Source organism: Bacillus nitratireducens (assembly GCF_001884135.1).
In the GTDB taxonomy this organism is placed as follows: Bacteria; Bacillota; Bacilli; order Bacillales; family Bacillaceae_G; genus Bacillus_A; species Bacillus_A nitratireducens.
In genome coordinates this window covers 115,344-164,971 of the sequence record NZ_MAOC01000084.1, presented here as the reverse complement: position 1 = coordinate 164,971, position 49,628 = coordinate 115,344, and the positions used below count along the sequence as shown (strand labels likewise).

Below are 49,628 nucleotides of genomic sequence, written 5' to 3'. Positions count from 1 at the left end.
CTCCTGTTGCTCCCGTTGCTCCTGTTGCTCCCGTTGGACCTGTTGGACCTGTTGGACCTGTTGGACCTGTTGCTCCTGTTACTCCTGTTGCTCCCGTTGCTCCCGTTGCTCCCGTGTCACCTGTCGCTCCTGTGTCACCTGTCGTTCCTGTTGCTCCCGTTACTCCCGTTGGACCTGTTGGACCAATCTTAGGAACTGTCCCATCGCAACTAAAACAGCACGAATCAACATGTAAACCATTTTGATTATTACATCCACAATATCCATTTGCATTATTACTCCATAAAGACATGTTGACCCCTCCCCCGTGTTCAATCTTTTAAGTACAACCCACTAATTAAAAATATCCTTCTAATAAAAATCAGTTTTTATTTTCCTTATCAACTACCCGCTCTAGGATAAACCTTTTATAAACAAAGTTTTTTCCTTACATTCTAATAAATATTACATGCAATACGCTCTCCTTTCGCTTGTACTTTCGCCTTCCTCATGAAAGGAATTTCAGCTCCTTCAACCTTGATACACGTATGCATTTCAATATGATATATTAAAATCCGTATAAATCGTTATTCTTAGTCGAAATTTTTAAAAAATATTGACACTTAAAATGCCCTCATAGTATGATTTGGTTGTTTTAATTGATAACGATTTTCATTATCGTACATATTGCAAATAAAACATTTTATTTGGGGGCAGAAGATGAAGAGAATTCTCAGTATTTTCATAGTAGTTCTTCTATTCGCTGTTGGATGCGGGCAGCAAAAAGAGGAGAAAAAAGAAACAAAAGCGGACAATAAAAATCAAGCTATAACAATTAAACACGCTGAAGGGGAAACGAAGTTAGATAAACCAGCGAAAAAAGTTGTTGTACTTGAGTGGGTATATTCAGAAGACTTATTAGCACTTGGTATTCAGCCAGTAGGGATGGCAGACATTAAGAATTATAATAAATGGGTAAATACAGAAACAAAACCGAGTAAGGATGTTGTAGATGTTGGGACTCGTCAACAACCAAACTTAGAGGAAATCAGCCGTCTAAAACCAGATTTAATTATCACAGCTTCATTCCGTGGTAAAGCAATTAAAAACGAATTAGAGCAAATCGCTCCTACAGTTATGTTCGATCCATCAACAAGCAATAACGATCACTTTGCAGAAATGACAGAAACATTTAAACAAATTGCAAAAGCAGTCGGAAAAGAAGAAGAAGGTAAAAAAGTATTAGCTGATATGGATAAAACATTTGCAGATGCAAAAGCGAAAATTGACAAAGCTGGCTTAAAAGATAAAAACATCGCAATGGCACAAGCATTTACTGCTAAAAACGTGCCAACATTCCGTATCTTAACTGACAATTCTACAGCTTTACAAGTTACAAAAAAATTAGGTTTAACAAATACTTTTGAAGCAGGTAAATCAGAGGCAGATGGTTTCAAACAAACTACTGTAGAATCATTACAAAGTGTACAAGATTCGAACTTCATTTACATTGTAGCTGATGAAGATAATATTTTTGACACTCAACTAAAAGGTAACCCTGCTTGGGAAGAGTTAAAGTTCAAAAAAGAAAACAAAATGTATAAATTAAAAGGCGACACTTGGATTTTCGGTGGTCCTGAGTCTGCAAAATCTTTAGCAACACAAGTAGCTGATGTAATGACAGCGAAGAAGTGATTACACGATGAATAGCTTACAACATACACTTCGAGCAAGTCTTGTATTCGGAGGAGGAGCAGCTCTCTTGCTCCTCCTTTTCTTTATTCATATCGGACAAGGACAAGCAAATATTTCCTATAGTATGATTATCGATGCTCTTATCTCACCGAACCAATCGCTAGAGCATCAAACTTTAATCATGCTTCGATTACCTAGAGCTGTAATCGCCATTTTAGCTGGAGGGGCTCTTGCTGCATCTGGAGTCATTTTACAAACTTTAACGAAAAATCCACTTGCTGAAGCCAGTACAATGGGAATTCATTCTGGTGCATATTTCTTTCTAGTAACCACTACTATTTTTTTACCGAAGGGGTTACAAATTAACTCTCTCCTTTTCACATTTATCGGTGGTGCAATTACTGCTTTATTTGTGTACCGTATTTCTGGCGGAAAAAAAGGCACTCCACTTCGTATGGCTTTAGCTGGTATGGTCGTTACATTAATGCTTTCAGCTTTTACTGGAACGATGCAACTTTTCTATGAAAATGAAACAGCAGGTTTGTTTTTATGGGGAGCTGGTTCCCTTATTCAAAATAACTGGAACGGTGTTCAATTCGCATTTCCATTCATTATTTTTTCTTTCCTAGTTTTACTATTCATGTCACGTAAGCTTAATGTCCTCTTACTCGGCGATGATGTAGCTGTTTCACTTGGAGAGAAAACCGTAGTAACACGGTTTATTGCATTTATCGCCGCCATCTTTTTAACAGCAGTAATTGTAACTGTTGTTGGACCGATTGGGTTTGTCGGCTTAGTTGCACCACACTTAATGCGCCTTATTGGTTATCGGCAACACTTTACCCTCCTTCTCTCCTCTTTCTTATGGGGAGCAATATTATTACTAGGAGCAGACGTTGTTGGTAGATTAATAGATCCAACCGGTGCTGAACTTCCTGTCGGAGCAGTCACGGCAATGATTGGATCACCTTGGCTTATTTATTTAGTGTATCGAATGATGAAATCGAAACAATATATGAATGATAACGGAGCGAATACAGCTAGAGCTAGTTCCCGTTATTACTCTTATAAAAAAGTAATCATTATATCTATCGTGCTTTGTATTGTGACGATTTCTCTTGGTGTTACAATCGGTAGTAACGCTTATATCGAAAGCATTACAAATGCCATAACAGGACAATTAACACAATTTGATAAAAATATGATGATGAATCTTCGTTTACCAAGAATGCTCGTTGCCGCTATTGCTGGAGCATGCCTTGCGATAAGCGGACTTGTTTTCCAAGGTATATTACGAAATCCACTTGCCGATCCTTCTATTATTGGTATTTCATCGGGAGCAGGTGTTGGCGCTTTAACCATTATGTATGTCTTCCCTGCACTTCCTGGTTTCTTCCTACCAATTGGTGCATTTATTGGTGGACTACTTGCAGTTGGAATTGTCCTCTTCTTCTCATGGAAATCAGGATTTAGTCCAACAGCTCTTGCTTTAATAGGAATTGGCATTTCAGCGCTCGGCTCAGCGATTATTCAAATCTTTATCGTTAGGGCAAATTTGAATGTTGCTGCGGCCTTAACATGGTTGTCAGGCAGTACGTATGCAAGAGGATGGAATCACTTAGAAAATATCATTCTATATCCATCTCTTATTCTTATACCAATTATCTTTTTCTTAATGAAACAACTTGACGTTCTTGTACTTGGAGATGATTTAGCAACCGGACTCGGGCAGCCTGTAAATAAAACGCGTCTTGCTCTAATTGTGTTAGCGACACTACTTGCATCAATTAACATTGCTGCTGTCGGTACAATTGCCTTTTTAGGTCTTGTTGCACCTCACTTAGCACGAATCGTCGTTGGTATGAATCATCAAAGACTATTCGTTTGTTCCGCACTGTTTGGAGCAATACTTCTTTCCATTGCTGATTTGCTCGGACGAACGATTGCATATCCGAAAGAAATCCCTTCTGGTCTTGTCGTTGCTGTACTTGGAGCACCTTATTTCTTGTGGTTGATGAGGAAGAGTGGGAAGAAGGTTAATTAAAAGCTGGCTTCATATATGAAGCCAGCTTTTCTATTATGGCATAAAGCGAAACTTTAATCAGTTAGGATTTTACGGGCATCCCGACCCCCATCTACCTTCTTCTCTCCAGCCGCACTTAGAGATGAGATTTTTACTGCCCGTTAATGCGGGATAAAATTAATATAAGCTTTGTACATAAAATATATAACAAGTGAATACATGATTATATTGAACACACTTCGTTTTAAAGTTAACTGTCTCTTTAATTTCTTATCCTTTAATTTTAGTTCTATTCCATTCGCTACTTTCAATCCACCAAGTATTTGAAATAACTCTCTATAATCATCAGCATTTCCCAACAATACATATTCCTTATCATTTTTATACTTTATATGCAGAAACTCACTTCCACCTTTACGGTCTAATATTGTTTTCATAGAAGCTATTTCATTTAATACACATACTTTTAGATCAACGTCATTATAATAACGATCTACAAAAAACACGTACAATCGTTCATTTGTAACGATTAGCATATTATTAATACCGAAGTTCATCGCAAGAACGCCTACCCCTAAGCTCATCGCTGTTCCTGTCTGCCAATTTTTCACGCGAGGATTTTCAGCAAACATACTATATAAAATCTCTTCACTTCCCTGTAGCCCTTCTTGTACAACCTCATGACATCGTTTCATTAAAATTTTTTTTGTTACAACTTCTTTTGTACGATTTATTTTCTTTTCATCTATTTTTTCATCATTTATATCGTCATCTACAAAATCATCTCTATACTGCAAATTATTTAATTCCTGAAGGAACTTCTCTTTATTCATCCCTATTCCCTCCCAACATCTTCTTCAATTTCTTTCTCCCTCTTGAAAGCCTACTATACACCGTATCTCGCGTCATACTGAACTCAAGCGCTATTTCTTGTACGCTATATTCATCTAAATACCTTTTTATAAAAATTTTCTTATCTTCTTCGTTCAATTCTTTAATTAAAACGAAAAAATTACAATCTCGCTCTTCTTTTGTTAAATTAACATTTTTTCCTTCTACATATATTTCTTGCTGAAACTCTTGTAATTGATAGACCTTATTACTTTTTCGTTTATAATCAATGGCTTTAAATTTCGCGACAGATATAAGCCAATTTCTAAACTTCCCACGATTTTCATCATAACTACTAATGTTGTACCAAACGATTAATAAAATATCATCAACACATTCATCCACTAACACCTTACTATGCGCCGTATCTAAAACACTGTGAACTACCCTATAAATTAAATCTCCATATCGATCAATTGCTGTATGTAATGCTAACATATCTTGTTTCCGAAGACCTTCTACTATTTCTATATCCTTCACCCTTATCACCACTCTTTACTCCATTCTCTATTCATTATATATACGAATGCATAGGGCGGTTTTCTGACACTTTTACAAATATTTTCTAATTATTTTTATATTGTAGCAATATGCATTGAAATTTTTTCTATAAAAAGGGAATGAATTAAGTATCTCGAACTTAATCTATGAACATAAGTAGGGGGGATAACAATAATGTACCAAACTATTGAAGGTTTTCTACAATCATGGACATACGAGGCTGAGTCTACTCAAAAGATGCTCGATACATTAACAGATGAATCTTTATTACAAGAAATTGCACCTGGGCACTGGACTTTAGGGAGAGTCGCTTGGCATATCGTTACAGCACTTCCTGTTATGCTATCAGGGACAGGACTTAAGTTTGAAGGAGAAACGAAAGATTATCCTGTACCAACTTCAGCAAAAACAATTGCAGATGGGTATCGCAAAGTGAATGTAGCTTTTGTTGAAGCTCTTCAAGGCGAATGGACAGATAAAGACTTAGCTACTATTAATGACTTCTTTGGTCGTCCTATGCCGAATTCTATATTTTTGATGACACTCATTAATCATCAAAATCACCATCGCGGACAAATGACTGTTTTAATGCGTCAAGCTGGCTTAACAGTCCCTGGCGTATATGGTCCTGCAAAAGAAGAATGGGCTGCTACTGGAATGGAAGCTCCCCAAATGTAACGACAGAAAAAGACAAGGTGTTTATGCACCTTGTCTTTTTCTGTAACTTGTTTCATGTGAAACTATTTTCTACTAAATGGTATTTTATGAGAAAATACGTTAAGATAAATTCATATTAATTGGAGGGAACTAAATTGAATACAACAAACAAAAAAGTAACAATAAGAACTCTCTTACTAACTTCTATCATTGGAGTTATCGGTGTATCTCTTTATTTCACAAGTTATGGTACCCCTTGGGGAAAACAAACAGCAGTTGCTGAATCAAAAGAGTATATTACAAAATACTTTAATCTAGATGCAAAAGTCAAAAATACTTCTTACGATTCTAAAATGGATAGCTATGCAATCGCCTTTGAAACAATTGAAGATGGGGAGTTTACTATCGAATATAAAGGTCCTAATAACTTTAACATTTCTCCAGGAGTGCAAGAGTATTTAAGCAAACACTATAAATTTACAGAGTAGTAACGAAGCATACATATACAAAAAAGAGTTGGTATAACGCCAACTCTTTTTTACGTATTCTTGTCATACTGTTATATCTTCCTTCTCTATATTTTTAACTCCGTAATATGCAATCGCAACTCCAATTGCTGCCAATGATAGTTGAAGGGGAAGAAAGGTTGCTGTAGAAAACATTGGAGTGTTATTAATTGCAATTGATACAACGATAAGAGATGAAACAATTGTAGTTGGCACTGAACGTTTACGCATTCCGAAATATAGAGGTATTAAACTTATTCCAGCAGTGGCAATAGCTAAAGGAACAAGGTTTATCCCTTCTCGCGTCAATTGATCTACTGTGAATGAATTAGGAAGAATTGAAAAATAACTATCTATCCCAAAGAAAACTCCTACTACTAAAATGTTAGATAAAATAACTGTTATAAATGTTAATATTGCTGTAATAGCCAACTTACTAACCATCATTTTCTTTCGGTTAATTGGGTAAGAAAACATAAGTAGTATTGTTTTATTTTTATATTCACTAATTATTAACCTTGCGATTAACACACTACCAAAAATAATAAATGTTGCCCTTACTACTGTACTGGCCATCAACAAAATTGTCTGTGGATCCCTTATTTCCGGATCACCTTCTACTTGAGCAACGATGCTCGTAAAGATCATTAATGCCAGTATAGCGATATTTGCAATAATCGCTCCCCTCACATACCATCCAAGCTTAAACTTCTTCAATTCTAGCTTCATAAGACGTAGCATAATAGTCCTCCTTTCATTTACATTTTAATCGATATAAATCGCTCCTGTTTTACTTAAAATCTTCACCTCGTTTTTTGCATCACCGATGGTTCCTGCTTTTACCTTTTCTGTATTTTTATCTTTCTTAAGTCCATTTACATTCACCATTACATCAGACGAATTACTTTTAGCCGTAAGTTTTAAAGAAATCGGAACACCTTTATACCGTACGCCAATATCGCCTGATTTTGTTTCTACAAATAATGATTTTCCTTCTTTCATATCTTTCAGTAATACTTCACCGGATGTTGAAGTGATGTTCATATTTTCATTTTTTATGTTTTTCACATAATTATCGCCAGTAGTAGAAGTTATATTTACTTCTTGTAATGAACTATCTTTTAACATTAAATCTCCACTTTCGGATGTGAACTCACCCTTCTCTGCCGATAGTCCTGTAATCATTTCATCTCCAGACTTGCCTTTTGTCACGATACTTTTTACTTCTATATCGCTTATTTTCACATCACCCGATTTATTATTTAATACAATTTTATCTATTTCTTGCTTAGGAATAGATATAGATATACTATTTTTCTTCCTAAACGTAAAACCATTAAAAAATCTAGTCGCCTTTTGTTTTTGCTTAATCACAACTTTATTTCCTTCATGTTCTATTTCGACGGGATCTAGATTTTTATCTGCTCGTTGACCTTGGGCGAAGATCACTATTTTGTTAGCGTCTGTACTTTTAAATTCAATATCCCAGTTTTCATTGTCCACTTCTATTTCTTTTATATGATTTATCTCAAAAGACTTTTCTTTCTTAAAATCTTTCCCCTGAAATGTCTTAAAACCAAAAACTACACTAGCAATTGTCAGAAATAAAATTGCAATTACTATTATTTTTTTCACCATGCATACCCCTGTTCATTGTTGTTTTAAGCTTATTTTACGCCACATCAATCTTGTCGATCTTACGATACGAAAGATAACTAATAAAAATTCCTAATAAGCAGAGTACAATTGGGATAAATATAAAATCATACATACTTACTTGACCGTTTCCAGGACCAACGTTACTGTTCACTAACATCCCAATTATTACTGCAGAAGTAATCGTTGTCGGTGCCGATTTCTTTCTCATCCCAAAAAATAAAGGAATTAAACTAATACCAGATATCATAAATGCACTTATAAAAGTAGCTGGAACGGTAGCTATTATTTCCCCCATCGTCATAGGTGTTTCAAACAGCTCCATCATTGGGTTCATAAAAAATATGAGCAAACTAATACTGAAAGTAGCAATAATCATGCTCACAAAACAAAAACTGAAAACAATTGTTAATTTCGCTCTCATTAACTTTTTCCTTTGCAGTGGATACATAAACAATAGTTGCATTGTTTTGTTCTTATACTCATCAATTACTAAACGTGATAAAATGACCGCACTAAAAATAAGAAATGTTATCCTTATAAAAAGGTTCGCTAAAGTCATATATTTTGTGAAATCAGTTAGCGCCGCATCTCCTTCACCTTTCGCTCCCAACCCCATAAAACTTACCGCAGCAAAAATTGCTATAATACAAATGGCTACCCCTTTAAAATAACTAGATAATTGATGTTTCTTCCATTCAAGTTTCATTAATTTAAACATATAAACCACACCTCCATTACTGACATAACTATCTCTATGCTACTAACATTCTAATTCCAGCCGTAACTACGCTTAACATTCCTATTACTATTAGAATTAACAACCATTTCCGCTCTGGTTTTCTATAATATAAAATTCCACTTATGAACATTACGATCAATCCACTTACTAGATTCACTAACAATCCATTAAGCATGAATGCCCTCTCCATCCATTACATTTAAGAAATATTCTTCTAAGGAACTATGTTTCTTATTAATACTTTCAATTTCTACATCATTCATAATAAGTGCTTTTGAAATGGCTTGCTGCGTCGCCTTCAATTCATACACACGAATCATGTTTCCACTCATTATTTTGTAATTTTTTATAGCGAGTTTATCTTCTAAAATATAAGCTGCACGCTTCACATCAGGAACTGTGATTTCAATGTACTCTGTTTGTTTTCCGTTAATACTCTTCATCGAAACTTCTTTTATTAGTTTTCCATTTTGAATCACACCAATTGTATCTGCCATTAGTTCCATCTCACCTAAAATATGACTAGAGACTAATAAAGTAATGCCATATTCTTTGCAAAGCATTTTAAATAAGTCTCGTAATTCTTTAATACCAATTGGATCTAAACCGTTAATTGGCTCATCTAAAATAAGTAGTTCTGGCTTTGTCATGATCGCCCTTGCAATACCAAGTCGTTGCTTCATCCCTAATGAAAAATCTTTTACTTTTTTATCATCTATACCGTGCAGTTTTACTAAATTTAAAGCATGATCAATTGCGTTCTTATCGTAATACCCCATATATTCACAATGTAATTCTAAGTTTTCCTTCGCCGTTAATTTATCATAAAAGATTGGATATTCGATAATTGTCCCCATGCGCTTTAACAATTCATAAGATGTATCTGTTAACTTCTCACCGAAAATTTCAATATCACCGCTCGTCGGTTTGATTAAATTTGTGATCATTTTCATAATCGTTGTTTTACCTGCACCATTCGGCCCTAAGAAACCGTATATCTCTCCTTTTTTCACATGCATGTTAACGCTAGAAATAACTTCTTTCCCTTTAAACACTTTCGTTAGCTGATTCGTTTTTAATATATATGTCATGTCACTGTCTCCTTTCGCACTACTTTATATTTCTATAATAGACAACGGAAATCTCTTTTTTCTTACCCGTTCCTTACAAATTCCTTACACTGAAAAAAAAAGCTTGTAGAATCTACTTCTCTACAAGCTAAAACAGCATCTTTGTTAATACAACTGTAAAAATTGTTTTTTCATACGGCTTACTAGAAAGATGTATTTCTCCGTCTATCGCTTCCACAAGCCTTTTCGTAATCGTTAACCCTAAACCACTTCCTTGGTACAATCTATTTCTGGAATCTTCAAGTGTGTACATACGCTCAAACACTTTATCAATATGAGATTCATCAATTCCTTTTCCTGTATCCCATACATCTATATACACACTCGTTTCATCATCTCTTAACGTCATACCAAGTGTCTTTCCATCGTCTCCATATGTAATCGCATTTGATATTAAATTATTCAATACCCTGCCTAATACTTCTACATTTCCAAGTGCATATATATTTCTTTCTGGTATACCAATATGAACTTGAAACCCTTTCGCCGTCACTAAATCATAAAACGATAAAATCTTCTCGCGACAAACTGCATTCATATTTACTTTTGTTATCTCGATTGCTTTGTCACCAGATTCTAATTTTGCTAAATCAAAAAACTTATGAATTAGTTCCATTACCTCTAATGTTTTCACATGCACCTTTTCAAGTAATATTTGCTGTTCTTCCTTGTTAATCGTTTTATCCTTATTTAACATTTCTGTATATCCAAGAATAACTGTTAGTGGCGTCTTTAAATCATGTGAAATATTTGAAAGCATTTTTCTCATCGAAATTTCTACTTTTGCATGATCTGCATTCGTTTTCTGTTTTGCATCTAACAAATGATTGATAGCCACTAATAACTTTTGCAATTCTGTATCATCCGTCATAATTAATAGCTTCTCACCAGTTTGTTCTTTTACAATTCGATTTAACTTCTCATACGTGTAGCGTAAATTCCTACTACTATTTTTCCTAATTTTATATTGCACGTAAATAACGATCAGCAATATAATAATCACCACGGTTAAAAATACAACCATACTACATCACTTCCAACTTATAGCCGATGCCCCATAATGTTTTAATATATTCTGGATTAGATGGATCACTTTCAATTTTCTCACGTAATCTTCTCATATGAACATTAATAACATTATCATCACCATAATATTCTTCATTCCAAACAAGCGTATATATTTGTGCTTTCGTAAAAACACGATTTTGATTCTTCACGAATAGCTTTAAAATCTCAAATTCTTTTAAAGTAAGTTTAAGCTGTCTTCCCTTTTTCTCCACAGTAAAATTAATTGGGTCAATTATTAAATCACCAATCTGAATGGCCTCATCTTTTGATTCCACAGCTGAATACTTTGTAGACCTCCGAATACCCGCTTTTACACGTGCAGCTAGTTCAATCATAGAAAACGGCTTACAAATGTAATCATCTGCTCCAAGTCCTAATCCAACAGCTTTATCAACATCTGTATCTTTTGCCGACATCATTAAAATCGGAACGGCACTTTTTTCTCGAATGATTCGCACAACCTCTAAGCCATCTAGCTTTGGCATCATAATATCGAGGATGATCAAATCAAATGAACCTTTTAAATATGTGTTCACGCCTTCTTCTCCATCAGATGCGATTGTAACTTGAAAACCTTCTTTTACTAAATATGTTTCAACCATCTCTTGAATTGAGATGTCATCTTCAACTAATAAAATATGATGTGACATATTTCTATCCCCTTTTTTACAAACATTAACATTTTAATTGTATCGTAACGAAGGAATGCTGGAAAGAATTATATGAATTTTTAAACCAACTTCCCTTCCTTCCTTAACAATGATATGATAAAATTCACTACTATTGTTCATAATTAACTTTATATAAAGGAGACTTATCATGTCAGAAAACAAAAAAGTAAGCTTAGCTGATTTAATGCGCGAACAACTTGCAAAGAAAAAGCAAGGAAATGGAAATGGTTCAAATAATACAAATCAAAGCCAAGCAACAAAAAAATTACAAAACCAACAAACGAAGAAAACAAACAACCAACGTAGACGTACAGGTGTGTAAATGAACGGACAAAAACGATCTAACATTTCATCAGGTCTTGAAGTTGATATTGTATTAAAACAAGATCAACGTACAGGCAAGCTAACAAGAGGAATTGTAAAAGATATTCTAACTAACTCCCCCTCTCATCCGCACGGTATTAAAGTACGATTGCAGGATGGGCAAGTTGGCAGAGTGCAAAATATCGTTCAATAAGAAAAGGAGCTCATTTAAACTTGAGCTCCTTTTTCTTTATTAACCTTTAATTTTCTCGATGAAAACTACTTTTAAATAGTCTCCCTCTTTAAACTGATCAATTGTACGGAAATCTTCTGGTAAAGAATGTTCTTCTAATATTTTATATTTGCCATTCATTTCTTTAAATGCTGTATCGATAAAACCTTTAAACTTTTTCATATCGAACGCGCTACAATTTGTAGAAGCAACGATAATACCGTTATTTTCTGTAATCGCGATTGTTTCTTTTAATAAGTTTTTATAGTCTTTCGCTGCGCTAAATGTATATTTTTTAGAGCGTGCAAAACTTGGAGGATCAAGTACCACCATATCAAATTTCATCTTTTTCTTAGCTGCATATTTGAAATATAGAAATACATCTTCTACAATAATGTCTTGTGCTTCGTAATCAATTTCATTTACACTGAACTGCTCAATCGTTTTACTTAAACTACGATTGGCAAGGTCAACACTTGTTGTTTTACTTGCGCCGCCAAGTGCTGCAAATACAGAGAACGCTCCTGTATAAGAGAACATATTTAAAACCGTTCTTCCTTGTGCATATTTATCACGAATTTGTTTTCGAACGTTACGCTGATCTAAAAATACACCAACCATCGCCCCGTCATTTAAATATACAGCAAAGTTTACACCGTTTTCTTTTACGATAAGTGGGAACTCACCGCGCTCTCCTGCTACAAAATCATCATCTTCAATGTATTTACCTTTCGTATCAAAACGCTTTTTCTCATAGATGCCTTTAAAGTTCGCTACTTTTTGAAGTGCTTCTACGATTTCATCGCGGAAAGTATAAATCCCTTCACTATACCAACTTATTACGTAATAACCGTCATAATAATCGATGATTAAACCACCAAGGCCATCACCTTCACCATTTAGGACACGAAAAGCTGTTGTATCATTTGATTTATAAAAATGTTTTCGTTTATGTAAAGCAGATTTGATTTTACTTTCAAAGAAAGGTTGATTAATTTGCTCTTTCTCTTTTCTTGTTAAAATCCATCCATATCCTTTATTTTGTCTTCCATAATAGCCTTTTCCGATGAATTGGTTCTTCTCATCTACTACTTTGATGATTGTCCCTTCTTCACGTACATCATTTAAATTTTGAATAGCATCTTTTAAAATAAGTGGATATCCACTTTTAATTTCTTTTATAAATTTCGGTTTTATTTTTATAGTTACTTCAGATCGCATGTAATGTCTTCCTTTCCATTTGAATGCTTTCTAATTAGTAGGAAGCATATAAAAAAACAAGGCTAAAAAACAGCCTCGTTTCACTATACCATATTATTGCTTTGCTAGTACAACTAGCTCATTCTCTCCCTTAACCGCCACATATTTACTACATTTTGAAACGGGAATCTTACTGTCCAAAATAATAAAAAAACTTATTTATTTCACATTTACCATTGACAATGATAATGATTTTCATTATCATTTAATGTATATGAGTTCTCGAAAATAAAGGCTACATTTATAGGAGGAATAAAACATGATTATTGTTACAAACACAGCTAAAATTACAAAGGGCAATGGACATAAATTAATTGAGCGTTTTAATAAAGTAGGTCAAGTCGAAACGATGCCAGGCTTTTTAGGATTAGAAGTTCTTTTAACGCAAAATACAGTTGATTATGATGAAGTAACAATTAGCACACGCTGGAATGCAAAAGAAGATTTCCAGGGTTGGACGAAGAGCTCAGCATTTAAAGATGCTCACTCACATCAAGGCGGAATGCCAGAATATATTCTTGATAATAAAATCACTTACTACAATGTTGAAGTTGTACGTATGCCAATGGCTGCAGCACAGTAAACATATTTCTTTTTTAAAGTATAGAATATGAGAAGCGTTACCACTTCTCATATTCTATACTTTTTTTACTGTCTCTTTACTAGTTTCGCATGCACGACTAACCTTCCCGCTTCCGGATCAAGTGCATAGTCACACGTCGAAAGTGTTACGATTTGATCACTTGCTGTCAATTTTGTATCCGTTTTGTACAGCGATTTTTCTTGAATTTTCTCCAAAAATGATGTGTATTCCGTATCGTTGCTAAAATCCGTTTCAATGTAATAAAAATCAGTTGTTGTTGTATACACCGAGAACACTTCAAGATCATATCCTTCAAATAATGTATCGTAATATAATTTACGATGCGACATGAAGAACTCTTCATCTAACATTTTCTTTAAACTTCCAAACATAGAACCATCTTTCATACGGTGACCATATAAAATAGTATTTTGATTTTGAGATTTCACATCATTACGATAGTCCATAAAAATGCTGCCTGCTCTCATATCTTCACCTTTATAATTACGAAATAAATAGTAATCATTGTCTTTCGCCTGAACGATTGGATAATTAATTTGTGTATCGTCCATTGTAATCCATCCAACTATTTCTTGGTTAATTTGCTGCAGAGCTTTGAACTGTTTACGTACTTCCCCATCTTGTGATTGCTCTTCCATCGGACTCTTTTCATAAATGTTTTGTGCTTCGGCCATTACTTTACGATTTTCATAGTAATCCATGAAAATATCACCTAATTCATATACTGAATAGAAAAAGGTACCTAAAAAAACAACTGTAAGTATTCGTTGAAAAAAAGAATTCTTCTTCCGTTCTTTTTTACTACTCAAATTATCACCTCAAAACGGATTGTTCGTATATTTAAATACCCATTGGGACCATATACAACCCTGTATCTTCATCTTGCTTTACAACGACATCTACACCGTATATCGTCTTTATCATACTTTCTGTCACAACATCATTTGGCTTACCTTTCGTAACAATTTCGCCGTCTTTCATAACGATGATATGATCACTATAGCGAATCGCCTGATTGATATCATGTAATACCATAACAATCGTCAATCCATGTACTTCATTTAGCTCTTTTACTAGCTCTAATATTTCAAGTTGATAATAAATATCTAAATAGGTTGTCGGTTCATCTAAAAAGAGCATTGGTGTTTTCTGAGCTAACGTCATGGCAATCCAAACTCGTTGTCTTTCTCCACCAGATAAAGCGTGAATCTCTTTATCACGTTTACTTAGCAAATTCGTACATGCTAAAGCCCTTTCGATTGCTTCTCTATCTTCATCAGTTTGCGAGGAAAAAATATTTTTATGAGGCATACGACCATAACTTGTTAATTTCTCTACCGTCATGTCTGCCGGTGCTTCATTTTGTTGATGGACAACGGCTAACTTTCTAGCAAACTCTTTCGGTTTATATTGACTTATCGCCTTCCCATCGAGTATTATCTCTCCGCTACGAGGGTCGTGATTTCTTGACATCACGCCAAGTAATGTCGATTTCCCGCAACCGTTTGGACCAATAATTGTTGTAATTTTACCAATTTCTATTTCACTACTAACCGACTTTAATCGATCCGTTACATTATCATACGAAAAGGTTACATTTTTAATTTCCATGAACTTTATCACTCTTTCTAAGCAAGAATATTAAGAATGGGCCACCAATCACTGCCATAATCGTCGCTGCTGGAATTTCGTTAGGTGGCACAATTAACCTTCCAATCGTATCCGCCGTCAAAATTAATAACGCTCCTGCAAGAGCAGAAAATGGAATTAATACTTTATGATCCGAACCGACTAGTTGTCTTGAAATGTGCGGAACGAGTAATCCTACGAAAGCAATAACACCTGCAATTGCTGTTGATACTGCTGCTAAAAGTACTGCAATAGCAGAAATAATAAGACGAACTCTCGTCACGTGCAAACCTAAGTTTTTCGCAGTCTTATCTTGTAGCGATAATAAGTTACACCAAGCTCCTACAAACAGAGCAAGAATAAGACCAATTGTTCCATATGTAACCATTATTTCTACATCGCCCCACGTCTTCATCGTTATGTTAGAAGTCGTCGTTTGCTTAATACTCTTAATGAAGTATCCGCAAATCGTAATGAACGATTCATTTAATCCAGTGAACATTGCATTAATAGCTATACCAACTAAAATAATGCGAAGCGGACTTAACCCTGACTTCCATGAAAATGCATAAACGAGATAACATGCAAACGCACCACCTAAAAAGGCGAATACTGGTGTCCAGAAAAAGAATTGCGGGAATAGCGTAATAATAACAAGTGTCATAAAACTTGCTCCAGAAGATATCCCGATTACCCCAGCATCAGCAAGTGGATTTTTCATAACAGCTTGAAAAAGCACACCTGAAACGGCCAGAGCTGCTCCAGTAAATAGTGCAATAATAATACGTGGGAAACGTAAATCTTTAATCACTTCAACATCTTCATTCCCCCCTGTAAATATCCCTTGCACAAGCTCAACAATACCTATTTCTAAACTCCCTTTCATCGCTGACAATGATGTCATAACAATAAGCAATGCAGTAACAATGAGGAAACTCCAAGTTTTTTTATTCATTCCACTCTTCCTTTATATTAAAATGCATCACGGATACATCATTTTTTTCAATTCATCTAACGCTTCAATTGCTGCTAAATTACCTGTCGTCCCAAATAAGCGCTCTTCTAAATCGTAAACACGGCTATTTTTAACTGCAGCGAAATGTTTCCAAATATCATTTGTTTTAAATTCTTTATCAAACATTTTCACAACTTCATCAGGCATACCATGAGCTGCTCGTAAAATAATATCTGGATCAGCTTTTTTTAAATACTCTGTATTAGAAGCTAAATACTCTACTTGTTCACCTTGCACAATATTTTTACCACCTAGTTGTTTCACTAAATCTCCAATATAAGAATGCTCTGTTGCTACTAAATAACTCCCTGGTACACCTAATAAAATAAGCACTGTCGGTTCTTTCTTTCCCTTTACTGCTTTTTTAATTTCTGCAACCTTGTTATCTAACTTCGTTACAACTGCTTCAGCCTGCTTTTCACGTCCATATTGCTTACCTAAATCGCTAATGGAATTTTGCATATTTTTCAAGCTTGTTAAATCTAAAAAGTTTGCTTTCGTGCCCACACCATCAAAAACTGGCTTTAATTCATATTCAAGTGTTGTCACGGATAATACTTCTGACGGCTTTAATGATTTTACCTTTTCCATATCAGGACTCATCGGATTCCCGACTTCAGGTAAACCTTTATATCTCTTTGGTAAATCTTTCGTACTTGTTGGAACACCAACTAAATCTACTTCTAACGCATCCATAATTTCAGTAACAGCAACTGTCGTTGCAACAATTCTCTCTTTACTCTTACTCTTTACCTGTTTTGCTTCTTCTTTTTTGGGCGCCGAGCATCCAGCTATACTCACTAATAGAATGATAGCCATTAGTACACTAGCAATTTTCTTCACTCTCAATCACCACTCCTTTCCAAACAATATGAAACAAGTCTTGATGCATGCGAACATGCATCAAGACTCCAAAAATTACAATCTTCCTGCTCTATATTTACGAACTAGTAAAGCAAGTGACCCAAGCAATAGCACCATGTATAAACCTAGTTGTGCTGTATCTGCCGTTTTTGAGTTTTTCTCTTTTTTCGAATCATTTTTTTGATCTTCTTTTTTCTTCTTAACATCTGCATTTCGGTTAAAATCAGGATTATCTACTTTTTTTACATTATCTACTTTCGGTGTAATCACTGGATTGTTCGGATCATTTTTCGGGTCTTTTTTTGGATCCTCTTTAATCGTTCCTAGCGCACCAATATTGTTTGTATCAAATTGAATTTGTACATCGTAGAAATGGTGGTAGTTCATCTCATCGATGTCTACCTTTACTTTTGCGTTTAATTTTTTAAATAAGTCGTCTACTTCAAATTGCACTACTCGCGTATTTGCATTTTTATCTTCGCTTACTACTTTCGCATCAGCAAATAGCTCATTGTTTTCCGTTTGGAATTTCGTAATCCATGCACTATTTTTCAGCGTCATCTCAATGTACTTTTTACCATCTTTAACGATTAATTTTGCTGGGTTTACAGTGTAGTCATGCATCTTTGAAAGTTCTTCTGTTTTGTCTTTTAACACTTTAAATGTAATATCATATTGACCATCTACTAAATTTTTCGGATCTACTATTACTTTCGGTTTATCATTTCCATCTTTGTTTTCATTTTCACCTTGGTTATCGTTTCCTCCCTGGTTGTCGTTTCCACCTTGGTTATCGTTTCCGCCTTGGTTATCATTTCCACCTTGGTTCCCTAAAGCTTTGATACTATCTTGATCAAATACAAATTGAACATCGTAGAGATGGTGATAATTCATTGAATCAATATCTACTTTTACTTTTGCATTTAATTTTTTAGATAAATCGTTTACTTCTACTTCTACTACTCTTGTATTTTGCTCTTTATTTTCACTTAATACTTTTGCATTAACGAACGAGCCATTCTTCTCAAAATCAAACTTTGTAATCCATGTACTATTTGTTAATGTAAACGATACATATTTCTTACCATCTTTTACTTTCAATACACCTGGGCTTTTTGTGTATGTATTCATCATTGATATTTCATCTGTTTGATCTTTTAATACTTTAAAGCCAATGCTGTATTCACCATCTTTAAGGGCTTTTGGATCAATGGTTGTGTTGTTACCTTGGTTATTGTTCCCGCCTTGGTTGTTGTTTCCGCCTTGGTTGTTGTTTCCGCCTTGGTTATCGTTTCCACCTTGGTTGTTGTTTCCGCCTTGGTTATCGTTTCCGCCTTGGTTATCGTTTCCGCCTTGGTTATCGTTTCCGCCTTGGTTGTTGTTTCCGCCTTGGTTATCGTTTCCACCTTGGTTATCGTTTCCACCTTGGTTGTCTAACGGTTTAATGCTACCTTTATCAAATGCAAATTGAATGTCATAGAAATGGTGATAATTCATTGAATCGATATCTACTTTTACTTTTGCATTTAATTTTTTCGATAAATCTGCTACTTCCACTTCCACTACACGTGTATCAGCTTTCGTATCTTCACTTAATACATTCGCATCAACAAACGAACCATTTTTATCAAATTCAAACTTTGTAATCCAAGCGCTATTCGTTAACGTAAATGATACATACTTCTTACCATCTTTTACTTTTAACACACCTGGACTTTTTGTATATGTGTTCATCATTGATATTTCATCTGTTTGATCTTTTAATGTTTTAAAATTGATGCTGTATTCGCCGTCTTTCATTGTGTCAGCATCTGGCTTTTCTACTTCTGGTTTCTCTACTTCCGGTTTCTCTACTTCTGGTTTCTCTACTTCCGGTTTCTCTACTTCTGGTTTCTCTACTTCCGGTTTCTCTACTTCTGGTTTCTCTACTTCCGGTTTTTCTACTTCTGGTTTCTCTTCGTTTTTAATTTGTTCAAGTTTATCTTGTTCAAATAAAAGTTGCACATCATGTGTTTGCTTATAGTTTCTTGATGCCATTTCGATAAATACTTTTGTATTTAGTTTTTTAGATAAATCGTTTACTTCAAACTCTACTACTCTTGTATCTTTTTCTTTATCTTCACTCACTACTTTTGCATCGATAAATGCACCATCTTTTTCCGTTTGGAAATTTTTAATTAATGAGCTACTTTTTAGTGTTACAATTGCTTTTTTCTTACCATTTTCTACTTTTAATACTCCTGGATTTACCATGTAAGTATTCATCTTAGATTCTTCATCTGTTTGATCTTTTAACACTTTAAATGGAATGCTGTACTCTCCATCTTTAATTGTGTTAGAATTTGGTTGTTGATCTGGGTCAGGCTTTTGGTCGGGCTTCTGACTCGGATCCGGATTTTCATTTGGATCTGGCTTATTAGCTGGGTCCTCTTTTTCATTTGGTTGTTCTACATGAACCGGTGTAATACTATTTTGATCAAATGCAATACGAACATCATAATCATGATGATAATTTAAAAAGTCAATGTCTACTTTTACTTTCGCATTTAATACCTTCTCTACATCGTCCACTTCAAATTCTACGACTCTTGTATCTTTTTCTTTATCTTCATTAATTACATTTGTCGCAACAAACTGACCACTTTTTTCCGTTTCAAACTTTGTAATCCATGAACTATGTTCTAACGTAAAGGATACTTTCTTTTTCCCATTCTTTACTTTTAAAGTTCCTGGACTTACAGAGTATTGATTCATCATGGATTCTTCATCTGATGTGTCTTTAAGAACCTTGAAACCGATTGAATATTCACCGTCAGCTAGTTGACTAGCAGCTTGAACCGCAAGGGGTTGTAATGTTGATACGAATGTAAATACCATTAAAAACATCGCAGCAACAATTTTAAGATATTTATTCAATGGAGTACCTCTCCTTTATTTAGTTTTGACGTACTTTACGAATTAAGAAAACACCTGAAATAAGAAGTAATGCTGCAAATAATCCGATACGTGCTTCATCACTTGTTTTTGGGTTATCTGTTTTTTCAGCTTTCCCACTTTCATTTGTTCCTTTATTTACATCTTTGTTTGTTTCTTTGCTCTCTTCTTTCTTCACTTCTTCTTTTACTTGTGTATTTTTTTGAGTTTGATCTTCATTTTTTGTTGCAGCAGTTTCCTTATTCTCTCCACCTACTGCTTTTACATTTGCATCAAACGCAAAGCGAATTGTGTAGTTATGGTCATAATTTACGTTCGGTACAACAACATGAATTTTTACAGCTGCTGGTTTAGATAGGTCGTCAATTTTAAACTCTACAGTTCTTTTATCTGCAGATTCATCTTTACTAACAACTTTTGCATCAACAAAGTTTCCATTCTCTGGTGCTTTAAATTCTGTAATCCAAGCACTATGATTCATAGGAATTTGTACTCTCATCTCACCATTTTTTACAATTAACTTAGCTGGTTTTTCAAAATAATCATTTGCCATTGAAGCTGAATCATTTTCTGCTTTTTGTATGACATAGTTAATATCGTAAGTACCGTCAGCTACATTTGCCGAAGCTTGTCCACATGGCACTACGAAAAAAGCTAGCATACATACGAATGTCATAATAAAAGCGGGTAATACCGAAAACTTTCTCATTTACCTTACTGCCTCCTTGTTTTTCTTTTTTGAAAATGATAATTATTCTCAATATATAAGAAAAAAATAATCTTTCCATCTCTATTTTATAACGAGTAACAATATGTAGTTAGAAATGTATTGATTATCATTCTCATTGATAGACAAAAAAATAATCCCATCAATTTTTTCTATAAGAATAAACATAAAACTCTTTCATCATTTTATTGATTATCATTCTCAACGAAGTTCAAAAAAAATAAACCGCCTAATTCTATCGTTCTATCACCTCTTCTTACAAAAATGATATAGTCATAGAAAACCTCTTCCCTTCCAATATTTCCACAACTAATTCAATCTTAGCCTACTGGTAAATTTTTTGTCAACTGTATTACGTATAAAATTTTTAATATCTAAATTCTTCTATATATAATTTTTCTACAAAAAAAGAGACTTTCTTTTAAAGAAAGCCTCTTTCCCTTATTTTTCTACAGCAATTTCTTGCTTTTGAAATAAAGAAACTACATATCCAATTGCAATTCCAATGATACCCGGAACTAGCCAACCAATCCCTACACTATATAATGGAATTTTATCTAAAATAGGAGCAAGGGCCGCTACTTGAAGATTTGCATTATGCAATCCATCAAAGAAGCTAATTGCAAATGCGCCTACAATACCGCCTACATACATAGCTAATGGAAGACGAATATAGTTTTCAACAAGTGATAATACGATCAGTACGATACCAATTGGGTAAATTGCAATTAAAATCGGCAATGCTAATGCGTTTAACTGAGTTAAACCAAGATTTGCTACCATAAATGCTAATACAGAGAAAATGAAAACGATTTTTTGATAAGAAAGCTTTGGTAATAACGAAGAAAAATATTCTCCACAAGCTGCAACAATACCTACAGAAGTTGTTAAACATGCTGCTGTAATTGCGATCCCTAATAATAAAGTTCCGTAACTACCAAATAAATGATTCACTACGTTTGTTAAAATAATTCCTCCGTTTGCCCCCATTCCGAGTGAAACACTAGAAGCTCCAAGGTAAGCAAGCGCTAAATAAACTAGTAGTAAACCAAGTGCTGCAATAAATCCTGCAAAGATTGTTACTTTCGCAATACTGTTCTTATTTGTAATACCTTTTGCTTTTAAAGCATTAATGACAACATTTCCGAAAACAAGTGCTGCAAGTCCATCTAAAGTTAAATATCCATCAATAAAACCTTTAAAGAGTGGAGCACTATATGCTTCTGTCGGTGCACCAAACTCTCCCATTGGCGTCATAATTGCTTTCGCTACAATAATTGCAATAACAGCTAATAAAATTGGAGTTAACACTTTACCAATGCGCCCCACTAATTTCGATGGGTTTAAAGCTAAATAGAAAGTTACTGCAAAGAAAATAAATGTAAAGATAACAAGTGGATAGGATTGACCAGCTATCTCACTTGGTAAAAACGGTGCAACACTCATCTCATAAGCAACTGTTCCTGTACGCGGAACACTTACAAATACGCCTAAACATAAATATATTGCAGTGATAAAAACTAGTGCGAATACAGGGTGTACACGTCCCGCTAGCTCATTAATATCTCCCTTTAGAGCTATAACAATTACCCCTAATAAAGGTAATCCAACACCTGTTACGATAAAGCCAAATAACGCGATCCATACATCAGTTCCAGCACCTTGCCCTAACGCCGGCGGGAAAATCATATTACCTGCACCAAAGAATAGTGCAAACAACATTAAACTTATTGCAAACATCTCAGAAAACTTTAAAGATGATTTCATTTCTACTAACCTCCTAATTATTTGATTTACAAAATATTCTGAATTAAAATCCGTCACATATCCTCTTTCAAGCATACTTCCCCGTAAAAGAACGCAAAAAACACCCGTCCCTAACAAAGGGACGAGTGTTGAAATCGTGGTTCCACCCTTATTCTAATAAAATGAATTTATAACGAAATAAGCTCATTTTATAGCTCGTGTAAATTGATAACGGTTTTATCCGCCAAGAATTACAATGCATCATGCATGCAGTTCACTCTTGAAGTTTAGAGGTGGTAAGATTGTCTTTTCGTATTAGGAAGCTCACAGCCTAAGGCTTCCCTCTCTGAGAATCGTAGAAAACAACTCATGTCCTCATCATTACTTTTATAAAATATCTTGTCGAAACTTGTTGTTTTTTATTATATGGGCTATTTTTTAAAAAATCAATAGTTTTATTTTTTCTGACAAAAAAATATAGGGAGAAAATTTTTCCTCCCTATAACTGCCCTATTAAAATTTCTAACTCTTCAGCTGTAACGCTCCGCCACTTTCCTACTTCAAGCTCATTTAATTCTATATTCATAATGCGCACTCGCTTTAGCTTTGTTACAGTAACCCCGAAAGCACGGCTCATTCTACGAATTTGTCTGTTCATTCCTTGTGTTAAAACGATGCGAAATGTAGATTGGCCGACTCTCGTCACTTTGCATGGCTTCGTCATTCCATCTTTAATCTTTACACCGCTGGACATCTCATCAATAAACCAATCTGTAAAAGGTTTATCCACCGTCACAACATATTCTTTCTCGTGCTCATGATCTCCGTGTAAAATTTGATTCGCAATAGCGCCATCATTCGTTAATAAAATGAGCCCTTCCGATGCTTTATCTAATCGTCCAACGGGAAAGATCCGCTCTGGATAATTAATATAATCAATAATATTACCTTCAATATGATCGGCTGCTGTACAAGTGATTCCGACCGGCTTATGAAAGGCGATATACACCTTTTCTTTCTCTTCTTTTGCAATAACCTGTCCATCAATCGTTACAACATCACCATCGCTCACGAGTGCACCGTGCGTACAAATTTCACCGTTAATAGCCACGCGTCCGGTTTTAATAAGACGGTCTGTTTCGCGTCTTGAGCAAGATTTTGCTTCGCTTATGTATTGGTTGATTTTCATAGCTTATTCCTTTTCATATATATTAAAAGCGTCAATCTATGGCAATATCATTATGCCACGATTGACGCTCTTTTACTTCGCAAAAACAACTAAATAAATAACCCCAATCACCAGAAATATTCCGCAACAAGCTAACAATACTTTTGCAAGTTTGTCCATAAACATATAATGGTTTCCCCTTTTGTTTGGTTGTTTGCTATTTTAATTCGACAACTGTTACGCCTAGGCCTCCCTCGCCCATGTCACCGTAGCGGTAGTTTTTCACGCCGCGATGCTTCTTCAAGTAATCTTGTACACCTTGGCGAAGTGCTCCTGTTCCTTTACCGTGAATGATTGATACACGAGGATAACTTGCAAGCTGTGCATCGTCTAAATATTTTTCAACGCGCATCATTGCATCTTCATAACGTTCACCGCGAAGGTCAAGTTCTAATGAAACGTGATAATCTCTACCCTTCACACTTGCGACTGCTTTTTTCTCAGTTTGCTTCGGTGTATTAATGTATTCCATATTGGATTCTTTCACTTTCATCTTCAGAATACCAATTTGTACGCTCCACTCTGTATCACTTACTTTTTCAAGTAGTTGACCTTTTTGACCGAACGTTAACACTTTTACTTCATCGCCTGCTCGTAATTGTTGTTTCGGCGCAGTGTTTTTCACGTTTACTTTTTGTTTCTTCACAAGCTCTGGCGCGGCACCTTCTAGACGGCTCTTCGCTTCAATAAGCTCATGGTCTTTCACGTTTACAAGCTGTGCTTTACGCAATTGACGAAGTTCTTGAATAATGCCTTCTGCTTCTTTCTTCGCAGCTTCGACTTTTTCTTCCCCTTCTTTTTGCACTTTTAATAATTTTTCATCGCGCTCATCGTTAAATTCAATAATTTGTCGCTGTAATTCGCGATGAAGTTTTTCAGATTGCTTACGAAGCGCTTCTGCTTCGTTCCAGTCACGCTCTGCGTTCTTTTGACTTTCTTCTAACTTCGCAATCATATTTTCAATTTTGTTTGTATCTGTACTAATGTGGTTACGTGCTTGATCGATAACTCGATCAGATAATCCAAGGCGTTTCGAAATTTCAAAGGCATTACTACGTCCTGGTACACCGATTAATAATTTATACGTTGGGCTTAATGTATTCACATCAAACTCAACACTCGCATTAATAACTTGCTCACGGTTATATCCGTATGCTTTTAATTCTGGATAATGCGTCGTTGCAACAACGCGAGCACCGCGGTTACATACTTCATCCAAAATTGAAATCGCTAGTGCAGCCCCTTCTTGTGGATCTGTTCCAGCACCTAATTCATCGAATAAAACTAAGCTTTCAAAATCAGCTTTTTCTAAAATATCTACAATGTTCACCATATGTGAGGAGAACGTACTTAAACTTTGTTCAATCGATTGCTCATCACCGATATCAGCAAAGATATTTTTAAATACACAAATCTCTGACTCGTCCATTACTGGAATGTGAAGACCAGATTGCGCCATTAATACACAAATACCAACGGTTTTCAGCGTAACTGTTTTACCACCTGTATTCGGTCCTGTAATAACAATTGTTGTGAAGTCTTTACCGAGCATAATATTATTTGGCACGATAATTTCCGGATCAATAAGCGGATGACGTGCTTGTCTTAAATCCATGTAGCGCTCGTTATTTACAATTGGCTTCGTTGCTTTAATTCGCTTCGCATAAAAAGCTTTCGCAAATATGAAGTCAAGATTAGCAACTACTTCTACGTTAGATAAAACGATATCCGCTTCTACTGCTACTTCTTCTGTTAACATCAATAAGATGCGTTCGATTTCTTGTTTTTCTTTCACACGTGCTTCTTGAAGCGCATTATTTAATTCTACGATTACTTGCGGCTCAATAAATAACGTTTGTCCAGAAGCTGATTGATCGTGAACAATACCGCCATATACGCCGCGGTATTCTTGTTTTACTGGGATTACGTAACGTTCGTTACGAATCGTTACAATCGCGTCAGACAGCATCTTTTGCGCGTTTGAAGAACGCGTCATGTTTTCTAACTTTTCACGAATACGGCTTTCCGCAGTACGGATTTGAGTACGAATACCACGCAGTTTATCACTTGCGCTATCGACTACTTCACCACCATCACCGATGCAATTTGTAATTTTCTTTTCTAAATCATATAAAGATACAATTTGAGCGACATGAGTTTCTAAAATTGGAAGCTCGACACCATTATCAACCATATCTTCAATGAAACGTTTCATATTACGACTACCATACATCGTATTTGCGATATCAAGCAGTTCATTTGGGCTTAACATACTTCCAATCTTTGCACGTTTTACATTTGAGCGAATATCTGTAATACCACCTAATGGTGCACTACCTTTCAGACGAATGACTTTCGCAGCTTCATCCGTCGTATCTTGCAGTTCTACAATTTCTTCAAAATCTGTGCTTGGTACTAAATTCTTCACTTTGTCACGGCCAAGTGAAGAGGCTGTATGTTCAAGTAATTGTTCTTTTACTTTATTGTATTCTAATACACGCAACGTTCTTTCTAACATGTTGCAGGTCCCCCTTGTGTTACTTATTACGTTTAATATAGTCTAATAAACGTTCAATATCCCATGTGTTAATTACGTTATCTTTTTGAATCCAACCTTTACGTGCTGCTGCTACACCTGTTTCCATATCTTCTAACATTTCAAGTGTATGAGCATCCGTATTAATCGCCACTTTTACACCAGCATCTTGTGCTTGTTTTAATAATTTTGCGCTTAAATCTAGACGGTTTGGATTTGCATTTAATTCTAAAACTGTATTTGTTTCTTTTGCGAGCTTGATTAATAAATCTGTATCTACATCGTAACCCTCGCGGCGCCCAAGAAGACGACCTGTCGGATGGGCAATCATTGTGACATGCTTATTCTCCAGCGCAGTGCGAAGACGTTTCATAATCGTTTCACGGTCTTGTGAGAAGCTAGAGTGAATCGCCCCAATGACATAATCTAATTCTGCTAATACTTCATCATCAAAATCAAGTGTCGCATCTGGTAAAATGTCCATTTCAATTCCGCGTAAAATTGTAATGTCTGGATACTTTTCATTCATACGCTCAATTTCTTTCGCTTGCTCGCGAAGACGCTCTTTCGTTAAACCATTCGCTACTTTCAAGTATTGTGAGTGGTCCGTAATCGCCATAAACTTATATCCACGAGCGCGGCATGCTTGTACCATTTCTTCAATTGAAAAGGCACCGTCACTCCATGTTGTATGCATATGTAAATCACCTTGTATATCAGAGAACTGAATTAAGTTTGGATACTCTTTAATTAATTCAATTTCTTTTCCATCTTCACGTACTTCTGGCGGAATAAACGGAAGACCGAAATGAGCAAAGAACTCCTCTTCTGTTTCAAATGTCTTTACTTCGCCTGTTTCTAAGTTTTCCACACCGTACTCACTAATTTTCTCGCCTCTATCTTTCGCGATTTGGCGCATTTTTACGTTATGGTCTTTTGATCCCGTGAAATGGTGAAGAGTTGTAATAAACTCTTCTGGTTTTACTAAGCGGAAGTCAATTGAAATATCATATTCATATTGAAGACGAACAGATACTTTCGTATCTCCACTTGCAATCACTTCAATCATATTATCGAATTGTAATAAATGTTCGCGTACTACTGCTGGCTCCGTCGTTGCAATAATGAAATCTAAATCTTTTACTGTCTCACGAACACGGCGTAAACTACCAGCGCGAGAGAAACGAATTATTTCAGCAACATTCGACAATTTCTCCTCTATTTCCCCGGCAATAGGCAATACCATTGCGATTGGTAAACGCTCTGGACGAGATCCTACTTGATCGATTGCTTCTAATATTTTCTCTTCTGTCTTCTTACCGAAACCTGCTAAAGCTTGTACTTTATTTTCCTCACAAACCGCTTTTAGCGATTCCATATCAACAACACCAAGTTCTTTATATAACTTAGCTACCTTTTTACCACCAAGGCCTGGCAATTTTAATAGCGGTAATAAGCTACTTGGCACTTCTTGTTCAAGCTCTTGTAACACTTCAGATGTTCCCGATTCTATATATTCTTGAATAACTGCTGCTGTTCCTTTTCCAATGCCCGGAATCTTCGTGAAATCTTCAATCTCAGAAAGACTACGATCATCACTTTCTAGTGCTGCTGCCGCTTTACGAAATGCAGATATTTTAAATGGATTCGCGCCCTTTAGTTCCATAAACAGGCCGATTGTCTCTAATAATTTAATAACTTGTTTTTTATTTACTTTCATCATTGCCCCGCCTTTCTTTCATAGAAAAAAACTCCTCTTTCCGAAAAAAGAGAAGTTATACTTTGCTACCTGTCTGCCATAGTTCCTTCACCTTTTCAGAGAGAATCGGTGTATCGTCTACAATTATTTTGCTAATTGATGATTTTTGTAATGGTGTTTGTATTTGTTCAATTGGAAGGATGTTTCCAACGATAATTAAAACAAACAAAATAATATATACTTCTAAAAATCCGAGGATTGCCCCCGCAAACGCATTGACTTGCTTTAAAACCGGTATTTCTGCAAATATATTTAACAAATTACCAAGTAATGAAAGTGCAATTTTTGTAATAATAAACAATATGATAAACGCAAGTGCTTGATAAAATACTGTCTCAATATTATTTGCATCAATCCATTCTGGAACAGATACGTTTTTATCAAATGGATACGGAATAAATTTCGCAAGTGCTGGCGCTAAATCTTTACAGTACCAGTATGCAACAAGGTATGCGATAATAAAGCTTGTTAACTTTACAAGTTGCAGAATAAACCCTCTGCGTAAGCCGAGGAAAAATCCCATAACAAGCAGTAAAATGATAATAATATCAATCATGTTATTCCATTCCTTTTTTTGTCATACTTTCTTTCAATTTCTCATGTTCTTCTTTTAATTTTATGTAATCGTGTATGACGTTTACCGCCGTCAATACCGCTAGTCTACTCGTGTCAAGCGAAGGATTCTTGGCATTGAGTTCGCGCATTTTATCATCCACAATCGCTGCTACCATGCGGATATGACTTGTACTTTCATCGCCAACAACTGAATATTGTTGACCATAGATTTCTACATTAATTCGACTTTTCTTTCCCTTTTGTTGTGACAACTCACCGGCCTCCAATCACGTACAGAATCCTAAAGTTTATCATACCATGAACCATCATATTATGGAAACAGAAAGAACAATCCGATATGATAAAAATAACAATATAAAAAAAGGGGCGACCACTATGTCAAATTCTATCGTAATTCAAACAAATTCTACAGTAATTGAAGACATGAAACAACAATATAAACAATCGCTTAGCCCGAAAATTCCACAAGGCGGAATCTTCATGGCAAAGGTGCCATCTTGCACAATTACAGCGTATAAATCTGGAAAAGTAATGTTCCAAGGTGGACGCGCTGAAGCAGAAGCTTCTCGTTGGCAAACTGTCTCTCAAACACCGAAAACAACTGTAAAAAAATCTGTCGATTCACACCGTTATGCACCGCCCGCTTCCATCAGTACAATGTCTATCGTAGGATCAGATGAAGTTGGTACTGGTGATTTCTTCGGACCGATGACAGTAGTTGCTGTATATGTGGATGCGAAGCAAATTCCACTTTTAAAAGAACTTGGTGTAAAAGACTCTAAAAACTTAAATGACGATCAAATTACTGCCATTGCAAAACAACTTCTACACGTTGTTCCTTACAGCTCTCTTGTCCTTCATAATGAAAAATATAACGAGCTATTTGATAAAGGAAACAACCAAGGTAAGTTAAAAGCTTTACTACATAATAAAGCCATTACAAACTTATTAGCCAAAATTGCACCTACAAAACCTGAAGGCGTCTTAATCGACCAATTCACACAACCTGATACATACTACAAATATTTAGCAAAACAAAAGCAGGTACAGCGTGAAAATGTTTACTTCGCAACAAAAGGTGAAAGCGTCCATTTAGCAGTAGCCGCAGCTTCTATTTTAGCTCGTTACTCATTCGTAAAACAGTTTAACGAACTAAGCAAAAAAGCTGGTATGCCACTTCCAAAAGGTGCCGGTAAACAAGTTGATATCGCCGCTGCTAAATTAATTCAAAAGCTTGGTAAAGAACGATTACCCGAGTTTGTGAAAATGCATTTCGCTAATAAGGAGAAGGCGTTTCGCTTATTAAAATAGTATCGACAAAAACAGGAGCCTACAAACTCCTGTTTTTTTGTTTCAACCTACTATTGTCCTTGTAATTTTGTTACAATTATAATATACAGATTATTCTAACACGGGAGGAGATTCCCATTGCTACTTCTACAAATGATTCTAAATATCTTACTAGGCGATCCACACGAAAGACAGTTCGAAATTAGAGAAAACATTCAGCTACTAAGTGAACAACCAGCGTTCAACGATTTAATAGAACGATATGGTCGATCTTTCTTATTAAACTTTCGGATTCGAAGATTTATCGGGAAACACGATGCCCGCTTGTTAATACATAATCCAGCAAAACTACAACACTTCTGTGAGGAACTTGAGTTTATGATTAGAAGAAAAAGATTGTTTACATAAGGAGGGAATTCATATGAACGCTGTAAAAGTTAAAAAGTTATTATATGTTTTCGTACACCTCGTGGGCCCACTTTCTTACCTTACCATTTCTACCATTTGGGGAGTTTTTTTCACTACTAAATCCACATTCGAAAATATATCTGATAATCTTGGTGTGATGGCCATCTATTACGTGCTCATGAGCTTACTATGGTTTTTCTATTTAGATCGATTAGACAAAGATGTAGATAACATTACAAAAGAGATTAATGATAATAAGATGTAATTCATAAAAAAAGGAGAGTCGCCAAGACTCTCCTTTTTTATGTTAGCTTCGTTTCTGCTTCTTATTTGATGAAGATACTTTATGAGAACCTGTTTCATGTGTCGTCGTTCCTTGTCCTTCTACTTCTGGAGAACCTAGGCTTGATCTTGAATGATCTTTTTTCACTTTTCCACTCATTTATATTCACCCCTTCGCATTACTTTTTGCTACGAGGTAATAAACTATTCAAAATAAAAAGCGAGAGGAAATCCTCTCGCTTTTTTATATTTTAGAATTCAGAAGAACCTGGAGTTCTTGGGAATGGAATTACGTCACGGATGTTAGCCATGCCAGTGATGTACATTAGGAAGCGCTCGAAACCTAGACCGAATCCAGCGTGTTTTGTACCGCCGTATTTTCTAAGTTCTAAGTACCACCAATAATCCTCTTCGTTCATGCCTAGTTCTTTAATTCTGTCTACTAAAACGTCCATTCTTTCTTCACGTTGACTTCCGCCGATTAATTCGCCGATGCCAGGAACTAGAAGGTCAGTAGCAGCTACTGTTTTACCATCTTCGTTCATACGCATGTAGAATGCCTTAATGTCTTTTGGATAGTCTGTTACGAATACAGGGTGTTTGAAGATTTCTTCTGATAAGTATCTTTCATGCTCTGTTTGTAAATCAATACCCCATTCTACCGGGTATTTGAAGTCAGCACCTGATTCTTGAAGTACTTTAATTGCTTCTGTATATGTGATACGACCGAAGTCAGAGTTAATCACGTTGTTCATGCGCTCTAGAACTGTTTTATCAACGAAGCTGTTGAAGAAGTCCATTTCTTCTGGTGCATGCTCTAGTACGTATTTCATTGCATATTTCAGCATATCTTCTGTAAGATCCATTACATCGCCTAACTCAGCGAATGCAATCTCAGGCTCAACCATCCAGAACTCAGCTGCGTGACGAGTTGTGTTTGAGTTTTCCGCACGGAATGTAGGTCCAAATGTATAAACATCACGGAATGCTAATGCATAAGCTTCAGCGTTCAGCTGTCCACTTACTGTTAAGTTTGTTTCTTTAGCGAAGAAGTCTTTTGATTCATCAACTTGTCCGTCTTCACCTTTTGGTACGTTGTTTAAATCTTGTGTTGTTACACGGAACATTTCGCCTGCACCTTCTGTATCACTACCAGTGATGATTGGTGTGTGAACATGTACGAATCCACGCTCTTGGAAGAACTGGTGAATCGCAAATGCTGCGATAGAACGTACACGGAACGTTGCAGAGAATGCATTTGTTCTTGGACGTAAGTGAGCGATTGTACGTAAGTATTCAAACGTATGACGCTTCTTTTGAAGTGGGTAATCAGAATCTGATAAGCCCTCGATATCAATTTTTTCTGCTTTAATTTCAAATGGTTGCTTCGCTCCAGGCGTTGCAATTACTTTACCTTCTACTTTAACTGAAGAGCTAAGTGGAAGCTTTGCAATTTCTTTGAAGTTCTCTAATTCTGTATCGAAAACGATTTGAACGCTTTTGAAGAAGCTACCGTCGTTTAATTCGATGAAACCAAAAGCTTTTGAATCACGTAAGTTACGAATCCACCCTGATACTTGTACTGTTTGATCTGCATACTTTTCTGTATCTCTATACAGACTTTTTACTAATGTGTTTTCCATAGTGAAATTCTCCTTTGCTGATTATATTTAAATACAAAAAAACCTTTCATCCATAAAGGGACGAAAGGTTAAACTTCGCGGTACCACCCAATTTGTCATAAAGACCAACTTTAACTCGTATGTAATACATACTTCCCGGTTTGTAACAGGCCGGATTCCCGTCTAAGTCTACTCTTGAATACAAGCTTCAATTTCGGTTAGCAACTCCAAGGTGTTCTTCACATATACCGCCTCATCAGGCTCTCACCGTCCCTGACTCGCTTTGGATTATAGTATATACTACTTTTCCTTATCATCGTCTTTCATTTTGTTAAACTAAAATTAATGTACTACATTCGAGAGAAAGATGCAAGATGCCTTGATATACATAGGCGAAATTTCGAATATATAGTCGATTCAACAATCATCCCTGTAAAAATACCCTCTATTTAACAAATCTAATATTTTGGCCTCATCATCATAAAGTGATTTACAAAACCTGCCACTATTTTTCTATATCTTTCTTCTTCATGATCTCCAATCTCTAAAATCCCTGGTTCATTATCATTGACATAACTCTTTTTTGCTAATGCAGCTAGCGTTTTATCTGTAATAGAACTACTCATTATTCCCATCTCCCCATAAATCATATATATTAATTATATAGCTTTTTTTAGGAGGGAAAATAGTGACTAAAACAAAAAAGAGAAATATTATAATTTTAACTATTTTAATTCTACTAATAACATGTACCGCATATATAATCCATAATAGAAATACAACAAAAGAAAGAGCTGCTGAAGTTGCAATAAAACATATGAAAACAGAGGAAAATATTGATGTAACAGTTACTAAAGTTGAAATTCAACACATGATGCGTGAAGGTTTTATCGATATCAAAGGTCATACTAAAAATGATAAAAATAGAAAGTTTCATGTCACAATAAATAAAACTCAAAATTATTCAGTCATGGGTTGGGGATTAGATGACCTAAAATAAAAGAACACACAGTAATTAACTATGTGTTCTTTCAGAGTGTTGAGAAACCCTTTAGGACTTCCAACACTCTGAAAAGCCAATACCTTATAAGATATTAGCTTTCTTCAAAATTAAAGTGAATTATATTTTTTTACTTGTAAAGGAATAGATATAACATATAGATCTATAGCATAAGTAATAATTAAAATCCCTTTACCTTCATCAGCAAATTTTGCTTGCAGAAACTTTTCTGCGACTTTTCTTTTCCCCCATTTTTTCGGCAACCACTCCCACCCTATGAACATAATAATAATTGTCCCCCACTTAACTAATTTAATATTTTGGACCCATCATCATAAAGTGATTCGCGAAACTTTCCACTGCTTTTCTATACCTCTCTAAATCACCTTGTATTTTTCTAAATTCATCAATTCTATAGACTAGTTCTTTGTCTACTTCACTTAATCTTCTTTCAATTTCTTTTGCTGTATTCCCTTGCCAACTATGTTCTAATAATATCTTAATTGAACTTACGTTTTTTCTATGATTCTCTAAATCTAAAATACATGATTCTAAATCATTTTTTGCGCCTACTACATCGATAGCATGTCCAATAACATCATAATTTTTCACAAAAATCCCCCATCCCCACTTAACCTTGCTCATCCACATTTTTAAATTTATCGGCTTGTTGTTCAATAAAATCGGCTTCTGAACGAATACGCTCCATATATCCCCTTTGAAACCCATATACGCCATATGTAATTGTATTAATCAGATTCCCATCTACGCTAGCCGGCGATTGATGTAATATATTAATAATTTTGTTACTCGTTTGTACCAACTTTTGATTAATGTCATCAATTTCTCTTTTTAAATCCTTAGCAATTTGCTTAACCTCTTCCACTGATAAACGAATTGTTATTTCACCTGCACGAGGTGAACCCAAAATCCGTTCTCCAGTTTCTCCATCAAATATATTCTCCATATTAAAGTGGCCATATTTATCAAACATATAACGATCCATACTATGATATTTTGGTAGCGGACCACCAACGAACGATGCAATACCTCTTAATGCGTTATAAACAAAAAATGAAGGTTTCAAAAGAAAAGTAAACATACTACTTGTTTCTTGAACTATATCATTATTTTGTACACCTGTATCATTTGTATGATACACATGTCCTATCCTACCTCTTTTATCATTATCATTCCCTTTAAACCCTGTAAATACAGTATCATAGGGATCTCCCACACTTGTAATTTGGTTCTTATAATCACCACGTAAAGCTTTTTCTTTCTTATCCTTAGGTAACAGATCAATTACATTTGGTGCTTCATAACTTACAGCATTAATATCATTCATAACACCTGTATATTCTGATAAACCGCCACCCAAAGAATGGCCTGTTAAAGTTAATTTATAACCTTCAAATTCTTTTTCACCAGCTATTTGATTTTTAACTTTCTTCACTAAATCATCAGCATAAGTAAATTGATTTTCCGCAATTACTTGTTGTGCCCTTTCTTTTGCCAGAGCAAAATTTGCTTGATACGTTAAAGGAAGAGAAGACGTATCCAATTTATTCAATTGATCTAGGCTATCTTGGTTTTTTCTTAAACGATTACCAACAACGTCTAAAAGATCTGCATCATAAAAATCAGGGCCTTCTTGAGAACCTCTAAAAGCGATTACAATTTGTTTTGTTTCTTCATTTTTATAAACAGTAGCATCAAAACTATTTTTCTCATCGTGTAAAATTGCACCCTTAATATTTACAGGTCTCCAAACTTCTACATGGTTTCCAATCTTTACACGTTCATTAGAAGCATCACGATAACTACTATCTGCTAAATGAGCAAGAGTTTTATCTGTAACAGAACTAGTCATGACTTTCATCCCCTTATACATTATATAACTTATTTCAGGAGGGAAAATAGTGACTAAAACAAAAAAGAGAAATATTATAATTTTAACTATTTTAATTCTACTAATAACATGTACCGCATATATAATCCATAATAGAAATACAACACATGATGCGTGAAGGTTTTATCGATATCGAAGGTCATACTAAAAATGATAAAAATAAAAAATTTCATGTCACAATAAATAAAACTCGAAACTATTCAGTCATGGCTTAGAGATTAGATGACCCAAAATAAAAAACACATAGTAATTAACTATGTGTTTTTTATTTTTAAATCCGGCATTTTTTAATTACTTACGTAACTCCGCACCAAATTTCTCTTCTACCGTTGTTAATACACGGTTATGTGCTTCTGTTACTTCTTCGTCTGTTAACGTACGTTCTGCATCGAAGTAGGTCATAGAGAATGCAAGTGATTTCTTGCCTTCTTCCATTTTTTCACCTTCGTATAAGTCAAATAGTGTTACTTCTTTCAGAAGTTCTCCGCCAGCTTCAGCAATTACTTGCTTCATTTCACCAGCTTTTGTTTCTGTTGTTACAACAACAGCCATATCACGTGTCATAGATGGGAAACGTGGAATTGCTGAGTAGTAAGTTTCCTCTGCGTCTGCACCGAATACTTTTACAAGAGATAGTTCGAATACGAATGTATTTTTCACATCTATTTGTTTTTCGGTTTCTGGGTGCAATTGACCGATGAATCCGATTACTTCGCCATCTAATACGATGTCAGCTGTACGGCCTGGGTGCATACCTTCACGTTTTGCTGGTGCATATGTGATTTGGTTGGCAACGCCTAGTACGTCGAATAATCCTTCTAGCACACCTTTCACAACGAAGAAGTCTACAACTTTCTTCTCACCTTGCCATGCATGGTGAAGAGCCAGACCTGTCATAACACCTGCAAGATGTTGTTCTTCTTTCGGAAGTTCTCCTGCTTCTGTTGGTAAGAAAACAGAACCTACTTCGTATAAAGCAACGCTATCGTTTTTACGTGCAACATTGTATGAAACTGCTTCTAACAATTGTGGCACTAAGCTTAAACGAAGTTGGCTACGCTCTTCGCTCATTGGAAGTGCAAGATTTACAGGAGCTTTTTCGTTTGGCTCAACCATATATTGTTTCGCTTTGTCAGCGCTTGTTAATGAATACGTGATTGCTTCATATAAACCAGCGCCTTCTAAGAAGCGGCGTACTTTACGACGTTTCGTTTGTGCCGATGTTAATTTACCACGTGTCATCGTTCCAGAAGGTAATGTAACTGGAATGTGGTCATAACCGTATAGTCGACCCACTTCTTCTACTAAGTCTTCTGAAATTGTAATGTCAGGACGACGTGCTGGTACATTTACATGGAATGTTCCTTCAACTTCTGTGAATGGGAATTTTAAGTTTGTGAACATTGTACCCATTTCACTTGCAGAAATATCTGTACCTAATACACGGTTTACTTTTTCAGCAGTAACAGATACTGTACGCTCTTGTACTTGTAAGTTATCAGCTTCTACTACACCTTCAAGTGCTTCACCGCCAGCGTATTTTGCCATTAAAGCAGCTGCATGTTGAATCGCTTCAAATGTGCGTGTTGGGTCGATCCCTTTTTCGAAACGTGCACTTGATTCACTACGAAGACCTAAATCTTTTGATGTACGGCGCACAGTTTGTCCCGCAAAGTATGCAGACTCGATTAGAACGTTTACTGTGTCATTTGTAACTTCAGAATCAGCTCCGCCCATTACACCAGCAACAGCTAAAGCTTTTGTGCCGTTTGTAATTACAAGGTGGTGGCTTTGTAATGTACGTTCTTGATCATCTAACGTTTCAATTTTTTCGCCTTCTTTTGCAAGACGAACAACGATTTCTTTTGAACCTAATTTATCGTAATCAAATGCATGTAACGGTTGACCGTATTCCATTAAAATGTAGTTTGTAATATCAACTACATTGCTAATTGGACGAATGCCAGCTGCCATAAGACGAGTTTGCATCCAGATTGGTGATGGACCAATCTTTACGTTTTTAACCATTTTTGCAATATATAATGGGTTTTCTTCTTTCGCTTCTACACTTACAGAAATGTAATCAGAAGTTTTTTCTGCTGTTTCTTGTAAGTCGATAGCTGGAAGTTTTACTTCACGGCCGTAAATAGCAGCTACTTCATATGCAACACCTAACATGTTTAAGCAATCTGCACGGTTTGGTGTTAAACCAAGCTCAAGTACTTCATCGTGTAAGTTTAAAATTTCAAGTGCATCTGCACCAACTTCAGCGTCACTTGGGAAGATGAAGATACCATCTGCATATTCTTTTGAAACTAACTTTCCATCAATACCAAGCTCTTGAAGTGCACAAACCATACCGTGAGAAGCTTCACCGCGTAGTTTTGCTTTTTTAATCTTGAAGTTACCAGGAAGTACAGCGCCAACTTTTGCAACTGGTACTTTTAAACCTTTTGCAATATTAGCAGCACCACAAATAATTTGTACTGGCTCTTCTTCACCGATATCAATTAAGCATTTGCTTAATTTATCAGCTTCTGGGTGTTTTTCACATTCTAATACGTGACCAACTACAACACCTTTTACACCTTTATTTAATACTTCAACGCCCTCTACTTCAATACCACTTTTCGTGATTTTGTCTGCTAGTTCTTGTGCTGTTACATCTTTAATATCTACATACTCTTGTAACCAACGATATGATACGAACATATTTATCCTCTCCTTCCCTTACGCTCGTTTGAATTGTTGTAAGAAACGTACATCATTTGTATAGAAATGACGAATGTCATCTACGCCGTATTTCAACATTGCGATACGCTCTGCGCCCATACCGAATGCGAAACCTTGATATTCTTTTGAATCATAACCAGCCATTTCAAGTACGTTCGGGTGAACCATACCTGCGCCTAAAATTTCAATCCAGCCAGTTCCTTTACAAGTGCCGCAACCTTTGCCGTGACACATCATACAAGAAATATCCATCTCTACAGATGGCTCTGTGAATGGGAAGAAACTTGGACGAAGACGGATTTCACGATCTTCACCGAACATCTTTTTCACGAATACTTGCAGTGTACCTTTTAAATCACTCATGCGAATGTTTTTATCAATTACAAGACCTTCAATTTGCATGAACTGGTGTGAATGCGTCGCATCATCGTCATCGCGGCGATACACTTTACCAGGACAAATAATTTTAATCGGGCCTTTTTCTTTATTATTTTCCATCGTACGTGCTTGCACAGAAGATGTATGTGTACGTAGTAACGTTTCTTCTGTAATGTAGAATGTATCTTGCATATCACGCGCTGGATGATCTTTCGGTAAGTTTAATGCTTCGAAGTTGTAGTAGTCTTTTTCTACTTCTGTTCCTTCAGCTACTTCATAACCCATACCGATAAATACATCTTCAATTTGTTCAACAACAGCTGTTAACGGATGGTGACAACCTGTCTCAACAGGACGACCTGGTAGTGTAACATCAATTGTTTCAGTAGCCAATTTCGCTTCAATCACTGCTTTTTCTAAGTTACCAATTTTGTCGTCTAGACGCGTTTGAATCGCTTCACGTACTTCATTTACTAATGCTCCCATACGTGGACGCTCTTCTGCTGATAATTTTCCCATGCCGCGTAATACTTCTGTAATTGGGCCTTTCTTCCCTAAATACGCTACGCGTACATCGTTTAAGCCTTTTAGCTCTTTCGCTTCTTCAATAAGCTCTAACGCTTTTTGCTTTAGCTCTTTTAAACGTGCTTCCATTTGGAACCCTCCTAATTTTAAAAATAAAAAAACCCCGCTCCCAAAAAGGGACGAGGTAAATTCGCGGTACCACCCTAAATTGACAGAACAAGTCTGCCCACTCATTAGTTATAACGATCAATTCTGACCGGAACGCCTTTACATATAAATGGTCCTGGCGTCAACTCCAGAGGTGAATTCACTTCCGTCTACCATAAGAATGCTTTCAGTCTATGGCACTCTCTCCCTATATGGCGATTTTGTAAGCTACTCTTCTCTATCAACGTTTTTCGTTATTTAACTTTTATTGTATGTTCATTACAAACATATACTTCAACTTATTATAAGAAGTTTTTTATTTGTTCGCAACCGGGCTTTGTAAATAATACGTTAAAATCCCTGCTGCAACTGCAACATTTAATGATTCTGCCCCGCCATAAATTGGAATATACAAGTTTTGATCCGTTTTCGCAAGAATTTCTTGGCGTACGCCGCTTCCTTCATTTCCTACAATTAATGCAAAACTTCCGGCCGGTGTTACTTCACCATACGGAACTCCATTTTCAAGAGCTGTTCCATATACAGGGACGTTATTTTCTTTTAACTTGTCTACCCATTCTTCTAAGTTCCCTTTTACAATTGGTAAGCGGAAAATAGAACCTTGTGTAGAGCGGAGTACTTTACTATTATAAACATCAACGCATCCTTCTCCAAGCACAACGGCATGAATACCAGCTGCATCAGCTGTACGAATGATCGTTCCTAAATTACCTGGGTCTTGAAGGCCGTCTAATAAAAGAAACTTCCCATCAGTAAGAGCTACTTCTTTCTCATGCTTTTCACAAACAGCAAATACACCTTGCGTTGTTTCTGTTTCACGAAGTATTTTTACAATTGCTTCAGGCACAATATACATTTCCACATCATTAACTGTCCAATCTTTCGGAAGATCTGTCTGATCAGAAACGATAAGTTCTGTTACAACTCCCGCCTTTAAAGCTTCCTCTACTAAATGGAATCCTTCTACAAAAAATAAACCTTTTTTATCGCGCTCTTTTTTCGTCTGCAGCTTTTTCCACTGCTTCACACGCGGATTTTGTACTGAATCAATGTTTTTCATAATATGTATTTCCCTCTCTTCTTGTCTTATCATTATAGCCTATTTTTCATACATATTTACATAAAAAAGAACAAAAACTAACGTCAGTTTCAATTCTGAAGAAGAGGTGAAAATCATGAGTTTTAATTTACGCGGCGCTGTATTAGCGAATGTAACTGGGAATTCACAAGACCAATTACAAGAAACGATTGTCGATGCAATTCAAAGCGGTGAAGAAAAAATGCTTCCAGGTCTTGGCGTTTTATTCGAAGTCATTTGGAAAAATGCTGATGAAAATGAAAAACACGAAATGTTAGAAACACTGGAGCAAGGATTAAAAAAATAAGCAATTTGAAAATCACCTTAGCATAAGCCGAGGTGATTTTTTTACGAAAATTTTTTTCTTCTCCTAAACATTTCTACTTTACTAACGCTGATTGATGGAGTACAATGTTCAAAATACATTTAAACCGATCGATTTTCTTCATATACACCATTAGATAAAAGGAGTGAATGTTTTATGCACCGTATTACGCTTGAACAAGTTTTTAAACATCACATTACACAAAAATATGTAAACCGTTCTGGAATGGTCCACGCGATTGCTGTCGCTTACCATGCGTTTCACCTAGCTAAAAAGCATCACGCCTCAGTCGATGCTGCGACAAAGGCTGGTTTCCTTCATGATATCGGACACCATACGTGGTACACAGGCGGCGAATGGGACTATGACTTGTATAAAAAGAATGATATACATGCAATTAAAGGAGCAGAAAGAGCTCATAAATTGCTTATTAGATTAGGAGAACATCCGAAACTAGCAAAAGAAATTTCTGTTGCAATTCTTCTGCACACCGATTCTTTCCTACTAGAACAAACGCTTGAAAGAACACCTCTACAAAACGTTATTAAGTGGGCGGATGAAGCCGATGAGGAACCGGGTGGCGCACATCATTATAGAACGATTTCTTATGAAAAAGCATTGAAAGCTATCCAACAATTAGACCGATTGGTAGAGCGTGAATTGCAAATAGAGCAATCGAAATCGAATAGCAAGGCAAAACATAGTTATCAATGAGAAAGAGGCATCACTACAGAGTGATACCTCTTTTATTATTTCCCCCTAAAAAACAAACGGAATATTTCAAATTCGAATCTTGTATGTAATATTTAAACGTAACATTCCAAATTCAAATCAACTATAATTTTATATATAAATATAAAGAGGTGATTTGAACATATGCAACCCGCTACACAAATTCCACACGAACAGAAAAACTCTATGTCATGGTTACAATTTCTTGGAGTTTTATTCATTCTCTTTCCGTGTCTCTCATTAATAAATATACTCTTTACATTTTTACCTATTGAGTTATATGGATATATTAACCCAGATACAAATAAACCTTTGCTTGAATCTATAAAAAATGTAAGTTATGAATTAGTTGCCCTACTTTTACTAATCGTATATATCATGAAATATAAACCACTGAAAGAACTAGTATTACCTACATTCGATTTTCGAGTTTTAAAATCTTTTCAGATGTACATCTATGTTCTCATTTATTATGTACTCACCCTGTTTGTAGATATGTTTGTACTAGATAAATTATTCCCTTCATCCGTACAAGAACAGTCTGATGCATTACAACTTTCAACACTAGAGCACTATCCACTTCTCTTACTTCTAGCTGGTGGGATTTTTGCACCTATTTTTGAAGAGCTTGTATGCAGAGGTATTCTTCTTCGTTTTTTCGAAGAGAAGTTTACCTTTTGGCCAGCTGTAATTCTCTCAAGTTTAATTTTCGGTATTGCTCATACGTACTCTGTGGGAGTTATGATTAGCGCATTTATGACGGGAATATTTGCTTGTTTATTGTACAAACAAACTAAATCTATTATTCCCGCTATACTATTACATATTTTGACTAATATAATCGCCTTTTCAACGTAAAAAAGAGGTATCATCCCGATACCTCTTTTACTCTTTTATAACAACTTCAAACGCTTCTCCCGTCACACTATCCCCTAGCTTTTCTAAGAGCCAATAACATATCATCCATACATTCCTATCAAATTATTCATATTTATTTACAATATCCAAAATAAACCTCATGTAGTAAAATATTACTTAATTAACATAAAGGCGTTTACCTATGTTAATTAAGTAATATTTGGATGCTTTTTATGCCACTTCTCATGTTGTGCGGAATTGCTGGTGGTATTTTTTTAGTGGTAACCGGAATTATTCATCGTAAATTCCTTGCTATTTTAATGGGGATTATTTGCTGCTCATTCGTTATAATGCCTTTTATTTGTTTGAACAAAGGTATAAACGGAGAGGATGTTCTTCATATTCCAGCGGTTCTATATTGGATGCTTTTCTCTCTAGCTGGTTTATTAGCAGGGATTAATGGGGCACGTTCAAAAATTAAAAGTATACGTAATATGGGATTCATTATTTTCTCGTTAGGACTGTTCGCAGCTATTTGTTATCAGCTCATGTCTATGCCTGATTCATATTTCATTCATTAAGGAGTTATTACACATGGAAGTTACCGGATTGTTAGTTTGGATTATCTTAGGCCCTATTTTGATGCTATGTGAAGTCATCGTGGGCATTTTTTTAATTGCTGCCGGAATTAAATACCGAAAATTACTTACCTTTATAGCGGGATTGATTAGCATATCGCTTATCGTTGTTCCTATCATTTGTATAGGCTATGGAATAGATTTAGAGCGGATGCTCCCAATTTCAGGAACTTTATATTGGAGCTTCTTCCCTTTAGCCGGACTATTAGCTATTATAAGCGGGAGACAATTCACACATATTCGTTCTATGGGGATAATTTTGTTTATAACGGGATTATGCTCTTTGACTGCTTATCATCTTTTATATTTAACTACATAAAAACATAAAAAAGCAGGGAAATTAATTCCCTGCTTTTCTATTTGGTTTATTGCCTGATGGTAAGAAGAACGATAACACCCAAGCAATACCGGCTAATATTGTTGCAATTAAGAAGGCATCGTTAATGCCATTAATCGCAGATAGCTTAGAAATTTGTCCGAATAATAGTTGCGTGCTCATCGCATCTCCTGCTTGAGCTGATCCGGCTAATGCCGCTAAGCTTTGGCCCATACCGTGTACTTTATCAACTAAAATCGGGTTTGACGTTGTTAACATATTGCCATAATCCGCTACGTGAGCAGTAGTTTGTTGCGTCATAAGCGTAATTAATATCGCCGTTCCAATTGAACCAGCTACTTGTCTTGACGTATTTTGCGTTGCTGTACCGTGAGAAATTAATTTCATCGGTAACGCGTTCATACCAGCTGTCATAATTGGCATCATAATGAATGACATACCAATTGAACGTATAATATAATCCGTCATAATAACGCTATACGGTGTATCCATTGATAACGTTGTAAATTTATATGTCGCAAATGTTGTAATGGCTAATCCGACAATTGCTAACGGACGAATACCATACTTATCAAATAGTTTACCTGCAACTGGTCCCATAATCCCCATAATTAATGATCCCGGAAGGAGTAGTAGACCAGATTCCATTGGCGTAAAGCCGCGAATATTTTGCAAATATACTGGAAGTAATAACATACCTCCGAATAATGCCATCGTTACGATTGCGTTAATTACTAATGTGAAAGTGAACGTTGGATATTTAAACACTTGTAAATCAAGCATTTTATTGTCCGTTGTTAACTCTCTCCAAATAAATACTGCTAAACCAATGACACCGATGATAAGTGTTATAACAACTTCTGCACTAGTCCAGCCATTATTTCCAGCTTCACTAAATCCGTACAATAAGCTTCCTAGTCCAATACTTGAACTAATAACACCAAATACATCTAACTTTGTTTTAGACACCGGCTGTGCTAGTGTGAAGAATTTTAAAGATAAGAACGTAATAATTAAACCAATCACAAACATACCGTAGAACATTAAGTTCCAGCTATAATTTTCAATCACCCAACCTGTAATAGTTGGTCCGATAGCTGGCGCTAAAATCATTGCTACCCCTAGTAGTCCCATCGCTGCTCCGCGCTTATGAGGCGGGAATAATGTCATGAAGATATTCATACCAACCGGCATTAAAATACCTGCACCAACCGCTTGAATAATGCGGCCCGTCATCATCATTGTAAAGTTACCTGATGTAGCACAAATGATAGATCCTACCGTGAAAAATAACATTGCCGCTACGAATAATTTACGATACGTAAATCGCGAAACTAAAAAGGCACTAATCGGTACTAAAATTCCGTTTACAAGCATGAAACCTGTAATTAACCATTGGGCCGTTGAAGTTGATACGTTAAATTCGTTCATTAATGGAGGCAACGCAACATTAATGATTGTTTGGTTTAAAATAGAAACGAACATACCAAGAATTAATACAGCTACAACTGCCTTTACATTCACATTCTCTACCGGCAATTGTCTCTTCAGCATTTCTTTTTCTTGCTTTACTTGCTCTTGCTTCCCTGTTTCTAATTCCACTACGTTAGAAGCTTCTATTTCTTGTTTTTGTTCAAGTTCTGTTTCTGCTTTAGTTACCTCTATTTTACTTACGGCTGGGACTTGTTCTTCTCCCATATTCGTTTTTTTCTTTCGTAAAAGACGATTTACAAGGAAGAAGACGATTATACAAAATAGTGCATATCCTACAATTGCAATTGAGGACATCTCATCTCCCCCTTACTTATGAATACGAACTGACACATTCATTCCAGGAACAATATTTACTGATTTACTATGATCTAAAGAAATTTTAACTGGTACAACTTGCTTTACTTTCGTATAGTTCGCTGTTGCGTTACTTGATGGTAACATCGAGAATGTATTCGCTGTTGTTAATCCAACTTGTTCTACTTTTCCTGTTAACGTTGTATCTGGGTATGCATCTACATATACATCTACTGTTTGACCTTTTTGAACATCATCAATAGTTGTCTCTTCAATGTTTGCTGTTACCCATAAATTACTCATATCAAATGCGTATGCAATTGGGCTACCTGCTCCAACGAACGCGTTTGTTGTTGCGTTTGATTGTACAACCGTAGCATTTTGCGGAATTGTTACGTCTACTGTTTGTTCGCCATTTGCTCCTGCTACAGTGACAGCACCTAATTTATCGTTTTCATTGTAGTTTTTTCCTACTTCAGCTTTCCAGTCTGTTAACTTACCTGCTACTGGTGATGCAATCGGAATTACCTTTCCGTCAATTTTTGCATTGTCTGTTTTTAAATAATTTTCTGCTTGATTGTAGTAGTAATAACCGCCGATACCGCCGCCAACTAATACAATTAATGTGATAATGTTGATAATTACCATTCTTCGAAACTGATTCATTGCATTCCTCTCCTTATATCGCATATAATTTTTTTCTAAACTATTTACATCCTTATTGTTTATATTGCTTAATTGTTAATTATATTAACTTTTAAACAAAAAAATCACACCCTTTGCAGTACAAACCTTATTTCGTCTGTCTGCGAGCGGTGCTGATTTCTGAAGGACTATCGTTTATAATTATAAATAATTATGCCGAATCTACAACCAACAATTTAAACCTATATGTTGTTTAAACAACATTACACTATATATGTGTTGTTTAAGTTAAAAAAATTAAACGAGGTGAAGTAAAATGTCTATTAAAAATACAAATGATCCACGTGTAAAACGAACGAGACAACTCATACAGGATGCTTTTGTCGCTTTAGTAGGCGAAAAGGGCTTTGAAAATGTAACTGTGCAACATATCGCGGAACGCGCTCCTGTAAATCGCGCTACATTTTATAGCCATTACCATGATAAATATGATTTATTAGACAAAAGCATAGAAGAAATGCTAGAAAAATTAGCTGAAGTAATTAAACCACAAAATCGAAATAAAGAAGATTTTCAGCTCACTTTTGATTCACCGCATCCAACTTTTTTAGCTTTGTTTGAGCATATCGCAGAAAATACTAATTTCTATAACGTTATGCTCGGCGATAAGGCAGCTGGAAACTATTCTTATAAAATGATGAAAACAATTCAAACACATTTAACATTAAGCTTATCTATTTCCCAGCCAGATGATGAAGACCTTATGGTCCCTCGTGATATTCTTATTAGTTATGTTACAGGCGCTCATATCGGAATGATTATGTCATGGTTAAAAAGAGGCATGATTTATACCCCACATTTCATGGCAATGCAATTAACTCGCTTAATTATTTTAGGAGCCCATACTGCAGCAGGATTAGAAAGACCGTTTTAAAAATGTAAAAAGCGAAGGAGGTTATCCTTCGCTTTTTTCTATTAATTAAATGTAATGTTATGTACAGCCTCTTTATCAAGACGTTTAATAACTTCTACAATTAACTTTACTGCATTTTCATAGTCATCACGGTGTAACATTGCCGCATGAGAATGAATGTAGCGTGTCGCAATCGTAATTGCCATAGACGGAATACCGTTTACAGAAATGTGAATTGCTCCTGCATCTGTTCCCCCGCCGGCTACAGAATCATACTGATATGGAATTTGTAATTCATCAGCAACATCAACTACAAAGTCACGTAAACCTGTATGACCAATAACAGAAGCATCATATAAAATGATCTGCGGTCCATCGCCCATTTTACTTTGCGCTTCTTTTGACGTTACACCCGGTGTATCTCCAGCGATACCAACATCTACTGCGAACGCGATATCTGGTTTGATATAATTCGCAGATGTTTTCGCACCACGAAGACCAACTTCTTCTTGTACAGTCCCAACGCCGTATACAACGTTTGGATGTTTTTCATCTTTTAATTGTTTTAATACGTCAATTGCAATTGCACAACCAATTCGGTTATCCCATGCTTTTGCAAGTAACATCTTTTCATTCTTCATTACTTGGAATTCAAAGTAAGGTACAACCTGATCTCCTGGTCTTACGCCCCACTCCATTGCCTCTTCTTGGCTAGAAGCACCAATATCGATGAACATGTCTTTAATGTCAACTGGCTTTTTACGAGCTTCTGGAGGTAAAATATGCGGTGGTTTCGAACCAATCACACCTGTTATATCTCCTTTACGCGTTACAATTGTTACGCGCTGTGCCAGCATAACTTGCGACCACCAGCCACCAACCGTTTGGAAACGAAGGAAGCCTTTGTCATCAATTTGCGTAAGCATAAAGCCAACTTCATCTAAATGACCTGCAACCATAATTTTCGGGCCGTTTTCTTCCCCAACTTTTTTCGCAACTAAACTTCCTAAATTATCAGTAGAAAGTTCATCTGCAAACGGCTCAATATATTTCTTCATTACTTCACGTGGTTCGCGCTCATTACCCGCAATACCTCGTGCGTCTGTTAATTCTTTTAGCATTGTCAATGTCGCGTCTAATTTTGTCATTGCCAACACCCTCCTTTTTCTTCAGTCACTTTATTATACAAAAGGAAATTGAAATATTCAAAAATTAACTTAGTATCCTTGTGTTTGACGCTGATGATTTACTTCATTTTTGTCTAAATACGCCTTTTCAATCTCTTCTTGTTCAAATTCAAGCGCTTGTCCAAGGCGAAGATAACTTGTAAATAGTTCAATATAGTTCGTAATAGAAGGTTGATCTGTAAATCGAATCACTTTTGCATATGTGTCTAAGAAAATTTCTACTTGTGTTTTATTCGTTTGCGCACATTTATAGAATAAGAAGTTTTTATCAATTCCTAAATCGATTCCGATTGACAAGATAAAATGCAAACCATCTACGTACTCTTCTAATATTACTTCACGCTCTGATGCTGGTTTATTGCTCCAATATTTAAAACAACGTGTTTCATTTGCAAGTTCTCCAATTTCTACAAGAAGAGCTAACATTTTTTCTTTTAACAATTTTTTCGGTTGTAAGTCATGTTCTTTCACAATACGGTCATCTAATTCTTTTTGTAGTTTAAATAGTTGTAGTAAGTCCATTCTATTGTCCTCCTCCAACATCGCATTTTACGCAACAATGTTGTTTCATCTCAAAGTTCATTATTATTTTTCAGTTCTTATTAACAAGTCAGCTACCTAACTCTTTATAAAATAGCTTGTCCTTAATTTGCAAATACGTTTCAATCATCGCTATTCGATTGTTCACCTCATTGGTGATGGCTAATATTTAGCCGAGGATAACACCACACTGGTTAAAGTTTTACTTTATCTGATGAAAGTTCCATATCATCTTTCCATTATAGCAGTGTCGTTTCTGCTAGGAAAGATACTCTTCTTTCCAAAGGAGCATAAATAAAAAAAAGCCAGGAGGATTCTCCCGACTTTATACACATATTCTTCTATATCACTATAGTTTTCGCATTGATTTTGTCATATCGATAACGATAATAAGTAAATGATTTTGCAAATCATTTACTATTTGCCATGAATGTAAATAAAAAAACCTTAGAAGAAAAATCTTCTAAGGTTTCAACTAATTAATTAGTTAATGTTGTTTTTTGCAACTGTTGCTAATTCAGCGAAAGCTTTTTCGTCATGAACAGCTAAGTCAGCAAGCATCTTGCGGTTAACTTCGATGCCAGCATTTTTAAGACCGTGCATTAAGCGGCTGTAAGAAAGACCATTCATACGAGCTGCTGCGTTGATACGTGTAATCCATAATTTACGGAAGTCACGTTTCTTTTGACGGCGGTCACGGAATGCATACATTAGAGATTTCATAACCTGTTGGTTAGCAACCTTGAATAATGTATTTTTAGAACCGTAATAACCTTTTGCTAATTTTATTACTTTTTTACGACGTTGACGAGTAACTGTACCACCTTTTACTCTTGGCATAATATTACCTCCTAATTGTTCTATATATCAGCCGAACTTATTTTAAGTTGTCAAGCATTTGACGAATGCGTTTGAAGTCACCAGCGCTTACTACACCAGCTTTACGTAGTTTACGTTTAGCTTTTGTAGATTTGTTAGCGAATAAATGGCTTGTGTAAGCGTGAGAACGTTTCAGTTTACCTGATCCAGTCTTTTTGAAACGCTTTGCAGCGCCGCGATGAGTTTTTTGTTTAGGCATAGGTATTTCCTCCTCTATCTATTACTTATCGTTTTTCGGTGCTAAAACTAAGAACATACTACGTCCTTCCATTTTAGGCTTAGATTCGATTGTACTAACTTCAGCACAAGCTTCTGAGAAGCGATCTAAAACACGTTGACCGATTTCTTTATGAGTAATGGCACGTCCTTTAAAGCGAATTGACGCTTTAACCTTGTCGCCTTTCTCTAAAAACTTGATAGCATTACGAAGTTTTGTGTTAAAGTCGTGTTCATCAATT

Annotated in this window: 55 protein-coding genes, 1 pseudogene and 3 other annotated features (1 of these 59 only partly in view); of the genes and pseudogenes, 17 read left to right on the top strand and 39 right to left on the bottom strand. The window is 35.7% G+C overall.

Annotated elements, in window-relative coordinates; all coding sequences use genetic code 11:
• Positions 1-292: pseudogene (locus BAU23_RS22975) on the bottom strand (BclA C-terminal domain-containing protein); the annotation flags it as partial.
• A 407-nt stretch (positions 293-699) separates the two neighbouring features.
• Between BAU23_RS22975 and BAU23_RS22970 the strand changes: the two are divergent.
• Both BAU23_RS22970 and fhuB read left to right on the top strand, forming a co-directional pair.
• A complete protein-coding gene (locus tag BAU23_RS22970) occupies positions 700-1,674 on the top strand; it encodes an ABC transporter substrate-binding protein (protein ID WP_071735199.1) in 975 nt (324 codons plus the stop codon).
• A 7-nt stretch (positions 1,675-1,681) separates the two neighbouring features.
• Positions 1,682-3,718, top strand: a complete 2,037-nt coding sequence (gene fhuB / locus BAU23_RS22965) for a Fe(3+)-hydroxamate ABC transporter permease FhuB (RefSeq protein WP_071735198.1) — start codon at positions 1,682-1,684, stop codon at positions 3,716-3,718.
• A 140-nt stretch (positions 3,719-3,858) separates the two neighbouring features.
• Here the strand turns inward: fhuB and BAU23_RS22960 are convergent, their stop codons facing one another.
• A complete protein-coding gene (locus BAU23_RS22960; RefSeq protein WP_001031086.1) occupies positions 3,859-4,530 on the bottom strand; it encodes a hypothetical protein in 672 nt (223 codons plus the stop codon).
• Entirely contained in the window at positions 4,523-5,077 is a 555-nt protein-coding gene (locus BAU23_RS22955) for a sigma-70 family RNA polymerase sigma factor (RefSeq protein WP_016130304.1), read from the bottom strand. The genes BAU23_RS22960 and BAU23_RS22955 overlap by 8 nt, the downstream gene beginning before the upstream one ends.
• A 186-nt stretch (positions 5,078-5,263) precedes the next feature.
• Between BAU23_RS22955 and BAU23_RS22950 the strand changes: the two genes are divergently transcribed.
• Together BAU23_RS22950 and BAU23_RS22945 are read left to right on the top strand one after the other, a co-directional pair.
• The gene (locus BAU23_RS22950) at positions 5,264-5,767 is read left to right on the top strand and encodes a DinB family protein (RefSeq protein ID WP_000284982.1); all 504 of its coding nucleotides are present in this window, start codon (positions 5,264-5,266) and stop codon (positions 5,765-5,767) included.
• 134 nt (positions 5,768-5,901) lie between these two features.
• Positions 5,902-6,234, top strand: a complete 333-nt coding sequence (locus tag BAU23_RS22945) for a YfjL-like protein (protein WP_071735197.1) — start codon at positions 5,902-5,904, stop codon at positions 6,232-6,234.
• Between the two features lie 63 nt (positions 6,235-6,297).
• On the opposite strand, the gene BAU23_RS22940 is transcribed toward BAU23_RS22945, so the two are convergent.
• The 7 genes from BAU23_RS22940 to BAU23_RS22915 all read right to left on the bottom strand — a co-directional run bounded on the left by BAU23_RS22940 (position 6,298) and on the right by BAU23_RS22915 (position 11,498).
• Positions 6,298-6,993 (bottom strand): ABC transporter permease, encoded by a 696-nt coding sequence (locus BAU23_RS22940; RefSeq protein WP_000945197.1) that lies wholly within the window; start codon positions 6,991-6,993, stop codon positions 6,298-6,300.
• 24 nt (positions 6,994-7,017) lie between these two features.
• Complete coding sequence (locus BAU23_RS22935) at positions 7,018-7,890, bottom strand: DUF4097 family beta strand repeat-containing protein (protein ID WP_071735196.1); 873 nt, start codon at positions 7,888-7,890, stop codon at positions 7,018-7,020.
• A 34-nt stretch (positions 7,891-7,924) separates the two neighbouring features.
• On the bottom strand, positions 7,925-8,629 hold the full coding sequence (locus BAU23_RS22930) for an ABC transporter permease (protein WP_000475543.1): 705 nt from the start codon (positions 8,627-8,629) through the stop codon (positions 7,925-7,927).
• Positions 8,630-8,663: 34 nt separating this feature from the next.
• Positions 8,664-8,825: a hypothetical protein gene (locus BAU23_RS30320; RefSeq protein ID WP_000931768.1), complete on the bottom strand. Its 162-nt coding sequence runs from the start codon at positions 8,823-8,825 to the stop codon at positions 8,664-8,666.
• Positions 8,818-9,741 (bottom strand): ABC transporter ATP-binding protein, encoded by a 924-nt coding sequence (locus tag BAU23_RS22925; RefSeq protein WP_000221078.1) that lies wholly within the window; start codon positions 9,739-9,741, stop codon positions 8,818-8,820. The genes BAU23_RS30320 and BAU23_RS22925 overlap by 8 nt, the downstream gene beginning before the upstream one ends.
• A 127-nt stretch (positions 9,742-9,868) precedes the next feature.
• Positions 9,869-10,804 (bottom strand): HAMP domain-containing histidine kinase, encoded by a 936-nt coding sequence (locus BAU23_RS22920; protein ID WP_071735195.1) that lies wholly within the window; start codon positions 10,802-10,804, stop codon positions 9,869-9,871.
• A gap of 1 nt (position 10,805) precedes the next feature.
• Positions 10,806-11,498, bottom strand: coding sequence for a response regulator transcription factor (locus BAU23_RS22915; RefSeq protein WP_000018051.1), 693 nt, complete (start codon positions 11,496-11,498; stop codon positions 10,806-10,808).
• Between the two features lie 169 nt (positions 11,499-11,667).
• Between BAU23_RS22915 and BAU23_RS30315 the strand changes: the two genes are divergently transcribed.
• Complete coding sequence (locus BAU23_RS30315; protein ID WP_001293584.1) at positions 11,668-11,841, top strand: hypothetical protein; 174 nt, start codon at positions 11,668-11,670, stop codon at positions 11,839-11,841.
• Positions 11,842-12,036, top strand: a complete 195-nt coding sequence (locus BAU23_RS22905; RefSeq protein WP_001014316.1) for a YwbE family protein — start codon at positions 11,842-11,844, stop codon at positions 12,034-12,036.
• A 39-nt stretch (positions 12,037-12,075) separates the two neighbouring features.
• Here BAU23_RS22905 and BAU23_RS22900 read toward each other — a convergent pair whose 3' ends face one another.
• Positions 12,076-13,275 (bottom strand): class I SAM-dependent rRNA methyltransferase, encoded by a 1,200-nt coding sequence (locus BAU23_RS22900; protein WP_001255949.1) that lies wholly within the window; start codon positions 13,273-13,275, stop codon positions 12,076-12,078.
• Positions 13,276-13,573: 298 nt separating this feature from the next.
• On the opposite strand from BAU23_RS22900, the gene isdG reads away from it, so the two are divergent.
• Positions 13,574-13,897, top strand: a complete 324-nt coding sequence (isdG, locus tag BAU23_RS22895) for a heme oxygenase (RefSeq protein ID WP_000587825.1) — start codon at positions 13,574-13,576, stop codon at positions 13,895-13,897.
• A 65-nt stretch (positions 13,898-13,962) separates the two neighbouring features.
• Here the strand turns inward: isdG and srtB are convergent, their stop codons facing one another.
• The 12 genes from srtB to zapA form a co-directional block, all read right to left on the bottom strand.
• A complete protein-coding gene (srtB, locus tag BAU23_RS22890) occupies positions 13,963-14,727 on the bottom strand; it encodes a class B sortase (RefSeq protein WP_071735194.1) in 765 nt (254 codons plus the stop codon).
• Between the two features lie 31 nt (positions 14,728-14,758).
• Positions 14,759-15,529 (bottom strand): ABC transporter ATP-binding protein, encoded by a 771-nt coding sequence (locus BAU23_RS22885; RefSeq protein WP_000403736.1) that lies wholly within the window; start codon positions 15,527-15,529, stop codon positions 14,759-14,761.
• The gene (locus BAU23_RS22880; RefSeq protein WP_001036828.1) at positions 15,519-16,502 is read right to left on the bottom strand and encodes a FecCD family ABC transporter permease; all 984 of its coding nucleotides are present in this window, start codon (positions 16,500-16,502) and stop codon (positions 15,519-15,521) included. The genes BAU23_RS22885 and BAU23_RS22880 overlap by 11 nt, the downstream gene beginning before the upstream one ends.
• A 27-nt stretch (positions 16,503-16,529) precedes the next feature.
• On the bottom strand, positions 16,530-17,411 hold the full coding sequence (gene isdE, locus BAU23_RS22875; RefSeq protein WP_071735193.1) for a heme ABC transporter substrate-binding protein IsdE: 882 nt from the start codon (positions 17,409-17,411) through the stop codon (positions 16,530-16,532).
• A 69-nt stretch (positions 17,412-17,480) separates the two neighbouring features.
• Positions 17,481-20,342 (bottom strand): NEAT domain-containing protein, encoded by a 2,862-nt coding sequence (locus tag BAU23_RS22870; protein WP_071735192.1) that lies wholly within the window; start codon positions 20,340-20,342, stop codon positions 17,481-17,483.
• 19 nt (positions 20,343-20,361) lie between these two features.
• A complete protein-coding gene (gene isdC, locus BAU23_RS22865) occupies positions 20,362-21,069 on the bottom strand; it encodes a heme uptake protein IsdC (protein ID WP_071735191.1) in 708 nt (235 codons plus the stop codon).
• A 459-nt stretch (positions 21,070-21,528) separates the two neighbouring features.
• On the bottom strand, positions 21,529-22,854 hold the full coding sequence (gene brnQ6 / locus BAU23_RS22860) for a branched-chain amino acid transport system II carrier protein BrnQ6 (protein WP_071735190.1): 1,326 nt from the start codon (positions 22,852-22,854) through the stop codon (positions 21,529-21,531).
• A gap of 114 nt (positions 22,855-22,968) precedes the next feature.
• Positions 22,969-23,224: a binding site (T-box leader), on the bottom strand.
• A gap of 108 nt (positions 23,225-23,332) precedes the next feature.
• Positions 23,333-24,022 (bottom strand): 23S rRNA pseudouridine(2604) synthase RluF, encoded by a 690-nt coding sequence (locus BAU23_RS22855; RefSeq protein WP_071735189.1) that lies wholly within the window; start codon positions 24,020-24,022, stop codon positions 23,333-23,335.
• Between the two features lie 196 nt (positions 24,023-24,218).
• Positions 24,219-26,579 (bottom strand): endonuclease MutS2, encoded by a 2,361-nt coding sequence (locus BAU23_RS22850; RefSeq protein ID WP_016130311.1) that lies wholly within the window; start codon positions 26,577-26,579, stop codon positions 24,219-24,221.
• 19 nt (positions 26,580-26,598) lie between these two features.
• Positions 26,599-28,317, bottom strand: a complete 1,719-nt coding sequence (gene polX, locus BAU23_RS22845) for a DNA polymerase/3'-5' exonuclease PolX (protein ID WP_071735188.1) — start codon at positions 28,315-28,317, stop codon at positions 26,599-26,601.
• Between the two features lie 55 nt (positions 28,318-28,372).
• Positions 28,373-28,912, bottom strand: a complete 540-nt coding sequence (locus tag BAU23_RS22840) for a CvpA family protein (RefSeq protein WP_071735187.1) — start codon at positions 28,910-28,912, stop codon at positions 28,373-28,375.
• Between the two features lies 1 nt (position 28,913).
• The gene (zapA, locus tag BAU23_RS22835) at positions 28,914-29,183 is read right to left on the bottom strand and encodes a cell division protein ZapA (protein ID WP_000082701.1); all 270 of its coding nucleotides are present in this window, start codon (positions 29,181-29,183) and stop codon (positions 28,914-28,916) included.
• A 124-nt stretch (positions 29,184-29,307) separates the two neighbouring features.
• Here zapA and rnhC point away from each other — a divergent pair, with 124 nt between their 5' ends.
• The 3 genes from rnhC (at position 29,308) to BAU23_RS22820 (ending at position 30,895) form a co-directional block, all read left to right on the top strand.
• Positions 29,308-30,243: a ribonuclease HIII gene (gene rnhC / locus BAU23_RS22830; RefSeq protein ID WP_071735186.1), complete on the top strand. Its 936-nt coding sequence runs from the start codon at positions 29,308-29,310 to the stop codon at positions 30,241-30,243.
• Between the two features lie 117 nt (positions 30,244-30,360).
• Positions 30,361-30,630: a hypothetical protein gene (locus BAU23_RS22825; protein ID WP_071735185.1), complete on the top strand. Its 270-nt coding sequence runs from the start codon at positions 30,361-30,363 to the stop codon at positions 30,628-30,630.
• 13 nt (positions 30,631-30,643) lie between these two features.
• Entirely contained in the window at positions 30,644-30,895 is a 252-nt protein-coding gene (locus BAU23_RS22820) for a hypothetical protein (RefSeq protein ID WP_000994752.1), read from the top strand.
• Between the two features lie 42 nt (positions 30,896-30,937).
• Here the strand turns inward: BAU23_RS22820 and BAU23_RS22815 are convergent, their stop codons facing one another.
• From BAU23_RS22815 to BAU23_RS22805, 3 genes are all read right to left on the bottom strand, one after another.
• Positions 30,938-31,072, bottom strand: coding sequence for a YuzL family protein (locus tag BAU23_RS22815; RefSeq protein WP_000015593.1), 135 nt, complete (start codon positions 31,070-31,072; stop codon positions 30,938-30,940).
• Between the two features lie 91 nt (positions 31,073-31,163).
• Positions 31,164-32,555 (bottom strand): asparagine--tRNA ligase, encoded by a 1,392-nt coding sequence (gene asnS / locus BAU23_RS22810; protein WP_071735184.1) that lies wholly within the window; start codon positions 32,553-32,555, stop codon positions 31,164-31,166.
• A 53-nt stretch (positions 32,556-32,608) separates the two neighbouring features.
• Positions 32,609-32,860 (bottom strand) — a binding site (T-box leader).
• 132 nt (positions 32,861-32,992) lie between these two features.
• Positions 32,993-33,160, bottom strand: a complete 168-nt coding sequence (locus tag BAU23_RS22805) for a hypothetical protein (RefSeq protein ID WP_000099003.1) — start codon at positions 33,158-33,160, stop codon at positions 32,993-32,995.
• A gap of 62 nt (positions 33,161-33,222) precedes the next feature.
• On the opposite strand from BAU23_RS22805, the gene BAU23_RS22800 reads away from it, so the two are divergent.
• Positions 33,223-33,534: a hypothetical protein gene (locus tag BAU23_RS22800; protein ID WP_000167951.1), complete on the top strand. Its 312-nt coding sequence runs from the start codon at positions 33,223-33,225 to the stop codon at positions 33,532-33,534.
• A gap of 110 nt (positions 33,535-33,644) precedes the next feature.
• Here the strand turns inward: BAU23_RS22800 and BAU23_RS30310 are convergent, their stop codons facing one another.
• The 6 genes from BAU23_RS30310 to BAU23_RS22770 all read right to left on the bottom strand — a co-directional run bounded on the left by BAU23_RS30310 (position 33,645) and on the right by BAU23_RS22770 (position 40,343).
• Entirely contained in the window at positions 33,645-33,797 is a 153-nt protein-coding gene (locus tag BAU23_RS30310; RefSeq protein ID WP_165444499.1) for a hypothetical protein, read from the bottom strand.
• 49 nt (positions 33,798-33,846) lie between these two features.
• Positions 33,847-34,146 carry a hypothetical protein gene (locus BAU23_RS22795; RefSeq protein ID WP_000800687.1) on the bottom strand — a complete coding sequence of 100 codons (300 nt, stop codon included), beginning with the start codon at positions 34,144-34,146 and terminating at the stop codon, positions 33,847-33,849.
• 19 nt (positions 34,147-34,165) lie between these two features.
• Positions 34,166-35,407 carry a hypothetical protein gene (locus BAU23_RS22790; RefSeq protein ID WP_000204635.1) on the bottom strand — a complete coding sequence of 414 codons (1,242 nt, stop codon included), beginning with the start codon at positions 35,405-35,407 and terminating at the stop codon, positions 34,166-34,168.
• Positions 35,408-35,737: 330 nt separating this feature from the next.
• On the bottom strand, positions 35,738-38,158 hold the full coding sequence (pheT, locus tag BAU23_RS22780; protein WP_071735183.1) for a phenylalanine--tRNA ligase subunit beta: 2,421 nt from the start codon (positions 38,156-38,158) through the stop codon (positions 35,738-35,740).
• 18 nt (positions 38,159-38,176) lie between these two features.
• Positions 38,177-39,211 carry a phenylalanine--tRNA ligase subunit alpha gene (pheS, locus tag BAU23_RS22775; protein WP_000388217.1) on the bottom strand — a complete coding sequence of 345 codons (1,035 nt, stop codon included), beginning with the start codon at positions 39,209-39,211 and terminating at the stop codon, positions 38,177-38,179.
• A gap of 43 nt (positions 39,212-39,254) precedes the next feature.
• Positions 39,255-39,483, bottom strand: a binding site (T-box leader).
• Between the two features lie 62 nt (positions 39,484-39,545).
• Positions 39,546-40,343 carry a TrmH family RNA methyltransferase gene (locus BAU23_RS22770; protein ID WP_002077446.1) on the bottom strand — a complete coding sequence of 266 codons (798 nt, stop codon included), beginning with the start codon at positions 40,341-40,343 and terminating at the stop codon, positions 39,546-39,548.
• 82 nt (positions 40,344-40,425) lie between these two features.
• Here BAU23_RS22770 and sspI point away from each other — a divergent pair, with 82 nt between their 5' ends.
• The 5 genes from sspI (at position 40,426) to BAU23_RS22745 (ending at position 43,200) form a co-directional block, all read left to right on the top strand.
• On the top strand, positions 40,426-40,635 hold the full coding sequence (sspI, locus tag BAU23_RS22765; protein ID WP_000009515.1) for a small acid-soluble spore protein SspI: 210 nt from the start codon (positions 40,426-40,428) through the stop codon (positions 40,633-40,635).
• Between the two features lie 174 nt (positions 40,636-40,809).
• Positions 40,810-41,367, top strand: a complete 558-nt coding sequence (locus BAU23_RS22760; RefSeq protein ID WP_000554808.1) for an HD domain-containing protein — start codon at positions 40,810-40,812, stop codon at positions 41,365-41,367.
• A gap of 162 nt (positions 41,368-41,529) precedes the next feature.
• A complete protein-coding gene (locus tag BAU23_RS22755) occupies positions 41,530-42,243 on the top strand; it encodes a CPBP family intramembrane glutamic endopeptidase (RefSeq protein ID WP_001182102.1) in 714 nt (237 codons plus the stop codon).
• 233 nt (positions 42,244-42,476) lie between these two features.
• Positions 42,477-42,824: a hypothetical protein gene (locus BAU23_RS22750; RefSeq protein WP_016130315.1), complete on the top strand. Its 348-nt coding sequence runs from the start codon at positions 42,477-42,479 to the stop codon at positions 42,822-42,824.
• A gap of 13 nt (positions 42,825-42,837) precedes the next feature.
• On the top strand, positions 42,838-43,200 hold the full coding sequence (locus BAU23_RS22745; protein WP_000454109.1) for a hypothetical protein: 363 nt from the start codon (positions 42,838-42,840) through the stop codon (positions 43,198-43,200).
• 21 nt (positions 43,201-43,221) lie between these two features.
• On the opposite strand, the gene BAU23_RS22740 is transcribed toward BAU23_RS22745, so the two are convergent.
• Both BAU23_RS22740 and BAU23_RS22735 read right to left on the bottom strand, forming a co-directional pair.
• The gene (locus BAU23_RS22740; protein WP_000094775.1) at positions 43,222-45,006 is read right to left on the bottom strand and encodes a DHA2 family efflux MFS transporter permease subunit; all 1,785 of its coding nucleotides are present in this window, start codon (positions 45,004-45,006) and stop codon (positions 43,222-43,224) included.
• A gap of 12 nt (positions 45,007-45,018) precedes the next feature.
• Complete coding sequence (locus BAU23_RS22735) at positions 45,019-45,672, bottom strand: HlyD family secretion protein (RefSeq protein WP_001071405.1); 654 nt, start codon at positions 45,670-45,672, stop codon at positions 45,019-45,021.
• A gap of 295 nt (positions 45,673-45,967) precedes the next feature.
• Here BAU23_RS22735 and BAU23_RS22730 point away from each other — a divergent pair, with 295 nt between their 5' ends.
• Positions 45,968-46,585: a TetR/AcrR family transcriptional regulator gene (locus tag BAU23_RS22730; protein ID WP_000023662.1), complete on the top strand. Its 618-nt coding sequence runs from the start codon at positions 45,968-45,970 to the stop codon at positions 46,583-46,585.
• 41 nt (positions 46,586-46,626) lie between these two features.
• On the opposite strand, the gene BAU23_RS22725 is transcribed toward BAU23_RS22730, so the two are convergent.
• The 5 genes from BAU23_RS22725 to infC all read right to left on the bottom strand — a co-directional run.
• Complete coding sequence (locus BAU23_RS22725) at positions 46,627-47,712, bottom strand: M42 family metallopeptidase (RefSeq protein WP_000163562.1); 1,086 nt, start codon at positions 47,710-47,712, stop codon at positions 46,627-46,629.
• A 69-nt stretch (positions 47,713-47,781) separates the two neighbouring features.
• Positions 47,782-48,273 (bottom strand): dUTP diphosphatase, encoded by a 492-nt coding sequence (locus BAU23_RS22720; RefSeq protein ID WP_000365057.1) that lies wholly within the window; start codon positions 48,271-48,273, stop codon positions 47,782-47,784.
• A 501-nt stretch (positions 48,274-48,774) separates the two neighbouring features.
• Complete coding sequence (gene rplT, locus BAU23_RS22715) at positions 48,775-49,131, bottom strand: 50S ribosomal protein L20 (protein ID WP_001138362.1); 357 nt, start codon at positions 49,129-49,131, stop codon at positions 48,775-48,777.
• Positions 49,132-49,168: 37 nt separating this feature from the next.
• The gene (gene rpmI / locus BAU23_RS22710) at positions 49,169-49,369 is read right to left on the bottom strand and encodes a 50S ribosomal protein L35 (protein ID WP_001125945.1); all 201 of its coding nucleotides are present in this window, start codon (positions 49,367-49,369) and stop codon (positions 49,169-49,171) included.
• A gap of 21 nt (positions 49,370-49,390) precedes the next feature.
• Positions 49,391-49,628, bottom strand: the end of a protein-coding gene (infC, locus tag BAU23_RS22705; protein WP_000973214.1) for a translation initiation factor IF-3. It continues 266 nt past the right edge of the window; 238 of the gene's 504 nt are visible here — the last part of the coding sequence; its start codon lies off the right edge, out of view — the gene reads right to left on this strand; the stop codon is at positions 49,391-49,393.

Coding starts and splice junctions, on each gene's coding strand:
- BAU23_RS22755 (WP_001182102.1), top strand. CDS start 41,530: ATGCAACCCGCTACACAAATTCCACACGAACAGAAAAACTCTATGTCA.
- BAU23_RS22725 (WP_000163562.1), bottom strand. CDS start 47,712: ATGACAAAATTAGACGCGACATTGACAATGCTAAAAGAATTAACAGAC.
- BAU23_RS22740 (WP_000094775.1), bottom strand. CDS start 45,006: ATGTCCTCAATTGCAATTGTAGGATATGCACTATTTTGTATAATCGTC.
- BAU23_RS22850 (WP_016130311.1), bottom strand. CDS start 26,579: ATGTTAGAAAGAACGTTGCGTGTATTAGAATACAATAAAGTAAAAGAA.
- asnS (WP_071735184.1), bottom strand. CDS start 32,555: ATGGAAAACACATTAGTAAAAAGTCTGTATAGAGATACAGAAAAGTAT.
- BAU23_RS22730 (WP_000023662.1), top strand. CDS start 45,968: ATGTCTATTAAAAATACAAATGATCCACGTGTAAAACGAACGAGACAA.
- BAU23_RS22950 (WP_000284982.1), top strand. CDS start 5,264: ATGTACCAAACTATTGAAGGTTTTCTACAATCATGGACATACGAGGCT.
- BAU23_RS22930 (WP_000475543.1), bottom strand. CDS start 8,629: ATGTTTAAATTAATGAAACTTGAATGGAAGAAACATCAATTATCTAGT.
- BAU23_RS22820 (WP_000994752.1), top strand. CDS start 30,644: ATGAACGCTGTAAAAGTTAAAAAGTTATTATATGTTTTCGTACACCTC.
- BAU23_RS22840 (WP_071735187.1), bottom strand. CDS start 28,912: ATGATTGATATTATTATCATTTTACTGCTTGTTATGGGATTTTTCCTC.
- BAU23_RS22760 (WP_000554808.1), top strand. CDS start 40,810: ATGCACCGTATTACGCTTGAACAAGTTTTTAAACATCACATTACACAA.
- BAU23_RS22940 (WP_000945197.1), bottom strand. CDS start 6,993: ATGCTACGTCTTATGAAGCTAGAATTGAAGAAGTTTAAGCTTGGATGG.
- rpmI (WP_001125945.1), bottom strand. CDS start 49,369: ATGCCTAAACAAAAAACTCATCGCGGCGCTGCAAAGCGTTTCAAAAAG.
- BAU23_RS22905 (WP_001014316.1), top strand. CDS start 11,842: ATGAACGGACAAAAACGATCTAACATTTCATCAGGTCTTGAAGTTGAT.
- BAU23_RS30320 (WP_000931768.1), bottom strand. CDS start 8,825: ATGCTTAATGGATTGTTAGTGAATCTAGTAAGTGGATTGATCGTAATG.
- BAU23_RS22815 (WP_000015593.1), bottom strand. CDS start 31,072: ATGAGTGGAAAAGTGAAAAAAGATCATTCAAGATCAAGCCTAGGTTCT.
- BAU23_RS22920 (WP_071735195.1), bottom strand. CDS start 10,804: ATGGTTGTATTTTTAACCGTGGTGATTATTATATTGCTGATCGTTATT.
- BAU23_RS22915 (WP_000018051.1), bottom strand. CDS start 11,498: ATGTCACATCATATTTTATTAGTTGAAGATGACATCTCAATTCAAGAG.
- BAU23_RS22770 (WP_002077446.1), bottom strand. CDS start 40,343: ATGATAAGACAAGAAGAGAGGGAAATACATATTATGAAAAACATTGAT.
- BAU23_RS22935 (WP_071735196.1), bottom strand. CDS start 7,890: ATGGTGAAAAAAATAATAGTAATTGCAATTTTATTTCTGACAATTGCT.
- BAU23_RS22720 (WP_000365057.1), bottom strand. CDS start 48,273: ATGGACTTACTACAACTATTTAAACTACAAAAAGAATTAGATGACCGT.
- isdG (WP_000587825.1), top strand. CDS start 13,574: ATGATTATTGTTACAAACACAGCTAAAATTACAAAGGGCAATGGACAT.
- BAU23_RS22970 (WP_071735199.1), top strand. CDS start 700: ATGAAGAGAATTCTCAGTATTTTCATAGTAGTTCTTCTATTCGCTGTT.
- BAU23_RS22855 (WP_071735189.1), bottom strand. CDS start 24,022: ATGAAAATCAACCAATACATAAGCGAAGCAAAATCTTGCTCAAGACGC.
- fhuB (WP_071735198.1), top strand. CDS start 1,682: ATGAATAGCTTACAACATACACTTCGAGCAAGTCTTGTATTCGGAGGA.
- BAU23_RS22885 (WP_000403736.1), bottom strand. CDS start 15,529: ATGGAAATTAAAAATGTAACCTTTTCGTATGATAATGTAACGGATCGA.
- pheS (WP_000388217.1), bottom strand. CDS start 39,211: ATGGAAGCACGTTTAAAAGAGCTAAAGCAAAAAGCGTTAGAGCTTATT.
- BAU23_RS22925 (WP_000221078.1), bottom strand. CDS start 9,741: ATGACATATATATTAAAAACGAATCAGCTAACGAAAGTGTTTAAAGGG.
- BAU23_RS22745 (WP_000454109.1), top strand. CDS start 42,838: ATGGAAGTTACCGGATTGTTAGTTTGGATTATCTTAGGCCCTATTTTG.
- rnhC (WP_071735186.1), top strand. CDS start 29,308: ATGTCAAATTCTATCGTAATTCAAACAAATTCTACAGTAATTGAAGAC.
- BAU23_RS30315 (WP_001293584.1), top strand. CDS start 11,668: ATGTCAGAAAACAAAAAAGTAAGCTTAGCTGATTTAATGCGCGAACAA.
- BAU23_RS22805 (WP_000099003.1), bottom strand. CDS start 33,160: ATGAGTAGTTCTATTACAGATAAAACGCTAGCTGCATTAGCAAAAAAG.
- BAU23_RS22750 (WP_016130315.1), top strand. CDS start 42,477: ATGCCACTTCTCATGTTGTGCGGAATTGCTGGTGGTATTTTTTTAGTG.
- BAU23_RS22900 (WP_001255949.1), bottom strand. CDS start 13,275: ATGCGATCTGAAGTAACTATAAAAATAAAACCGAAATTTATAAAAGAA.
- BAU23_RS22880 (WP_001036828.1), bottom strand. CDS start 16,502: ATGAATAAAAAAACTTGGAGTTTCCTCATTGTTACTGCATTGCTTATT.
- BAU23_RS22960 (WP_001031086.1), bottom strand. CDS start 4,530: ATGAATAAAGAGAAGTTCCTTCAGGAATTAAATAATTTGCAGTATAGA.
- isdC (WP_071735191.1), bottom strand. CDS start 21,069: ATGAGAAAGTTTTCGGTATTACCCGCTTTTATTATGACATTCGTATGT.
- sspI (WP_000009515.1), top strand. CDS start 40,426: ATGAGTTTTAATTTACGCGGCGCTGTATTAGCGAATGTAACTGGGAAT.
- pheT (WP_071735183.1), bottom strand. CDS start 38,158: ATGTTCGTATCATATCGTTGGTTACAAGAGTATGTAGATATTAAAGAT.
- brnQ6 (WP_071735190.1), bottom strand. CDS start 22,854: ATGAAATCATCTTTAAAGTTTTCTGAGATGTTTGCAATAAGTTTAATG.
- BAU23_RS22735 (WP_001071405.1), bottom strand. CDS start 45,672: ATGAATCAGTTTCGAAGAATGGTAATTATCAACATTATCACATTAATT.
- polX (WP_071735188.1), bottom strand. CDS start 28,317: ATGAAAGTAAATAAAAAACAAGTTATTAAATTATTAGAGACAATCGGC.
- rplT (WP_001138362.1), bottom strand. CDS start 49,131: ATGCCAAGAGTAAAAGGTGGTACAGTTACTCGTCAACGTCGTAAAAAA.
- BAU23_RS22790 (WP_000204635.1), bottom strand. CDS start 35,407: ATGACTAGTTCTGTTACAGATAAAACTCTTGCTCATTTAGCAGATAGT.